Origin of the sequence: Frankia sp. CeD, from assembly GCF_000732115.1 — a bacterium.
Lineage (GTDB): Bacteria > Actinomycetota > Actinomycetes > Frankiales > Frankiaceae > Frankia > Frankia casuarinae.
The window spans coordinates 1-41237 of the sequence record NZ_JPGU01000038.1 but is presented as its reverse complement, the minus strand read 5'-3'; the positions used below and the strand labels follow the sequence as shown (position 1 = coordinate 41237).

Genomic DNA, 41237 nt, shown 5'->3' with positions numbered 1-41237 from the left:
CACCCTGCGACTCGGCCCACTCCTTGAGGTTCACATGACCATCATAGCTCACTATAGAGCGCCAATGACTACTGGACGAGCGACAGTTGGCACCCCCTCGTCTCCCACGGACGGGCGCCGCGGCGATCCACCGGTCACCAGGAAACGGTCGCGTGGGTTGAACGTCGAGAACGTGTCGCCAGGATCTACCATTATGGGGGCAGAGGGGTCAATCGGGGGATTCGGGCGGAGGGCTGGTGCGTTCGGCGCAGCGGGGCAGGACCGTCGGGCTCCTGCTGGCCGGTCTGCTCGTGATTGCGGTGGTGGCCCTGATCGTGGTCCCCCGGCTGGGGGGCGACGCCGGCGGCGGTCCGCCCGATGGCAACGTGCGGACCGTCCGGGTCCTGGCCGGTTCGGAGAAGCGGGACTTCTTCGCGGACCCCGCGGTGGGCGCCCGGCTCGCGGAGCTCGGCTACCGGCTGCAGGTCGATACCGCGGGCTCCAGGGAGATCGCCACCAGCCGCGATCTGACCCCATATGACCTGGCCTTTCCGGCCGATGCGCCGCAGGCCGACCGGATCAGGGCCGCCAGGAAGGTGACGAAGTCCTACGTCCCCTTCTTCAGCCCGATGGCGATCGCCACCTTCCAGCCGATCGCGTCACTGCTGCAGAACGCCGGGGTCGTGCGGATGGACGGCGGCCACCGCGTCCTGAACATGCGCGGCTACCTCGATCTGGTCGATAAGAACACCCGCTGGTCGGACCTGCCGAGGAACACCGCTTTCGAGACCGGCAAGTCCGTGCTCATCAGTTCGACGGATGTGNGGACGTCGAACTCCGCGGCGCTGTACCTGGCGATCGCCAGCTATGTCGAGAACGGCGGTAACGTCGTCGCCGACAGCGCCGCGGCGGATCGGGTGGCCGCCCGCTGCGCACCGCTGTTCGTCAAGCAGGGCTATGTCGAGCAGTCCACCCAGGAACCCTTCGACGACTTCCTCACCATCGGGATGGGGAAGACGCCGATGGCCATGATCTACGAGGNGCAGTTCGTCGCCCGCCAGCTCGCGAAGGACGGCTCCATCAGCCCCGACATGGTCCTCATGTACCCGGAGCCAACGATCTACGCGAAGCACACGGTGGTACCGCTGACCGCCGATGGCGATGCCGCCGGGCGGCTGCTTGCCACCGACCCGCAGCTGCAGCGTCTCGCGGCTCAGCACGGGTTTCGTACCGCGGATGCCGCGTACGGCCGCCGCCTGGCCACCGAACGGGGTCTCGCGCCGCCGCCGTCACTGGTCGACGTGGTGGAACCGCCCACCGCCGCCATCGAGGAACGCATGATTGACAAGATTGTGAACCAGGCGCAGGGGAGACCCGGTTGACCACGCAACCGCCGGCCGCCGACCGGAATACGGCACCTGGCAATACGTCACCCGGCGGCCTGGTGCTGACCCCGCCCGAGCCGGTGGCACCGGTGCCCCTTGACCGGGCCGAACCGGCCGTTCCGATCGATCCGGACGCCGTGGCCCGACTGGACGAGCAGGCTGGCACGTTCGCGCGCACGCTGCTGTCCATCGATGCCCACTCGCCGGCGTTCGCGTCGAAGGTCGCCGCCGTGCACCGGCTGGGGGAGAAGGAGATCCGGGAATCGGCGTCGGTGTCCAACCGGTTGCTCGACAAGCCCACCCGGGCGATGAACTCCGGGCCCTTCGACCAGACCTCGGCGGTGTCGAAGTCCCTGGTCGAGCTGCGCCGGGTCGTGGCGGACCTCGACCCCTCCCGGCAGAATCTCGACGCCCCCAGAAAGCTGCTCGGCGTGCTCCCCTTCGGCAACCGGCTGCGGGACTACTTCGCGTCCTACCGGTCGTCGCAGGCCCATCTGGACGGGATCCTGCGCGCCCTGCAGCACGGTCAGGAGGAGCTGCGCCGGGACAACGCCGCCATCGAGCAGGAGAAGCAGAACCTGTGGGTGGCGATCGGCCGGCTGCGGGAGTATGCCTACCTCGCCGGCAGACTCGACGGTGAGCTCGAAACGGGGATCGCGGCGCTCGCGGGCGCCGATCCGGACCGGGCTGAGGAGCTTCGCCGGGACGTGCTGTTCTACGTCCGCCAGAAGCACCAGGACCTGCTTACCCAGCTTGCCGTCGGCGCACAGGGCTACCTTGCGTTGGACCTGCTCCGGCGCAACAACCTCGAACTCATCAAGGGTGTGGACCGGGCGAGCACCACGACCGTGTCGGCCCTGCGCACCGCGGTGATCGTCGCCCAGGCGCTGGCCGACCAGAAGCTGGTCCTTGACCAGATCTCGGCCCTGAACAGCACCACCGAGAAGATCATTTCTGGCACGTCGGAGCTGTNGCGCCGGCAGAGCGCCGACGTGCACCGGCAGGCGTCCTCGGCGACCGTCTCGCTGCGGACCCTCCAGCAGGCCTTCGCGAACATTTACGCCACCATCGACGCCATCGACGACTACCGCGCCGCCGCGCTGGACACCATGCGGACGACGGTGGACGCGCTGTCCACCGAGATCGGCAGGGCCACCGCCTACCTGGACCGGTCGGCCGCGGGCGAGATCGGCGAGCTCGGCTCGTACCCCGACGGCGGTGGCGAGCTGACGCTGCCGGGCGGCGGCCGGTGAACCGACGGCCGCCCGCGGCCCTGCTCGCGTGTCTCCTGACGGTGCTGCTCGTGGCCGCCTGCTCGGGCGGAGGCCCGGGACCGGCGGACGGGTCCGGCACCGGCGGGTCCGGCACCGGCGGGTCCGCAGGCGAACTCACCGTCCTCGCCGGCTCCGAACTCCAGGACATCCAGCCGCTGCTTCCCGATCTCACCCGGGCGACCGGCGTCACCCTGCGGCTGAGCTACACCGGCACCCTGGACGGCGCCGACGCGATTACCAGGGGCACGGCCCAGGCCGACGCCGCCTGGTTCGCCTCCGACCGGTACCTGCGACTGCTGCCGAACGGCGCGACGTCCGTAGCCGCGCGATCGTCGATCATGCTGTCACCGGTGGTGTTCGGGGTCCGACGCAGCCTGGCCCGGCAGTTCGGCTGGACCGGCAACCCCAACGTGACCTGGGCCGACATCGCCGCGAAGGTGGCGGCCGGCCAGCTCTCCTACGCCATGACGAATCCCGCGGCGTCGAACTCGGGTTTCTCCGCCCTGGTCGGGGTGGCGGCGGCACTCGCCGGCACCTCGGACGCGCTGCGCCCGCAGGACATCAGACCTGCCCAGCTGACCTCGTTCTTCTCTGGCCAGGCACTGACCGCGGGCAGTTCCGGTTTCCTGACCGACGCCTACGCCCGTTCCCAGGACACTCTCGGCGGCATGATCAACTATGAGTCGGTGCTGCTGGCCCTGAACGCCGGGCACCGGCTGCGCGAACCATTGGAGTTGATCTATCCCCGGGACGGGATCGTCACCTCCGACTACCCTCTCCTGCTGCTGCGGCCGGACAAGCGTGATCTCTATGACCGGGTCGTCAGCTGGCTGCGCCTGCCGCGGACGCAGCACCGGCTGCAGACTGCCACGAGCCGCCGGCCGGCCCTGCCCGGGGTGGCGTTGGACGCCCGGTTCCCGACGCGGACGCTCACCGAGCTGCCCTTCCCGGCGAGCCGGCAGGTCGCCGACCAGCTGCTGTCCGCCTACCTCGACCGGTTCCGGCGGCCCAGCCACGCCATCTTCCTGCTCGACGTGTCCGGGTCGATGGCCGGATCACGGATAGCGGCGCTCCAGGCGGCGCTGCGCGGACTCACCGGTGCGGACGACACGTTGTCCGGCAGGTTCGCCCGGTTCCGGGGTCGCGAGAAGATCACGATGATCACCTTCGCCGGCCGGGCCAACGACCCCGTGGACTTCGCCGTGAACGACCCGCGGCCGGGCTCCGCGGATCTGGCGGGCGTCAACACGTTCGTGGACGGCCTGCGGCTCCAGGACGGCACCGCGATCTACTCGGCGCTGGAGGCCGGCTACCGGGCTGCCGGCGCGGCCGTTGAGGCCGACCCCGGCTACCTCACGTCGATCGTCCTGATGACCGACGGGGAGAACAACTCCGGTATCTCGGCCGCCGACTTCCGCTCCTCCTATCAGCGGCTGCCGGCGGCCGCGCGTGCCGTGCGTACCTTCACGATCGCCTTCGGGGAGGCCGACCCGGCGGCGCTGCGGGATATCTCCGCCGACACCGGTGGCGCGGTGTTCGACGCCCGTACCTCGTCGCTGGCGGACGCGTTCAAGGACATCCGTGGCTACCAGTGAACCGCCGACGCCGCGTCCACCGCGGCTCCCGCGCCCGGCACCACCCCCGTCGGCGCCGATCCCCGGCCGGGGACAGTGGATCCTCACCTGGTTCGGTTCGGCCAAGAACATCGCCGGCTGCACATGCGCGCTCGCCGGCGCCGGCGCGAGTGCCGCGGGCCTGGTGGACTGGCCGTTCTGGCCGCCGGTCGTCGCGGCGCTCTACGCGATCGGCGCCTTGGTCGCACCGCCGCGCCGCGCCGCGGTCGCGGGCGGTGGGATCGACGTGGATGATCTGCGGGCGACGGTCGAGGCCCAGTACCGGGCCCTGATCGACCGGGCACCGGACGACCGGGCACTCGTCGCCGCCGCCGAGGAGGTCATCGGTGCGCTGCGGCAGGTCCTGGACACCCCGCACCTGCTGCGTCCCGGCTCGCCGGAGACGTTCGCCGTCGAGCGGACGGTCGCCGATTACCTGCCCACCGCGGTGGAGACCTATCTGGGGCTGCCGCGGGCCTACGCCGAGACCCACCGGCTGCCCGACGGCCGTACCCCCCGCGATGTCCTGCTGGCGACGCTGGCCCTGCTCGCCGGTGGGATGCGTGAGGTCACCGAGGCGGCCGCCCGCGGCGACACGGCCCAGTTGCTCGCGCACAGCCGCTTCCTCACCGACCGATTCGGCCCGACCGAGCTCACCCTCCCCGATCCCGCCCGGCCCGATCTCGCCCGGCCCGACCTGCCACGCATCCCGGGCCCACCTAGCCCCTGACGCCCCGGCGCACCAGGTCCGGATGTCGCATTCTCCGTGATGGGCGGTACAGGTCCCGGCGGCCTGCGACGCGCGCCAGGGTGACCAGGAGTACGACACCGGCGATCACGTAGGCGTTCGTGAGGAGGATGGTCGGGTCGCGGCGGTGCGGCCAGTTCTGGTCGTGTGGCGTGATCCACCAGACGGGGGAGGCCACGAACAACACGTAGCCGGCGAGCGCCGCTCCGACGTACCGGCGTGAGGCTCGGCCGTCGGTGCCGTCGGTGCCGTGGGTGGCGTGGGTGGCGAGCCAGAGCAGCGTCGGCACCGCCCACACCCAGTGGTGACTCCACGAGATCGGCGAGACCAGCAGTCCGGTGACCGCACAGGCGAGCAGGCCCGCGACGGGCTCCCCGCGCCGGTGCAGCCGCACCGCGAGCACCAGCCCGGCGACGGCGACCGCGGCCACCACCAGCCGGTGGATCTGGACGACCGACGCGCCGTCTCCCCAGATCCGGGTCATCGCGCCGGACAGCGACTGGTTGCCGGCGTACGTGACCGAGCCGATCCGGCCCGGATCCGCGAACACCCCGCCCCAGTAGGCGCGGGACGCCGCGGGTGCCAGCGCGAACGCCACGGCATGGGCCGCGANAAACGNCCCCGCCGCTGCGATCGCCACCCGGCGCCGGCCGGCCAGCCACAGGTAGGCCACGAAGATCAACGGAGTCAGTTTCACCGCCGCGGCGAGACCTGTGAGAGCACCGGGTGGCAGTCGGGCGAACGGTGTGGACCGCCGTCCGGGCCCGGCATCGAGCCAGACCGCCAGCATCAGCAGGATGTTGACCTGCCCGAAGATGATGGTGCTGCGAACCGGTTCCGTCGCGAGCGCCGCCACCAGCAGCAGCGGNGGCGCCCAGCGCGAGCCCAGTGCCCGCCCGACCCCGGCGGCCCGCGCGGTGTCGGTCGGCGGGATGAGCCAGGCTCGCAGCCTGGACAGCAGCAGGATGAGTGCCGCGACGGTCAGCGCGGCCCAGACGACCTCAGCCNCCCCCAGGGGGATGGCGGCGAACGGCGTGAACAGCACCGCCGCGATCGGTGGGTAGGTGAAGGGCAGGCCGGCCGCCGTACGCACCTGGTAAAGGGCGGACCCGTCCCAGACAGCCTGCCCCCCCAGCCGGTAGACAGCGAAGTCGGTCTGCGGCTGCGGTGCGATCATCACCGCGAGCACCACCAGCGCGGCGACGACGCCCGTGGTCACGACGGGCGCCGTCGGTCGCGCCGAGGCGACCGGCACCGGTCCCGGGCCTGCCGTCTCCCCGTTGGGGCAGGCGGTAACGGTTGCCGGGCCCATGGTTCTCGCTTGCCGCATGCGTTCGGCATAGCNCCCCGAGGCGGTCCGCCAGCAGGGAGCCCGGCAGCCACCANCCGCCGTTCANCCCGGCGCCATCCGCCGGTAGCCGCCGGTAGCCGCCCGGCGCCGAGGCAGGACACCGCGGGCCGGGCCGGCGCCCGTGGGCTCCGACATCCATACAGGACAGGTATTGTTCACCGGGTGCTCCCGGGCGCGCTGCCTGTTGGCGATGTAGAAACGTCAGGCTTTATACCGGAATGGACGAGATAGAGTGCGCCGCGCCGCACGGAACCGCCCGACCGGGCGATCCTGCTCGACGCTGTTCGTCGCGCCCCGGTAGGGGCGTCGGCGGACGCCTCGACGGAGGTATCGTCCTGCTCGCGGGATGTGGGACCGCCGGATCGGTGCTGGTGGTGCTGGTGGCGGGGCGACTGGCCCTGCAGCCCGGAGTTGTGACCCCGTCACGCTGGTTCGGGCTGCTCGACCCGGTGCCGTTCGACCGCCCCTCTCCGCTACCCGCTTTTATGATCATCGGGGTGGCGTTGCTCGTCGGCGCATGGTTCCGGTTGTGCCAGCGCGCGCACCACGGCGACCTGTCGGTCCCGCGGATAGGCCTCGTCATCGGCTTCTGGGCCGTTCCGGTGCTGCTCGGCCCGCCGATCCTCAGCCTCGACGTCTACTGCTACACCGCGCAGGGGACGATGCTCGCCGCCGGGCTCGACCCCTACGCCGCCGGGCCCACCGCGCTCGGCGCCCGTCCCATCCTGCTAGCCGTCGATCCGATCTGGAGATCATCGCTGTCGCCCTACGGGCCGGTCGCCCTCGGCTACTTCCGGCTGGTGACCGCGCTTGCGGGCGGTGACGTCCTGCGCGCGGTCCTGCTGCACCGGATCGTCGCGGGGGCGAGCGTCGTCGTGATGGCGGTGTGCGTGGTGCGGGTGTCCTCCGCGGCGCGACGGCCCTGGGCGCTGGCGTTCTGCGCGGGTAGTCCGATCGTGCTGCTGCAGCTCGTCGGCGCGATCCATCTTGAGGCCATCCTGCTGGCGCTGCTTGCCAGCGGCCTGACGGCGGTGTACCGCGGCAGGCCGGTGCTCGGTCTCGTCCTCATCACCGCGGCCGCGCTGGTGAAGTGGCCCGCGGCCCTGGTCGTCGTGGTGGTGCTGGTCTGGCGGTCGGTCGCGGCGGTGAGTGCCGCTACCGCCGCGACCGCAGCCTCGGTCGGATCGGGTCGGCGTTCATCCCGGCTCCGTCGCGCCGCCGCCGTCGCTGGGCGGGACCTCGCCGTCGTGGCGAGCGTCGTCGTGGTGCTCTCGAGTCTGGTACCCGACGGCTTCGGATGGCTGCGCGCCGCGCGGACACCGGCCGCCGGACTGACCCTCTACGCCCCGACCACCTGCCTCGCCGATCTTCTGTCCGCCCTGGCGAGGATGGCCGGATCGGCGATGCGCTTCGAGGATCTGGTGGGACCCACCCGGGCCGCGGGCGTGGCCGTCGCCGCCGGGATCTTCGTCTGGCTGCTGGCGACCGTCCGCGACCGCGAACCGCATGCCACCGCCGGGCTGGCACTACTCAGCCTGGCCCTGCTCGGACCCGTCCTCTATCCCTGGTATCTCACCTGGGGCGCCGTGCTCCTCGGCCTGACCGGGCAGGCGCCGCGACGGGTGCTCGGGGCGGTCACCGTGGTCGGCTCGTTCCTGGCCCTGCCGCACTGCGAGCTGTTGTTCGTCGATCACCCGCAGGTCGCCCCCTGGTTCGTCCGGCAGGGGCCGATCGTCCTGCTCGTCGCCCTGACCTGCGGCATCGCCGTGGCCTTGGCCGCCCGGCGTCGTCTCGCCAGCGTGCCCTGAGCGCGGCGCCCGTGCCCTGAGCACGGCGCCCGTGCCCTGAGCGCGGCGCCCGTTGCGTCCGTCGCCGGGCCTCACGCCTCGTCGGCGGCCCGGCGCAACTCCTCGATGTCGAGCTTCGACATCTTCAGCATCGCCTGCATCGCCCGCTGGGACCGGCCCGGGTCGGGATCGTCAAGGAGCTCAGACAGGGCCGTGGGCACGATCTGCCAGGACAGCCCGTACCGGTCCTTGAGCCACCCACACGGTCCTGCCTCGCCACCGTCGGTCAGCCGGTCCCAGTACTCGTCGATCTCGGCCTGGGAACCGCAGCCGACCTGCAGCGAGATCCCCTCCGAGAAGGTGAACTCGGGTCCGCCGTTCAGCGCGACGTACTCCTGGCCATCCAGTTCAAACCGGACGGTCATGACCGTGCCCTCGGGACGGGGCCCGGCCGGGCCGTAGCGGGTGATGTCGACGATCCGCGAGTTCGGGAAGATCGACGTGTAGAACCTGGCCGCCTCCTCGCCCTGAGTGTCGAACCACAGACATGGCGTGATTGCTGGCATCCTCCGGTCCTTCCTGTCTGGATGAGAAGCGCGCGGCCATTTCCCGCACGAGCTTTTCCCGAAGAGCTTTTCCCGAAGAGCGTCGTGGTACCCCTGGATCAGGGGCGAAAGCGGTCCGGGTCGGCCGCAGCCCAGTCCGCGGCCCAGTCCGCCGGCGGCTCGACGAGCAGTTCCCCGGGTTCGAGCCNCTCGTACAGCTCGGCGTAGCTACGGGTGTCGGTGTGGGTGACCCGGCGCATCAGCATCCCCGGATGCAGCTGTTCGGGACCGGCGCAGCCCAGCGAGGCGATCATCTGTACCGCCTGGGCCACCGCGGCCTGCTGGTAGCGGCGCACCCGCTCGCCCTTGTCCGCGACGTCCACCGCGCGGGCGCGGCGCGGATCCTGGGTGGCCACCCCGACCGGGCAGGTGTTGGTGTGACAGCGTTGCGCCTGGATACAGCCGACCGCCATCATCATCGCGCGGGCCGCGTTGGTGTAGTCGGCGCCCTGGGCGAGCCGTTTGACGATNTCCACCCCGGTGGCAATCTTGCCGCTCACCCCGATCCGGACCTGGTCTCGCAGGCCGACGCCGACGAGTGCGTTGTGCACCGTCATCAGGCCCTCGGTGAGCGGAGTACCGACGTGGTCCTCGTATTCCAGCGGCGCGGCGCCGGTGCCGCCCTCACCTCCGTCGACGACGATGAAGTCGGGGGTGATCCCCTCGGCCAGCATCGCCCGGCAGATCGCGAGCAATTCCCGCCGGGGCCCCATACACAGTTTGAATCCCGTGGGCTTGCCACCCGCGAGCTCCCGCATCCGGGCGATGAACAGCACCAGTTCCCGCGGAGTCGAGAAGACCCGGTGTCCCGGCGGGCTGACACAGGTCACCCCGGCCGGGACACCGCGGGCCCGCGCGATCTCGGCGCTGACCTTCGCCGCGGGCAGGATGCCGCCGAGGCCGGGCTTGGCGCCCTGGCTCAGCTTCAGCTCGACCATCCGGACCGACGGAAGAGCCGCCTTGTCCTTGAACAGCGCCGGGTCGAAGTCGCCGTCCGCCGTGCGAGCACCGAAGTAGCCGCTGCCGATCTCCCAGACGAGGTCGGCGTGGTAGCGCAGGTGATGCTCGGTGAGACCGCCCTCCCCGGTGTCATGGGCGAAACCGCCCGCCGCCGCGCCGCGGTTCATCGCGAGCACGGCGTTGCCCGATAACGCTCCGAAGCTCATCGCCGAGATGTTGAGCAGCGCCATGTCATACGGCNGGGTGCAGNCNGGNCCGCCGATGCNCNCCNGGGGNGGNGGGGTGCCNGGCGNAACCGCCAGTGGCACCGTCGAATGCAGCAGGTACTCGTAGCCGACCGCGTTGACATCGCGCTCGGTGCCGAACGCCTGGTCGCTGTGGATGCCCTTCGCGCGTTCGTAGATGCTCGTCCGGATGTCGCGGTCGAACGGGCGGCCGTCGTAGTTGCGTTCGATGAAGTACTGCTGGATCTCCGGCCGGATGGACTCCAGCATGAAGCGGAGGTGGCCGAACACCGGGTAGTTCCGCAGGATTGCGTGCCGGCGTTGCGTGACGTCGTGGACGGCCAGGGCGAGCAGGGCGCCGGACACGGCGGCGGCCCCCCACCAGTCCGCCGACCACCACAGCCCGGCGGCGATTGCCGCCGCCATGAGCCCCGCCAGGGCCGGCAGTATCCCGAACGAGAACATCGCGATCCTTCCCTGCACCGGCCCCGTGCGCAGGCTGTGCGCGGGCCGCGGCCGGCGGAACCCGGCCGATCTGCCTGGACCCGTCGGGTCCGGCGCCTTCGACGCTATACGCCGGACGGTTCACGAGGTGTTCCACGGCCGCGCCGCGGCCGCGGGGACACGCAATGGGCGGGAACTCGCAATGGCGAGCTGGCCGTCGGCGAACAGGGTAACTCCCTGTTCACAACAACTTTCACAGCACTCCGGAATGTCGGCCTCTTTCTCTCGGGCATCGGACCACCGGGGCACCGACGAGGTGCTCGATCCGGGAGAAAGTTTCACCCCAACTTTCCGCAAGGCGGGATCCTTCCTCCACCGCTGTCGTTTCCACTCGAACCTGGATGACTTCAACCAGCCGGTCGCACCTGGGCCGGAGGGCGGCATCCAGGACGCCAACGGCAACTTCGGAACGCCTATGATGGGGGTCATAACCGTGTCGGACAAAAAGCGGTAGACGTCATCAAGCGGTAGACGTCATCGAGGGCCGGCATCATTGAGGTGTGCTGGAAGGAGCGGCACCACATCGTCAACATCCTGGACCGGGATGACGGTCGGCAGCGATGAATCCCGGGTGTCCACGGCCCAGGTGTCGAGACCGATCACCGTCTTCCCGGTCCGGAGCGCGAAGGAGATCTCACTGAGCGTTCCCCAGCTTCCGCCGACGGCGACCAACGCGTCGCTGCCGCGGACGAGCAGGCCGTTGCGCAGCTCGCCCATCCCGGTCGGGAGGCTGACGGTGAGATGGTCGTTTCCCTCGTCCCGGGACAGGCCCGGCAGCAGCCCGATCGTCGTCCCGCCGCATCCGTCCGTCCCGCCACACCCGTCCGTCCCGCCACACCCGTCGATCCTCCCGCCGGTGAGCCGGTCGGGCGACCGCGCGCCGCATCGGACACGCCGCGCCCTGCACGCTTCGTCACGTTTTATCGAGGCCCGGCGGGATAGTAGAGACCCTGGTGGGCCCGTCGGCCCCACCAGCAGGGCCGACGGGCCGGACGGACGGGTCGGACGAGAGTGGCCGCGCGGGTGGGCCGGGCTAGGCGTCGGGTTGAGGTGTCGGGTGGCGGCCGGTACCCGACGATGACAAGGGTGGGGGTGCAGGTCCGTGGCGAGTAGCGCGGGATTCTTCCCGAGGCGGGTCATATCTGTGACACGCATGCGTAACCGGCCGGCNGTAGCGTAGCCCGCCATGAGCGACGCACGAATCGTGGCCGTCGGCGTCGAGGAGGAATTTCACATCCTCGATCTCACTACCCGTCAGCTCGTTCCCAGGGCCGAGGAGGTCCTCCGTCGACTCGACGGGGACTCGTTCTCTCCAGAGCTATTGAAATCGGTTGTCGAGACGAACAGTCAGCCGACGGCGGATCTGCTGGAGCTGCGGACGAACCTGCTCGATCTGCGGCGGCGACTCGCGGAGGTGACCGGCGAGCTCGGGCTCGGGCCGGCCGCCGCGGGCACCGTGCCGATCGTGGACATGGATCTGCTCGACGTCTCCCGGGACGACCGTTACGAGCAGATGACCGAGGACTACCAGATCGTCGCGCGCGAGCAGCTCATCTGCGGCGCCCAAGTGCACGTCGACGTGGCCGACCGCGACCTCGCGATGGCCGTCGTCGCCTGGACCGCGCCGTGGCTGCCGATGCTGCTGGCGCTCTCGGCCAGCTCGCCGTTCTGGATGGGCGCCGACAGCGGCTACGCGAGCATGCGCACGCTGGTGTGGCAGCGCTGGCCGACCGCGGGGGTCGCCGGGTCCTTCCGGACCGCCGCGGAGTACGACCAGCTCGTGGCAGACCTGATCAAGTCCGGGGTGATCAGCGACCCGGGGATGGTCTACTTCGACGTCCGCCCGTCGGCCCACCTGCCCACCGTCGAGCTGCGCATCTGCGATGCCTGCCCGGACGTCGACAACGTCATCCTTATCGCCGGGCTGTTCCGGGCGCTGGTGTGCCAGGCCATCGAGGAGATCGAGGCCGGCGGCCAGGCCCCGCCGCCACGCGCGGAGCTGCTGCGCGCGGCGACCTGGCGGGCGGCCCGGTCCGGCCTGGAGGGCGACCTCGTCGACATCCTCGGTGCCGGCCCGATACCGGCCCAGGCCATGCTGCGCCGGCTGCTCACCGAGGTCCGCCCGCAGCTCGAACGGTTCGACGACTGGGAGCTCATCGACAACCTGGCCGAACAGGCCGTCGGCCGGGGCAGCTCGGCGCACCGCCAGCGCCGGGCCTTCGCCCGTCGGGGTCTGCTCACCGACGTCGCGGATCTGGTGCTGGCCGAGACCCGCGACGTCCCGCCCGCGGGGGCGGCGGCCGCGCTGGGGAGCGCGCCCGCTGTGTCCGCCTCCGACCAGATCGCGCCGCGGCTGCTCGAGCGCTACCAGCCGACCGGGTACGACGAGATCGTCGACGCCCGCGGCGCGGTCCGTCCCCAGTACCGGGCCGTCATGCGCACCTTGGAACGGCTCGGCCCGGGCATCCTCGACGAACGGGTCGGGACGCGCGAGGCCGAGCAGAACGACCGGGGGATCGTCTTCCGGGCCTCGGGGGACTCCGCCAGCCGTCCCTTTCCGTTCGACCTGGTCCCGCGGATCATCGCCGCCGACGACTGGACGACCCTGACGACCGGGCTGAGCCAGCGGGTCCGGGCCCTGGAGGCGTTCCTGCACGACATCTACGGCGAGCGGGCGGCCGTCGCCGACGGGATCGTGCCGGCCTGGGTGGTCAACGACGCGCCGAGCCTGCGCCACGGCGGTCGCGCCGTCGGCCCGGACGCCATCCGGGTGACCGTCGCCGGCATCGACCTGGTCCGCGGCGGCGACGGCGGCTGGCTGGTGCTGGAGGACAACCTGCGCGTGCCGTCCGGTATCGCCTACGCCATGGAAGGCCGGCGGCTCGCCGAGTCGGTGCTGCCGGAGCTCGGTCCGCCGGCCGGCATCCTGCGACTGGACGGCATACCCGCCCTGCTGCACGAGGCGCTGGTCGCGGCGGCCCCGGCGGCGGCGACGGGGGACCCGGCGGTGGCCGTGCTGACCGGCGGGAAGACCGACGCGGCGTACTTCGAGCATTCCCTGCTCGCCGAGAAGATGGGCGTCGCGCTGGTGGAACCGGCGGATCTGCTGGTCGACGACAACGACGTCGTCTACCGGATCGACGGCTCCCGGCGGTGCCGCGTCGACGTCCTCTACCGCCGGATGGACGAGGACGACCTGTTCGGCGCCCTCGGAGCCGCCGGCACCCCGCTGGGGCTCCCGCTGCTGCGCGCGATCCGGGCCCGCCGGGTCGGCATAGCGAACGCTCTGGGTAACGGGGTGGGTGACGACAAGGTCGTCTACGCCTACGTCCCGCGGATGGTCACCTACTACCTGGGCGAGCAGCCGGTGCTCGATGACGTGCCGACCTATGTCTGCGGCGACCCGGAGCAGTGTGAACACGTGCTGGACAACCTCGATCAACTGGTGGTGAAACCGGTCGACGGGTACGGCGGGNCCGGCGNGGNCATCGGGCCGCACGCCGAGCCCTACCGGCTTACCGAGGTCCGCGAGCGGATCCTGGCCAATCCCCGGCAGTGGATCGGCCAGGAACTGGTGTCGCTGTCGACCCATCCGACCTGGCATGACAGCCATCTCGAACCCTGCGCGGTGGATCTGCGGGTCTTTGTCTACGCCGGGCGGGAGCCGCGGGTGGTGCCCGCGGCGCTCAGCCGGGTGGCGCCTCCCGGCAGTCTGATCGTCAACTCCTCGCAGGGCGGGGGATCCAAGGACACCTGGATNCCCCGCCGTTAGCCGGTGATTCCCCGCCGTCAACCGTTCCGTGGCCGATACTCTCCGTAGTCGGATCCAGGGTGGCCCGGTCTTCCGTCGCGGGATGCGCTGCGGTTCCGTGCGGGATGCGCTGCGGTTCCGTGCGGGTTGGCGACCGAGGGAGTTGGCAACATCGCGGACACTGTTGTGAAATCTCCGTCCTCGAAAGTGAGGTCGTAGTCAACGGCTGCGGTACCGGGAAGGAAGCCTCGGGGAATGGATCTCGCCTGACCTCATCGATCGACGGGAGCGCACATGTGCGGGCTGAGTGGCGAGCTGAGATTCGACGGCCGGGGAGCGAACGTCGACGCGGTGGTGCGGATGACCGCGACGATGGTGCCGCGGGGCCCGGACGGCGTGGGAGTATGGTCCGCCGGCCCGGTCGCGTTCGGGCACCGTCGCCTGAAGATCATCGATTTGTCCGAGTGCGGTGCCCAGCCCATGGTGGACAACGAACTCGGCCTGACCACGGTGTTCAACGGGTGCATCTACAATTATCAGGAGCTGCGTGACGAGCTGATCGCGGCCGGCTACCGCTTCTTCTCCACCTCCGACACGGAGGTGATCGGCAAGGCGTACCACCGGTGGGGGAGACGCTGCGTCGACCACTTCGCCGGGATGTTCGCCTTCGCCATCGCCGAGCGGGACAGCGGACGGCTGATCCTCGCCCGGGACCGGCTCGGCATCAAGCCGCTCTACCTCACCGGGAACAGCGAGCGCCTGCGGTTCGCCTCCACCCTGCCGGCCCTGCTCGCCGGCGGCGGCGTCTCCTCCGACATCGACCTGGTCGCCTTTCACCACTACCTGTCGTTCCACTCCGTGGTGCCCGCACCGCACACGATTCTGGCCGGGGTGCGCAAGCTGCCCGCGGCGACCGTGCGGGTGGTGGAGCCGGACGGCACCTCGACCGACGACCTGTACTGGCGTCCCAGCTTCACCCGCGATCCCGCGCACGCGGACTGGACCGCCCGTGACTGGCAGGACGCGATCGCCGAGCGGCTGCGCCTCGCGGTGCGCCGCCGGATGGTCGCCGATGTCCCGGTCGGCGTGTTGCTGTCCGGTGGGCTGGACTCCAGTCTGATCGTCGCGCTGCTCGCCGAGGCGGGGCAGAAGGATCTCGCGACCTTCAGTGTCGGGTTCGAGGCCGTCGGCGGCGAGCCCGGCGACGAGTTCGTCTACTCCGACGTCATCGCCCGGTACTTCGACACCGACCACCATCAGATCCGGGTGCCGGGGACGAGGCTGCTGCCCGCCGTCGACGCGGCCGTCGCCGCGATGAGCGAGCCGATGGTCAGCCACGACTGCGTGGCCTTCTACCTGCTCTCCCAGGAGGTCTCCCGGCACGTCAAGGTCGTGCAGTCGGGGCAGGGCGCCGACGAGGTCTTCGCCGGGTATTCCTGGTATCCGCCGCTGGCGGGTGTTGGGCGGACCGACGCCGTCGACGCCTACCTGCGGGTCTTCGCCGACCGACCGCACCGGGACCTGCCCGCGATGGTGGAGCCGCACCATCTCATCGAGGCCGATGCCAGCCGGCACTTCGTCGCCTCCCACTNCNCCCGGCCGGGCGCCNAAACCGCCGTTGACGCCGCGCTGCGCATCGACTCGACGATCATGCTCGTTGACGACCCCGTGAAACGGGTCGACAACATGACGATGGCCGCGGGGCTTGAGGCCCGCACCCCGTTCCTCGACCACGAGTTGGTCGAGCTCGCCGCAGCCTGCCCGCCGGAGCTGAAGCTCGCCTCCGGCGGCAAGGGTGTGCTCAAGAACATCGGCCGCCCGCTGATGCCGGTCGACGTCATCGACCGACCCAAGGGGTACTTCCCGGTGCCGGCGATCCGCCATCTCGACGGGCCGTTCCTGGACCGGGTGCGCGAGGCGCTCACCGATCCGGCGGCGAAGGCGCGGGGTCTGTTCCGGCCGGTGTGGGTCCAGACGATGCTCGCCGCCCCGAACGACAACCGCACGGCGCTCGGCGCGAACGCCCTGTGGCAGGCCGCGCTGCTCGAGATGTGGCTCCAGACCCACACGGTCGCATGATCTACGTACATCGCACGACCCACGTACATCGCACGACCCACGTACATCGCACGACCGAGTCGCATGATCCCTTGGAGTGACATGATCCGACCCGCGGTGGTGGCGCAGCCGGTGGTGGGACGGCCGGTGGTGGGACGGCCGGTGGTGGGACGGCCGGTGGTGGGACGGCCGGTGGTGGGACGGCCGGTGGTGGCGCACACCGTCGACTCCGGGCGTCCCGGCGATCTGTCCGACGCCTGGGTCGCGGCGGCGAGCTGTCGCGCACCGAGTACCGGCCCGCATGGTCGGCTCGCCTTCGTCGGCGATCGCGGCGGCGCCCCCGCGCTGTGGATCCGGGACCCGGATGGCCGGGAGCGCCCGGTTGACACCGGCCCCGGTCATGTCCGGGCGGTCCTGTGGTCGCCGACCGACGACCGGATCGCCGTCCACGTCGCGCCGGGCGGCGGGGAGCTCACCGAGGTCCGGACCGTCCGGGCGGACGGCGGTGACCTGCGCCACCTGGCCGGCGGCGGGAGGCGGGCCGCCACCCCAGCCCGCTGGACCGACGACGGCCACGGCCTCGTCGTGACCGAGTCCGACCGCTCCGATCCGTCCGGCCGCACCGCCGCGGTGCTGATCGACTCCGACGGGCGACGGACCCGCCTCGCCGCCGGAGTGGCGCTGCAGGTGTGCGACGTCGTCGTTCTCCCCGACCCCGCGCCGGACGGGACGGGGAGCGGCGGTCCGGGGCGGGGCCCGGCCGGTGGCGGGTACCGCCTGCTGCTGCGGGAGGGCCCCCGTGGCGTCCGGCGGGTGCTCGTGGTCGACACCATGATCGCAGCCAGGGAGGGGATCGCAGCCAGGGAGGGGATCGCAGCCAGGGAGGGGATCGGCGGGTCATGGCAGGTGCCCGGCGGGACGGCGACCACCGTGACCGGTCGGTTCGTCGCCGACGGCCGTCGCCTGCTGCTGCTGTGCGACATCGGGCGGGACCGGGCCGCGTTGTTCGACGTCCCCGTCGACCCCACGGGCGATCCGACCGGCGGGCCGCGGGTCCTCGCCGCCCGGGATGACGCCGATCTGGAGCGGTTCGCCCTGCTCGATCCGGATCGGGCGGTCGTCGTCTGGAACGTGGGCGGGCGCAGCGAGCTCGCGCTGGTCGATCTGCCCACCGGACGGTCACTGACGCTGCCGCCGCTTCCCCGCGACGTCGTCACCGGCGTGCTCGTCCGGCCCGGGGGGCGGGAGCTCGTGCTTGCCCTGGATGGTGCCACCAGGCCGGGGGAGATCTGGACCTGGGATCTCACCGCGCCATCCGCCGGCTACCGTCGGCTGATCTCGCACGCTCCCGTCGAGGCAGTGACCATCCCGGGACCGCGGGTCGTCCTGAACATCGACGTTGACGGCCTGGGATCCGACAGCCCGGGGCCATCCGGGCCATCCGGGCCATCCATGCCATCCGGGCTATCCGCGCCGGCGCGTGTACCCGGGATCCCCGGGCCCCGCACCGGTGACCACCCGCGGCTGGTCCGTCCGGTGCCGTGCGCCCTGCCGGCCCACGACGGCCGGGAACTGTCCGGTTGGTGGTACCGCCCGCACGGCCCGCGAGGACCGGTCCCGACCCTGCTCCACCTGCACGGCGGCCCGGAGGCGCAGGAGCGTCCCGTCTACAACCCGCTGTTCCAGGCCGTGCTCGCCCGGGGGATCGCGGTGTTCGCGCCGAACGTGCGCGGCTCCACCGGATTCGGCCGGTCGTTCGAGGAGGCCGATCACACCCATCGTCGGTTCGGCGGCATCGCCGACGTCCGCAGCTGCGTGGCGCATCTGGTCGCGACGGGCCTGGCTGACCCGGACCGGATCGGCGTCGCCGGCCGCTCCTACGGCGGCTATCTGACGCTGGCGGCGATGGTCCACTTCCCGGAGCTGTTCCGGGTCGGGGTAGACGTCTGCGGGATGGTTGATCTGGAGAGCTTCTATCAGTACACCGAGCCGTGGATCGCCGCGTCCGCGGTCACCAAGTACGGTGATCCACGCACCGAGCCGGCGTTGCTGCGGGCGCTGTCCCCGCTGCACCGGATGAGCGCCCTCGCCGCGCCGTTGCTCGTCGTGCATGGGGAGAACGACACCAACGTCCCGGTGATCGAGGCGGAGCAGACGGTCGCCGCGGCCCTCGCTCGCGGCGTCGACTGCCGTTACCTGCTCTTTCCCGGCGAGGGGCACGAGATCGCGGATCTGCGCCACCGCAGGTCGTTCGTCCGAGCGGTCGTCGACTGGCTGACCCCCCGGCTGCTGACCCCCTGACCCCCTGACCCCCTTGTCCCCTTGCCCCCTTGCCCCCCTGACCCCCTGTCCCCTGACCGCCGGACGGCTGACGGCCGGGGGAGGGACTGCGGAGGGACCTCAGAGTCGGCGGGTGAAGTGGAAGGCCGCGATCGTGAAGCCGGTTCGCAGGTAGAGCCGGTGCGCCTCGTAGCGGTGGGTGCCGGCGTCGAGATGGATATGTTCGCAGCCGAGCCGGCGCGCCTCCCGTTCACTCCAGGCGAGCAGCCGGGTGGCGTGCCCCCGCCCCCGCGCCGCCAGGATCGTGGACAGATCGTCGATGACCAGATGCCGCCCGTAGGCGAGCGAGGTCACCTGCCGGAATCCGACCGCCGCGACCACCCGTCCCAGCTCCCCGTCCCATGACGCGACCAGGCGGTAGCCCTCGGGGCGCTGGACCTCGTTGACGAGCTTGACGAACCCGGTGGAGGTCAGGTGCGGCCGAAGCTGCCGCATGGGGTCGAACGCCAGCCAGGTACGATCCGCCTCCAGCTCCTCGATCTTCACATACCGTATTCTTGCAGCTTCACCAGGTGAGCCGACGTCCCCCGGACGGGTAGAGCGCTCAGAACCAGCCGCGGCGGCGGCCCAGGTGCTCCAGCTGCTGGTGGAGCAGCCCGGCGAGCTGGTGCCGGTCGGTGTCGTGGTGGCCGAGCCGGAACCGGCTGAGCTCGTCGCCGCCGGAGGACAGCAGCCCACCGCGGCGGTCGGCCTCCAGGACGACGTCCACCCCGGAGCCGTCGACGAGGAAGGTGACCTCCAGTTCGGAGATGCGCCGGGCGTACTCGCCCGACGGCTTCAGCTCGATCTCCTGGTAGAAGGGCAGGTCGGAGCCGTGTAGGCGGCCCTTCTCGACGTCGGCGGACTTGAAGTGGAAGCCGAGGTCACCGAGGGCGGCGAGCACCGCCTCCTGGACGGGCAGCGGGTGCACGTTCACCGCGTCGAGGTCACCCGGGTCCACCGCCCCGGGGATGGCCAGCTTGGTCCGCACCCCGATCTTCATCCCGTGCAGATGCCACCCGCCGATGTCGGTGATCGGGGTCTGCCACGGCACGGGCAGCTCGAAGCGGCCGCTGATCTGCTGCTCCGGGTGGATAGTGAAGCCGCCACCGATCTGCTGGGTACCGAAGGTGACCTGCTCGTGCCAGGTCGAGTCGTCGGTCTCGACCTCGACGGTCGCCTCGAGCGCGACGAGGACCTTCTCGATCTTCTGCTCGACCTTGCCGCCGGTGACGGTGGTCAGACCGGTCACGACCTGGCCCGGCAGGGTTTCCGGACGGTCCAGCACGGTCTCGACCGCGGCCCCGCCCACGCCGAGCCGCGACATGAACCGCTTCATCCCCATGGTGTGCCCGTCCTCCGCTTCCGTTCTCGTGTGTGCGCAGGACACGTTCTCACATCCGCCTGACGACCGGACCGCCGGAACGGCTCCCGGGTCGGCAGGGTGACAGCGGGCGGGGCGGGTGACAGCGGGCGGAGCGTGTCAACGGGCGGAGCGTGTCAACGGGCTGGTGACGCGGATGGGGTACGGCGTCCGGCTTCGGGGCGAACCGGTACCATTCCGCTTCGTGACCTGCATCGTCGGGGTACAGCAGGACGGCCGGGTCGTGATCGGTGGGGACAGCGCCGGTGTCGCTGGCTGGTCTATCACTGTCCGTGCGGATACCAAGGTGTTTCGTAACAGTGAGTTCATTATGGGGTTCACTGATTCGTTCCGGATGGGCCAGCTGCTCCGCTACAGCCTCGTGCCCCCGGTCCCGCAGGACTGGGATCTCGATCGGTTCATGGCGACGGACTTCATCGCGGTGGTCCGGGACTGCCTGCGTGACGGCGGCTTCGCCCGCAACGACTCCGGCAATGAGAGCGGCGGGCTGTTCCTGGTCGGCCTCCGCGGACACCTCTACCGCATCGACTCGGACTACCAGATCGGCCGCAGCGCGGACAACTACTATGCGGTCGGCAGCGGCGACGAGTACGCCTGCGGCTCGCTGCACAGCACCCGGGGCCTCGACCCGAAACAGCGGGTCCGGATGGCGCGGGAGGCCGCGCCCCACCACTCGACCGGGGTGTGCCCGCCGTTCCACATCATCTCCTCCGACGACATCTCCTCCGACGACGTGACCACCTACGACGCCTCGGACTGACCGGGCGCCTCGGACTGACCGGGCGCCTCGGACTGACCGGGCGCCTCGGACTGACCGGGCGCCTCGGACTGACCGGGCGCCTCGGACTGGCCGGGCGCCTCGGACTGGCCGGACAGCGGTCAGCGGTGGAGCCGTTCCGCGGCCAGCGCGGCGAAGGCCGACGTGCCGGCGAGCGGTTCGAAGCGTTGCGCGGCTGCGGTCAACGTGCCGTACTCGTCCTCGGTGAGCGTGATGTCGGCCGCGGCGGCGTTGTTCTCCACCTGGGCGACGCTGGACGCCCCCGGGATCGCGACGACCGACGGATGATGGATCGCCCAGGCCAGCGCGATCTGGGCGGGGGTGGCGTCGTGCGTGGCGGCGACCTCGCGTAGGACGTCGAGCAGCGGGGTGGCGCGGGCCAGATTCTCGGTGAGGAACAGCGGGTTTATCGCGCGGATCCGCCCGGTCGGGCGGTTCGTGACGTCGTAGCGGCCCGAGAGCAGCCCCTGGCTCAGCGGGCTCCAGGCGATCACGATCCGGGACTCCCGGGCGGCGAACGCCAGCAGCTCCTCGCCCCGCCTGCGCCGAACCAGGCTGTACTCGACCTGGTTGGACAGGATGGGCGCGCCGAGCGCCGCCTCGGCGTCCTGCCAGCGGGTCAGCGAGTAGTTGCTGACCCCGACGTCCCCGACGAGGCCGACGGCGCGCAGCGCCGCCATCCCGCGCATCGTCTGGCCGTCCCTGATCACCGGATTGGGCTGGTGGACCTGATACAGGTCGATGCGGTGCACCCCGAGCCGGTTCGCGCTCGCGACCGCCCGCTGCTCGACGATCGGAGCCAGCGGGAGCACGGGGAACACCTTCGTCGCCACGTACGCCCGGTCCAGCGCGTCCGGGATCCCGGCCAGCGCCGAGCCGAGGATGCGTTCGCTGCGTCCCATCCCGTAGATCTCGGCGGAGTCGAACAGCGTCACCCCGAGTTCGAGGGCCCGGCGCACGATGCGCCCGGCCTCGGTGTCGGCGTAGCTCGCCCCGTACCCCCACTCCCTGGACCCGAACTGCCAGGTTCCGAGGCCGATCTTGGATATCTTCTTACCGCTGGCTGTCGTGATGCCCTCGACGTAGCGCATCTGTCCAGTGAACGCCCGACCATGTCGGAGCGCGAGAGGAGCCTCACCGGTAGCCGCTCCGATGCCGGTGTCGTCGTCGAATCGTCCTGTCCGCGAATCGTCTTGTCCGGGGATCGACAGCGTTCCCGGCGCCGACGTGTTCGGCTGTACTCTCCGGCAGCTGCTAGGTTGCCGGCAGTCCGGTTCGTGCGGATGCGGGCGGGTGCTGGCTGGCCGGTTGGGCACGGTAACGCCGGTAGGTCATGGTTGCGCCGGTCCGGCACGGAATGCCAGGTGGAGGGAGCGTGTTGGTCACCCAGTTCAGTCGAGGGCAGAAGGCGCAGCTGTCGACGATCACCCCGGGCACCGACCTGTACGTCGGGATCCAGATCAATGCGCCGGGGGAGTGGGACATCTCCTGCTTCGGCCTGGACGGCGCCGATCGCCTCACCGACGACCGCTACTTCGTCTTCTTCAACCAGCCGGCGTCGCCGGAAAAGTCCATCCAGCTCCTCGGGCCGCAGGCCGGCGACAGTCAGGCGTTCCGGGTCACCCTCGACCAGGTGCCCGCCTCGATCGGCCGGCTGTCGTTCTGCGCCGCCCTCGACGGTGCCGGTAGCGCCTCGGCTATCTCGTCGGGGTACCTGCGGGTCGTCGTCGCGGGAACCGAGGTGCTGCGCTACTCCTTCACCGGCGCCGACTTCACCAGCGAGCGCGCCGTGATGATCGCCGACATCTACCGCAAGGGTGTGTGGCGGATCGCCGCCGTGGGCCAGGGGTTCCAGGGGGGACTGGCCGAGCTCATCCGCTCTTACGGTGGTGAGGTCGCCGACGAGGCGCCGCAGCCGGCCCCCGCTCCCGGTTTCGGCGCTCCCGGTTTCGGCGCTCCGCTCGCTGCACCGCCGCCCATGGGCTTCGCGGGTGGGATGCCCGCCACCGGCATGCCGGGTGGGATGCCGCCGACCGGCGCGTTCGGCGGACCCGAGATCCTGCCGTCGCAGGCGCGACCCACCCTGCCCGGGGCGATGAACAGCCTGGATCCCTACCGTGAGGTGCCGACCGCCGGTCGGTGGACCCAGCAGAACGGCAAGCTGGTCAAGGTCACCCTCGGTCCGGACGCGTTGGCGCTGCGCGGGTCGATGGTCGCCTACCAGGGCAGCGTCGAGTTCGACTACAAGAGCAGCGGGCTGCGCGGTCTCATCGAGGGCAAGCTGACCGGCCAGAGCCTCAAGCTGATGACCTGCAAGGGCTCGGGTGAGGTCTTCCTTGCCCAGGACGCCGCGGACCTGCACATCGTCGAGCTCGGCAGCTCCTCCCTCTGCGTCAACGCGAAGAACCTGCTGGCGATGGACGCCACCGTGCGCACCGAGGTGCGTCGGATCGAGAGCCCCGGCATCCCCGGCGGGGGGTTCTTCCACTTCGAGGTCTCCGGGCCGGGTTCGGTGGTCGTCATGACCAAGGGGTCTCCGATGACCCTCACCGTGCAGGGCCCGACCTTCGCGGACATGAACGCCCTCGTCGCCTGGACCACCGGCATGCGGGTCAGCGTGTCCACTCAGGTCCGGATCTCCCGGCAGATCTACGCCGGCGGTAGCGGCGAGGCACTGGCTCTGCAGTTCATGGGGTTCGCGGGGCACTTCATCGTCGTCCAGCCGTACGAGGTCTGAGGCGTGTCGACCATCCGGGAAGCGCGCCTGGCGGGAGGACCGCCGGGGGAGAGGAGCGGGCCGTGCAGGGCAGCCTGATCCAGCACTACGGACCAACTCCGATCATGGAACGGATGAGCAGGCACGGCTNGAAGATCGCCAAGGTGNTCATGAACCCGGGCCAGGATCTCTTCGCCCGGGTCGGGTCAATGATCGCCTACGAGGGGTTGATCGACTTCAACCCGCAGCCGCCGCAGCTCGGCCGGATCGCCTCCTCCTGGGCGACGGGTGAGGGCGTTCCGCTCATGACGGCGACCGGCCAGGGGCTGCTGTACCTCGCGGACTACGGCAAGGAGGTCATCGTCGCGCAGCTTGCCGGCGAGGGACTCTCGGTCAACGGCAAGAACATCCTGGCCTTCGACGCCGGGCTGCAGTGGAGCATCGAGCGGGTCCGCGGCATCACCATGCTGTCCGGAATGGGGATGTTCAACGTGGTGGTGCGTGGGCACGGCTGGGTGGCGCTGACCGCCAAGGGCAGTCCGATCGTGCTCGACACCCGGGAGGCGTCGACCTACGTCGACACCGACGCCCTCGTCGCCTACACCGATGGGCTGCGCGTCGAGCCCCGGCGCACCGCCCGGCTCGGCGGGCTCATCGGGCGCGGCTCCGGGGAGGCGTTCCAGCTCGGCTTTTCCGGCCAGGGGTTCGTCGTCGTGCAACCGAGCGAGGACGAGCGGCCGACCTTCTCGGTGCGGGGCTGAGGCCGCGATGGCACGGTGGGGGCGGGCGGCCGGGTACCGGCGCCGGACGGCGGAGCGCACCGCGGAGAGGACGGGGACGGCGACATGACGCAGGGCGGGATGTACGGCGGCCACCCGAGTGGTCCGCAGGGCAACTATCCCGGCGGTGGTCCGGGCTATCCGCCGGGCCAGGGCTATCCGCCGGGCCAGGGGACACCTCCCGGTGGCTCCGGTGGGCCGGCCGGCGGCATCCGCAGCAGTCTCCTGGACAATCCCGAGCGTCCCTCGGACGAGCCGTTTTCCCTGCAGAACGGCAAGATGCTCAAGGCGACGCTTGGCGCCCGCGGGATGCGGGAGTTCTATGCCCGCAAGGGCGCGATGGTCGCCTACCAGGGTGCCGCGAACTTCGACGCGCACTGGGAGGGCTGGGGCTCGCGTTTCCACAGCTTCTTCAGCGGCGGCGAGGGCCTGAACCTCATGCAGGTCTCCGGATCGGGTTCGGTCTTCCTCGCCAACCAGGCGCAGGACATCCACATCCTCGACCTGGTCGGTGATGGGCTCACCGTCGACGGCAAGAACGTGCTCGCCTTCAACGCCGACCTGACCTGGGACCTGGTGCGGGTGGACAGCCAGGTCGGCATCGCCGGTGTCGGGAGCTACCAGGTCGAGCTGCGCGGCAACGGCCGGGTCGCTGTCTGCACGTCCGGGGCGCCGCTGGTCATGCACGTAACGCATCAGAACTACTACTTCGCGGACGCCGACGCGGTCGTCGGCTGGTCATCGAGCCTGCAGGTCTCGATGCAGGCGGCGGTGACGTCCTCGGCCGTGTGGCGACCCCGGGGGAACACCGGGGAGAGCTGGCAGATGCAGTTCACCGGCGAGGGCTTCGTCATCGTGCAGCCCTGCGAGCTACTTCCGCCGTACAACGCGCTCGCGGGTGCCGGTCTCGCCGGACAGTTCGGCCTCGGCCAGGGCGGGTTCCAGGGCAACCAGCACGGCGGTCACGGTGGTCACGGCCCAGGCGGCGGTTTCGGCGNTGGCGGCCTAGGCGGTCTGTTCGGTAACCGCTGAGGCGACACCGCCTGCGACGGACGGGCGGCGAGGCGTGGGGGGTCATCTCGCCCGCTCGACGCCCTCGGCGTATCCGGCATTCTTGGCGTATCCGGCATTCTTGGTGTATCCGGCATCCTCGGCGAACACGTCGGGGGTGCGGACGTGTTCGGGCCGAAATCCGATGCCGATGACTCGCCCGAGTAGCCGCCCGAGTACCCGCCCGAGTACCCGCCCGAGCACCCGCCCGATCCGCGGCGCCGCCGTGGCGGTCACCCCATAGGACATCATGGCCGTCACCAGGTTGGACATCCCGGCCCGCACCGCCCCCGTCATCGTCCTTGCCGTCGCGTTCGTCGTCGCGTTCGTCAGGGGGGCACGCGCGACCTGGCGCGACGGGCTGCCGCCGTGCGCTGGCCGCTCGTCGTCACCCAACAGGCGTACCAGGAAGGCGCCCTGCCGGACCTGGATCATCTGCATGAGCACGNCCGGCCNGGNCCGCCGGCGCTNCNCCCGCCGCAGCTCGGCCGGCTCGGGTGGCCCGGCCCGCAGCGTCACGGCCATCAGGTTCGCCGTCGCCACCGCGTCCTGGACGGCGTAGTTCACCCCGACGCCGCCCGCCGGGGACATCGCGTGGGCGGCGTCGCCGATGCAGAGCAGACCCGGCTGGAACCATCGGCGAAGCCGGTCGACCTGCACCACCAGGGTCTTCACCTGGTCCCAGTCGGTGAGGTCGTCAACGGCACCGGACAGCGCCGGCGCCGCGGTGGTGATCTGCGCACGGAACGCCGCCAGCCCGCCGGCCGTCCTTGGCTGCCGCTGCGCCGACCCCTTCCGGACCACCATGCCGCACTGCCAGTAGTCGCGTCGATCCAGGGTGATCAGGGCGTGGCCCTTGCGGAGGTGCGCCAGGGTGAATCCGTCCCCGTTTCCCTCCTCCCCACGCTCGTTCCCCTTCTCCTCCCCACGCCCGTTCCCCTCCTCGTTCCCGTTCCCGTCCCTCGCCGCCCGGCGGCCGCTCGCGGACCTGTCACCCATGTCTTTCGGCAGCCGGAACCAGAGGACGTCGAAGGGAGCGCCGCGCTCCCGCACCGGCAGGCCGGCACGGGACCGCAGGGTCGAGTGCCGGCCGTCGGCGGCCACCGTCAGATCCGCCCGGATCTCGACCTCCCCGAGGGGGCCGGCCGCGCGCACGCCCACGACCCGTCCATTCGCCCGGACCAGGTCGGTCGCCTCGGTGCTCATCGCCAGGCGGAACGTCGGATAGGCACCGGCCCGCTCGGCCAGAAACGTGAGAAAGTCCCATTGGGGCATCAGGGCGATGAACGGGCAGGGCGTCCGCAGGTGCCGGAAGTCCACAACGGTCCGGCGCCGGCCCGCCATATCCAAAGCCAGCGTGGCGGCCCGGGTGTGCGGGATGCGAAGGAAGTCCGTCAGCAGGCCCAGCTCCGCCATCACTGCCATCGTGGACGGGTGAATCGTGTCACCGCGGAAGTCACGGGCAAAATCATCGTGCTTTTCCAGCACGATGACGTCCNCCCCTGCGCGGGCCAGCAACAGACCGAGCATCATCCCCGCCGGCCCACCGCCCGCGATGACGCATCGGGTGGTCCAGCGCAACGGTGCGGATGATGTTCCCATGCCAGCTCCCCGGATCCCGCCCCGGGCCTGCCCCGCGTCGGCCGCCACCAGGCGGAGCGACCGCGGCGGTCCCCGGAGCCCGTCGTCCCCGTCATCCTGCCCGGACGTCCTGCCCCGCCGAGGAGATGATCGAACCTGCCGTCGCCAGGCGCTGAGACTCCCGCTCGTCAGGTGCAGCCCTTCCAGCGCGAACCATTCGATGGCCGGAGGCTGGACTTCCGCGAGTACCGGTAACAGTTCGACCTCGTCGCCCGCCAGGAGGGGGGGCATCAGGAGGGGGGCATCGGGGCGGGGGCATCGTGGCGAGAGACGTCAGGCAGGCGACGGGTGGGGCGTGGCAGGGCGGGCGAGCGGGCGAGCAGGACGACCCCGCCCACGACCAGCAGAGCCGCCACCGTGACACCCGTGATAACCCCGGGGGTGTCCGGGGCGGGTACCCCGAAGACGAGCACGGCGAGAGTGTAGGAGACCGTCGGATTGGTGATGTTCATGGCGGTGACGGTCGGCGCGAGCGGACCCACGGCGAACGCCATCTGCCCGAATACGAGGCTGGCCATCGTGACTCCGCACAGGGCGTAGGCGAACCAGTGGGTCGCGGTGGTAGCGATCCCCTCGTTCAGGGTCTCGTCGGTGGCCTGCTTCATCAGCAGGGCGCTCAGCGCGAAGAACAGCCCGGCGCCGACTCCGAGCATCGCCGCACGCATTGCTGGTCGCCGGCCGCGGGAGAAGACCGTCAGCGTCGCCGCGAGGGCAATGATCGCGAGGATGGTCAGCGCCAGCCGGTATTCGTCCAGGGGAGCATGGGCGGGTAGGCGTCCCTGGACCGTGAGGAGCAGCGCGAGGCCTGCGCAGATCGATGCCACCGCCCACCATGCTCCCCGCGCCATCCGTAGATGGGTGCGGACCAGGCCCAGCGGGAGCGCGAACAGTAACTGGGTGACCATGAGGGGCTGCACCTCGGCGAGGGAACCAAGGTGTAGGGCGAGCGCCTGGGTGAAGAACCCGGCGACGTTTGTCAGCCAGCCCAGCAGCCACATCGGTTCGCGTGCCAGGTCGACCAGATGCCCCATTCCGGGCAGCGCGTGCGTCCGGTCGTCACGGGCGGCGAACCGGCTGCGTCCGGCGGCGCGTTGTTGCAGAGCCGCGGACGACGCGAGCAGGAACGCGGCGCACAGGGCCAGCGGGATGAAGAGCAACACGGATCGTTCGGTCNGTCAGGCGGAGCCGGCCCGCGGGGCGGCTGCCGGCGGGCGGCCGGACGCGCCGGCGGGATGGCGGCCGCCCCGCGCGGGCGTACTCATCGGGCTGGGTGCCTCGTCGGGGAGCGTCGGAGACAGCGGGACCGCCGGGACCGCCGGGACCGGGTGTACGCCGCCGAGCGGCCGGTCGAGCCGCCGCGGCGCATCGCCTGGACCGCGCATGTTGGACACGATGGCCGTAATGTACCGGCCCGGGGAACCGGATGTGATGTATCCCGGCTGGTGGGCGCCGGTGTGATCCGAGCGGGAACGTCCTGCTCGCCGGGCCTCGGCGTAGCCGTCTCACACCCCCGGTCCACGGAAGCGGGATCGCTCCAGACCGACGGGAGCGCGGCGTACGGCCGACCGGCCGTACGCGTTCCACGCCCATGGCGGCAGCGACACCACCGGCGTCGTGCGCGGCGTCGTGCGCGGCATCGAGACGATTACCACGGGGCTGAATTAGAAACGCCTGCGCGAGCCGTTTTCGTCTGCCATGTGAAAAAGATTTCCGTCGGCGACCGGTAGGGTCCGACACGGGCCGGGTGGACGGCTGCCTGCTTGACGCGGCATGGCGGCGATGCAATTTTTTTTGTGACCACCGGCACCGGATGGGATCGGTGGGGCCGGTGCCGTGCGTGTCGTCAATTTCCGTCCCGGGCACGTGGTATTCTTTCCGCTGCTCTACCAGATTCGGAGGTGCGCTTGTGCGTCACTCTCTTCGTGGGCTCGCTGTGGGATCCTGCATTGCGAGCACCGTGCTGATCGGAACGTCGCAGATCTCGGTGACCGCGGCGATCGCGGCGCCGGCGGGGCCGGTACCCGCGCCCGTCCCGGATTCCGCGGTCGCGGCTGGCGCGGTCGGCGCGGATGGCCTGCGGGGCAGGAGTTCCCCAGCCGGCATCACGAAATCCGCGCGGGTGTGTTATTTCGAGACCAGAGGCGACGACGTACACGTCTCCAGTTCCGCTCATGAGGCGTCCGGACACGGCTGGTGGGTCAACATCGACTGCGACGTCACCAAGGCGGTCGTCACCGTCCAGCTGCAGGAGTACTACAGCGACGGCACGTGGCGGAACGTCGGCGCGGTGGGCCGGTCGACGGTGAAGTCCGGCGGCGGCGCCGGAAACCGGGCGACCGGGCGGGGCCACTGCAGGAGCGGCAGTCTGACAGGGTGGCGTAGCGTCATCGACGTGGATCTGGTGGGCGTGCCCGACGACCCGAACAAACTCGTCACGACGGGTCGGAACATCAGGTGCCGGCGGTAGTGCACGAGGGTGACGCGGCCGGGCCCGCCGGCACCCTGTTCGCCTCCCTGTACGGCGAGCTGGCGCCGCACCCGTGGCGGGATCCCTTCGTCGCATCCTCCGACGCGTACAGCCTGTTCGTCGCGAGGTCGTCCGCGCTGGGCTGGCTCACCGAGGCCATGCCGGACGCCTCCGGCGGCCTGTGGGGGATGAACGATGCCGGGCAGGACCGGCCTGCCGCCGCCGGGGCGTCGCCGTCCCGCGCCGCCTGGTTCCAGGTGTCGTTGACCGAACCGGTCCCGAACCGCCGCCCCCTGCCGGTGCAGCCGTTCCTGGCCTGCGCGGACGATGTCGTGGCGCGGATCGGCACGCTGCGGCTGACGGCGGTGCAGCTCCTGCTGCCGGTGCAGCTCCTGCTGCCGGTGCAGGTGTCGCCGGTGGAGGGCCTCGGGATCTCGCCACGGACACCCGCCGTGGGAAGTCTACTGCAGGATGCCGGCTGGTTCGCCGACTGCGCCCCGCGGCACAGAACGCGGGTGCGGGTGACGGTGGACGGCGGGCAGGACCCGGCCATCCGTTCCGCCGCCCCCGCGATGCTCGACTGGCTGCGCAAACTCGACCAGCACGTCTTCTCGGATGACTCGCTCTCTCCGGCGAACGACGACCATCCGGTGCTGGAACCCGCCGTCATCGATGAACTGTGGCAGGGACCTGCTCGGCACCGGGTCACCTTCCAGGGGGCCCTCGCCGAGTGGACGTTGGACGCGCTGGGCTGGCTGGCCGCGTTGCTCGCGGAGGCGAGTGCCCGGCACGGGGTCGGCATCCCGCTACTGGTGACCGCCAGCCGATCGACGAGCCGAACNGGTTGAACTCCCTGGCCGGGGTGACGGCCATCCGGCGCGCCGATATCGTCCGGGTGTGGCCGTCATCGTGCAGTTTATCGTCGCTATAGTGCTGGAGATCACTGGAACGCTGGCGCTCCGGGAGACCAGCGGGTTCACTCGGCTCTGGCCGACCCTGATGGTCTGTGTCTGCTATCCGCTGTCATTTTTTTTCGTGTCTCGAGTGTTGCAGCATCTGGAGATCGGCTTCACTTACGCGGTGTGGTCCGCGGCCGGCACCGCGGCCATGGCCGTCATTGGCGCGGCCGTCTTCGGCGAATCGATGAACGCGCTAAAGGTCGCCTCGCTGGTCCTCGTCATCGTCGGAGTGGTCGGTCTCCAGCTTAGCGGTGCCCGCCGCTGACCAGCTGGTAGCTGGTAGCGGGTTTTTCGGTCGGTCAAAGCGCGGGTAGTTATATTAAGAGCGTGTCTTGTGTGGCCGCTCCGGGTGAACCGCCCCGGGTTCGGTGGAGACCGGGGCGGTTCAGTCAGTCTGACCCCGACCGCTTGGACGTCGTGTGGCGCGCTTAGGGTATCCGGCTCCCCAGATTGAGGCCCTACCAATTCCGGTGGATGTGAAGGTTCATCTCGCCTACCGGGAACCGGGCGGCTGGACCTCTCCCCATCACCGCTTCGGGGATATGGAAGCGGCATCGCGCTACATGGATGCGATCCACCACCTTGCCGGCCATGATGCTGCACGGAGGCGCGTCTGGGTATATAGCCCGTGTACCTGTCCCTAACCACTTGCCCACCTTCTCGTATGAGGGGGTGGGCCTTAGCTTGGTAGGGTATGGCTGTGGCGAAGCTGCTGGTGGTCCATCACACCCCGTCCCCGACCATGCAGGAAATGCTGGAGGCGGTTCTGTCGGGNGCTCGGACGGACGAGATCGAGGGCGTAGAGGTTGAGGTGCGGCCGGCACTCTCAGCCACGGCCTCGGATGCGTTGGCTGCCGATGGGTATATTCTTGGTACTCCGGCGAATATCGGCTATATGTCGGGCGCTTTGAAGCACTTTTTTGATGGTGTGTATTATCCTTGCCTTGAAGCAATCGTCGGCCGGCCGTATGCCCTCTACGTCCACGGCGGCAGCGACACCACCGGCGCCGTGCGATCAGTCGAGACGATCACTGCGGGGCTGCGGTGGAAGCGCTTGCGGGAGCCGCTGACGGTGGTGGGAGCGCTCGACGCTGCTGCCCGCGAAGCATGCTGGGAGTTGGGCGCGACCATGGCGGCCACGCTCGCGGACACGTAGTGTAACCATCCGACGCATGCGACTTTGTGCAAGTTCTGCGACCAGACCTACTTTCCCGTGCTTGAGGCGACCATCGGCCGGCCGTACGCCTTGTATGTCCACGGCAACAGCGACACGACCGGTGCGATCCGTGGGGTCGAGACCATCGCGACCGGGCTGAAGTGGAAGCGCCTTCGGGAGCCGCTGTCGACCATCGGCGAGGTAGATGCCGCTGTACGCGAGGCCTGTTGGGAGCTCGGCGCCACAGCTGCGGCCAGCCTGATGAAGAGACCTGGAGGGACCGGCCGAAGGCGAGTGCTGTCTGGACGCGTCAGCGGACGGGAGGCATNGCGTGCCAGGGGTCCCAGGTGGACCAGGCCTGCCAGTTCGGCAGGCCGTCGTCGCACAGCCAGNTCCATGAATGCCAAACCGTGCCGTCTCGGTCTATACCAACGAGCTCTTGGTGGCGGTCGGAGTGGGAGCCGGCGGCGATGGCGGTGAGCCACCCGGTCCGCACGGGGCGGGTGGTCGTGTCGGAAGCGACGGTCAGGCGCTGCTCTGCTCCGGTAGCGGCATGTGTGGGGGCGTGGTGTCGTCGCGTGGAGTGGTCATGTCCGTCCAGTCCGACCAGCCGGGCTCGGGCCAGTACCACCGGTGTCGCATCCGGCCGGTGGCGTCGAGCGCGTATACCTCCAGGTGACCTTCGGTGAGGGAGGACACCGCGATGTCCGTCGCTGTCATGCCCAGGCGGGTTAGCTTGTGCCAGTCGGACCATTGCGGTTCGGGCATCCACCAGCGGTGCCAGACCTCGCCCTCGACGAGGACGAACAGTTCCTGGTGGGCTCGTCCATGGGAGCCCACCGCGATGGCGTCGAGTGGCCGATCCCAGGGCCCGGCCATGTGGTGCCAGTCGGACGTACGTAGTCGGAAGTCCCGTTGAGTTGATCGACGTTGGCGGTGGCTGGGGGGACTGGGTGTGGCCTGATGGTCTCCGTGGGTGACGGTTCGCTGGTCGGGATGGTTTGCTGCGGTGCGTGGCGGTTGTCGAGTCGGGTGTTTGCGGCGTTGCTGGTGGTGAGGCGCTGGCGGATGTGTTGGTGGAGAACGGCCGTCTGCGAGTCGAGCTCGCGGAGCTGAGGACGGAGCATGCCCGGCTGCTCGCGGGACAGCTCCACCAGGGCCGCACGCACCTCATCCACGGTGGCCTCCCCGAATTGGATGTTCACGGAGAAGTTGAACTCATCCCGACCGCGCATGGCCTCGTCGAGCCCGCCTTCGGTGAGGTCAACGGCGGTGTAGGCCAGCAGTTGCGCGGGCTGGTAGCGGCCGGTAGCCACGATGCGGTCCCACTCCGGCGTCCCCGGATACGGGCGGAACTCGAAGACGGAGGCCCGGAAGTTCCCCGGCTGGCCGTCGGCCACCTCCCACAACTCCCTGACGTGGCGGACGGTGGCCGCCAGCTCCTCCCGCGTCTCGGTGGGGAAGCCCAAGATGAAGTATCCCTTCACCGAGATGCCGCGCTCGTTGAGGCGGCGGACCACGGAGCGGGTCATGTCCGGGGTGATCCGCTTACCCATGTACTTCAAGAGCCGTTCACTGCCGGACTCGACGCCCAGGGCAACTTCGCGCAGGCCGTTGGCGGCCAGCACATCCAACAGGGCGTTGTCGACCCGATGCAGGATGTTGATGCGGCCGGTGGCGTCCCAGACGAAGCGGTCCCCGAGGCGAGCGGCGGTGAAGGCCTCCATGCACTGGCGGNTGAACCGCTCGTAACCGAGAAAAAGATCATCGACGAAGCGGAAGGCGGTCACGCCGCCTGTGGCGTGCAGCACCTCCATCTCCGCGATGATGCCGGCCGGGGTGCGGGTGCGGATGGTGATGTCTGGGTTGGCGCTAACAGCAGCGCCGCAGAAGGAGCAATCGTAAGGACACCCGCGGGCACCGACCATGTTGGCCTCGACGCGGCCGTCTGGCGCCTGGTACGGGTCGCCCACCAGAAACCGGCGGTCGACGAAGGGCAGGCGGTCCACATCCGGGCTCAGGTGGTGGCCCGCGCCCGGACGGCCGCCGGTGACAGGCTGGCGAAGGATGGGATCGAGCCACATCACGCCGGGCAGGTCGGCGCGGGAGCGTTTGTCCTGCAACAGCTCAGCCACGCGGGTCTCGCCCTCGCCCAGCACCAGGGCCTCCAGCGCCCCGAAACGGGGGTCGGTGATGATGGCGGCAGGCATGGCCTTGGCCTGGTGCCCGCCGATCATGACCATGATGTCCCGGTCCAAGCCGGCGGCGATTTCGGCGCTCACCTCGTAGGTGGGGGCCAGGAGGTTGAAACCGGCCCAGCGCGGTCCGAGGCGGTTCACCAGTTGATAGGTCTCTTTGACGCCGAGCCCCAAAGCCTCGGCGTCGAGCACGCCGACGTTGAAGCCTTGGGCCGCCGCGTAGGTTGCGATGTAGGCCATGCCCAACACGGGCAACGTGAAGTCGTTTACCCGTGGGCGGACGCCGTAGTCACGCAGCGGGGCGTTAATAAAAACGGCGTCGAGCGGCTGGTTCAGGTCGGCGCCCAGGACGGGGCCGTCATCCAATGTCTCCACGGTATGAACCCCAAGCGAGGGTCAGTATGGTCAAGGTTGATAGGTGTTCCCCCGCCAGATGCCGCCACTGGGCACCGAAGGCACGCTCATTGTTGAACCAATGGTGCGCTGGGGCAGCTCGCCCCGCCCACGTGCGTACGGCCAGATCGGCGTAGGGGTAGAGGTCCCAGGTATTGGTGTAGTCAGCAACAGCAGCGCCGGCCGTCCAAGGGCCAATCCGCTGGACGCTTTGCAATTCGTCGACCAGGGCAGCCAGGGGTAGGCGGTTCCAGTTTTCGCCGTGGGCCAGGTAGGCCGTAGCGGCGGCCCGCAGCGCTGGCCGCTTGAAAGCTAGCCCTAGTTCTCCGTACTGCTCGTCGTCTAGCTCTAGGATTTTTTCGGGGCTCGGAAACAGGCCGAACGCGCCACCGTCCGGCAGCGCCACTTGCTCGCCGTGGGCCGCACATAGTGCCCGGTAGAGCTTCTTGGATTGCCCCGCCCGGATGACTTGACGCAAGATCGCGGTCGCTAGGGCCTCCCACAGCGAGGGGTTGCGGAAACGTCCCACCAGCCCGAGGCCAGCCAGCTCCTTGGCGAGCTCCGGCACTTCGCTAGCTGCTCCCTCCGGCAAGCCGAAGACATCCGCCAGCGGCTCCGCCGCCTCATCGCCCAGTGCCGCGAGCGTCAATTTGCCGCCGTGAACCTCCGCCAAGACCGGGCCGCCAGGCAACGCAAATACGCGGCGTACCCCATCTGCTGCGGGAAGCCAGGCGGGGTACTCGGTCATCCAGCGGTCTGCGGCAAACGGCATGAGGAAACTCCGGAAGTACGACGGTATTGGGCGAAGATATTGGCGCTATTATCTCATGGCGTCACTCCGGGGTAGGCGACTGTCCAGGGCTTGCAGGCCAGCGAGCACCCGTTTTAGAACTGCCATGTCATCGAAAACCAACCCAGGATCGGCACGTGCAACCGTAGCCCGACGGTGCGGGAGAAGCGGGTGCGACTCCTGGGATTCGGGCGGTGCCGGTGCCTCAATCTGGCACCAGGTCACTTTGCCAACTCCGGTGGGTGATGGGCAGTAGGCTGCCGCCGTGCTCAGGGCTTCGACAATGTGAAGGCCCCGGCCACTCTCACCGTGAAGATACTGAACCTGAAGTTCGGGCGGCTTCGGGTTGCGATCCCAGACTTCAAGTATGAGGCTCCCGGCGGCCCAACTGATGCGCATGGATACGATGGGCCTTGAGCCGCCGCCGGAACTTTGGGTGGCCCGGACGGCATTAGTAATGAGTTCTGAAATCAACAGGGCCGTGGTGTCGAGAAGATCTGTAAGCCTCCAGTCCTCCAGCAGCTCGGCCGCCGCTTGCCGCGCCAAGGCCGGGGCCGTGGTGGTGGCGGCGAACCTGGTGGACGCTCGCGCGCAGGTGAGCGGCTGGCTGGGGTGCAGTGCTGGCCGGAAGGTTCATGTCGACCTCGGCGAAGGGACGGCGGGCGTTACGGTGAGCACCCGCGCGCCCAACACCTCGATCTCCACTTCGATGGCCTGCCGGACGGCGGGCAAGGGAGAGAGGTGATCGAGACTTGCCACCAGGACCCCGGCGGCTTCCGACCTCATGACGGCTTCGAGGAGGACCGTGAGGCCGGGACGCACGATGCGCCCCGGGGGAATGGAACGGTCGACAAAAATTTCTGCCAGGGCCAAGCCTTCGGCCTGCGCGTGGGCGGTGAGCTGGTCGTGGAGCCGGTCGATTTCGGCTTCGTCGGCGTGCTCGGAGCTGATGTAGCCGTACACCGTCCGCGCCGACTGGCACTCCGCCGAGGACGGCGGGCGGCCGTTCATGAGGCGGTGAAGCGGGTGGTGGCCTGGCTGCTCGGAAGGAACCCCGGCCAGATGAGGAAGGCCCGGCGGGACAGGCTAGCGGCAGGGGNGCGGCGCTGGCGGGCCAGCATCCGCCGCGCCTCGCCGTGCAACCGGCGCAGTTCCGCGGTGACGGCTTCGGTTCGCTCTTCCAAGGCTGCCTGCTGTACAGCGGTGGTGGGCAGGTCGCCCGCGTCGCAAGCGAGGACGACGCCAGCGGCTTCCAGCCGTCCCAACGCTGCCCCGAGCCCTTCGGTGATGAGCCGCAGCGCCGCACTGCCCGGCGGCCCCAGTACGGAGTCTTGCCTTCCGGTGTTTGCATCCACCGGTGCCTCCAATCCTGGCAGGAAGATCCACTGATGTGGACGGGCGCCCGAGGCCGGGGAGCAGGGTCCTCTACCCGGCCCCGGGCGCCTTGGTCCTCAGCGTGAGCGGGCGGGACGGATGCGGCCATGCCGGGCCATGTATGACGGCTATACGTGCCGCCGCCAGTTCCCCACCTGGCGTGACCAATGCCCCTTTACGCTGCTGCCGAGCGCACTTGGATGACCACGAGTGGGAGCGGCCGGGGGCATGGACAGGGCATCAGGCCGGTACTGCCGCTCCTGCGGGAGCCGTCTCGCCCGCGACAACGCGGCCGGGTCCTGTGCCCCCTGCCAGCGCAAACAGGAGCAGCTGCGCCTTCAGGCCCCGGTGGTGCCTGATCACTTCTGGCAGACCGATGAACTACGCGACGCCCTGGCCAGCTGGCACATGGGCCGGGTGATCGCCGCCTACCGCCGCAACCCCTGGCACGGCCGGGTGCTGGCGCAGGAACTGGTTGGCGGCTGGGCCGACCTCTCCCAGGTGCAGCTATCCCGCATCGAGTCCGGCCCGCCGATCAAGGACCTGGACCGGCTGATGATGTGGGCGCGCACCTTGCGCATCCCCGCTCATCTGCTGTGGTTCCAGCTCCCCGAGCAGCGCCCCGCACCTGTAGCGGCGGCCCCGACGCCGCCGGTACCCGCGGGGCCGGACCTGCCGGCGCTGCTGGGCAGCCTGACGGCTGGGCGCCTCCCGTTGGCCGCCGGCGAGACCCGTAGCCCCACCATCGGCATTTCCGCCTTCGAGGGCATGACTACGGGCCAGAGCGCCGAACTGCTGCTGAAATTGTTCTTGCAGCTTGACGACGAGTTGGGCGGCGACAGCCTGTATCTGCCCCTATCCCGGTACGTGGCCCGGATGGCCGTGACGGTGGAGCAGGACCCCGGTGATGGTTTGCTCGCTTTCGGCCAGCTCGCCCAGATGACGGGGTGGCTGGCGCTGGACGCTGACCACCACGCCCAGGCCCGCCGCTACTTCACCACCACCATCTACGTGGCCCATGAGAGCGACGAACCGGGCCTGGCCGCCAGCGCCCTGGGTTATATGAGCCTTCAGGAGACCTACCGGGGGCGGCGGGGGCCGGCGCTGTCGCTAGCGCAAACCGCGCTCGCCTCCGGGACGGCCGGGCTTACGCCGCTGACCAAGACGATGTTGGGTACNCGCCTGGCTCGGGCCCAGGCCGGCGTTGGCGACCAGGACGGCTGCCGCCGCACCTTGGACGCCGCCCGTACCGACTTCGAGGCCGCCGGCCACCGGGACGAGCCCATGTGGGTGTCCTACGTCGACGAGGTAGAGGTAGCCGCCCAGGAAGGCGCCTGCCTGCTGGAACTGGGCCAAACCGGCGAGGCCGCCTCGGCGCTGACGCAGGCCATTGGCCTGCTTACCCAGCGCACACCCCACCGCATCCGGGACCAGGTGCATTACCTGTCCCGGCTGGCGAAGTGCCACTTGAAGGCGGGCGACGTTGAGCAGGCCTGCCAGACGGCGGCCGATGCCCTCTCCCTGAGCGAAGCCATCGGCTCGACGCGGGTAGCTCTGCGCCTGAAAGAATTTGCGGACGGGCTTGAGCCCTTCGGCACCGTGCCCGCGGCGCGGGACTTCGGCGAGCGGTTCCGCCTGGCGACCGCTGGCCCCGGCAGTTAGCCCACGAGGCCGAAGACGGCCGCTTGGAGGGCGCGGGGCCGGGTGAGGTCCGGCAAAACGGCTTCGGCCCCAGCGGCCTCGAGGTCCGCCACGGTGCTGCCGCCGGTGGCAACGCCCACCGCCCGCACACCAGCATCGTGGGCGCCCTTGACATCGTGCGGCGTATCCCCGATCACCACCACCCTGGGCCGGGGGAAGCTCACCTGGTGGGCGGCCTCGGCCCGCTTAACCGCCAGCCGGACCAACACGGCCCGGTCGCTGTCGTCGTCGCCGTAGCCGCCCACGGCCAGGTCTAGATGCTCCGTGAGCCCGAAGGCGGCCAGCTTGACTTCGGCGATGGAGTGCAGGTTGCCCGTCACGACAGATTGCACAACACCATCGGCAACGAGAGCCGCGATGGCCTCCCCAGCACCGGGCAGGCTGCGGCCGGCGCCCCGCATCCGGTCCTGGAGCTGCCGGGCCGCCTCGCCCAGGGCGTCGTAGAAGGCCGGTAGCAGCGGCTCCGGCTCGGTGATCCCGCCGAGTTGGAGCGTCTCGATAATGATCGCCCGCTCCGTGCGGCCGGTCATGTCGGCCAGCTGTTCCATGGGGCTGCCCGTTACCAGCTGGTAGGCGCGGGCGTAGATGTCCCGGCTGACGCCCTTGATCTCTAGCAGGGTGTGGTCGACGTCCCAAAGGATGAGGGCCGGTGCGGTCACCCGGTCATGATCCCACATCGAAGGAACGGCGGGTGGTGACCGCCGGCTCCCGTCCGGTGGACTTTTGGCCGCTACACTCTCGATCACGTTGATACCCAGGCGGCATCCCACGGGAGCGATCACATGCCGGAGCTGGCCGCGCCTTACTGCGAGTGCGGCACCCGGCTGGCCGCCGACAACGCCGGCCCCCGCTGCACCGGATGCCTGGGGCGAGTCCGCCGGGAAGCCGAAGGCCCGCCGGCGCTTCCGGATCACTTCTGGCAGACCGATCAACTCCGCGACGCCTTCGCGGCCCAGCACATCGGCCTGNTCTCCGTGGCCTACCGCCAAAGCCCGTNCCACCGCCGGCCCATCAGCCAGGAGCGGCTTGGTGGGTGGCTCAATTTGACCCAGGCCCAGGTGAGCCGGATCGAGAGTGGCCCGCCCATCCGGGACTTGGACCGCCTGACGCACTGGGCCAGGACACTTCGGCTGCCGCCTGCCCTGCTTTGGTTCGACCTTCCCGGGCAACCGCGGGTACCCCTGGCGGCGTCTTCCACGCCGGCCTGGATGGGTGGACCGGGTTACGGCTCCATCGCTGCCACCGTCGAGGGTGGAGCCCTGGAGACGATCCGCGCCGCCGCCCTGGCCTTCCGGGCTGCCGACCGCCAGCTCGGGGGCGGGCGGCTGTACCCAATGGTAGTGCGGTTCATCCAGACCGAAGTTGCTCCGCAGCTGGTGGGCCACCAGCACCCGCCGTCGGCGGTATTTTCGGCGGCCTCGTCGCTGACGGACATGGCCGGCTGGCTGGCCTACGACGACGAGCGGGGCGACCTCGCGGGGCAGCACTTCGTGCAGGCCTTCGGCCTTGCCACCGCCGCCGGCGACCAAGCCCTGAGTGCCCAAGCCCTCGTGAGCCAGAGTCACCTAGCCTTGGAGGATGACCGTCCCCGCGACGCCGTCCGGCTGGCCGAGGCTGGCCTTGCCCTGGTGCCGGATGATCCGGGCTGCGGCGCATTGCGTACCCGGCTTCATGCCATGAAGGCCAGGGGCAGCGCCTTGGCCGGAGCACCGGCCGACTGCTTGACCGCCCTCCGGGCCTCCGTACTGGAACTGTCACGTGCCGCCACCGGTGGCCACGAGTGGCTGAGCCCATTCGACGAAGCAGCGCTGGCCGCTGAGGCCGCCATTTGCTTGCGGGATCTTCGTGACCTTGCCGGAGCCGAGCGCCAGGTTGCCCGCGTGCTGGAGCTTCGAGGCCCCGACCGGGTTCGTAGCCGGGCCTTCGGGAACCTGACCTTGGCCACGGTGCGTCTTGGGGCCGGCGACCTTGAGGGGGCGTGTGAAGCCGGCGGCCAGGTGCTCGACGTGACGCCGCATCTGGCATCCGATCGCGTCGTCGGCCAGCTTCGGGCCCTTGGCCACCGGCTTGAACCTCACGGAGCTGTTGGGCCCGTAGCCAATTTTCTTGGGCGGATGACCACGACGTTGCCACGACCCCGGCAGGCTGAGGCTTCATGAACATCGAACAGGAGTGGGAGGCCAGCTACGCCGGCCGCGATGCCGCCGAGTTCGCCCACCTGGCCGAAGGCAACGCCCGCCAGGCCCGCAAGCGGGTATCGGCTGATGCTCTGATCCGCGACGAAGCCGGCCGCCTCCTGCTGGTTGATCCGACATACAAGCCGGATTGGGATCTACCGGGCGGGATGGCTGAAGCCAACGAGCCGCCGCGGGACGCCCTGCGGCGCGAGCTGAAGGAAGAACTCGGTCTTGATCCGCAGGTGGGTGACCTGCTGTGCGTGGACTGGGTTTCACCGCATGGGCCGTGGGATGACCTGCTGGCCTTCGTCTTCGACGGCGGCGCCCTCACCCAGCAGCAAGCGCAGGGGCTGCGCTCCGTGGACCCGGAGCTGGCGGCCGTCCGCTTCTGCTCCCCGGAGGAGGCGGCCCAGCTACTCCGGCCGTATGTATGGCGGCGGGTACACGTAGCACTCGCCGTGCTGGGCGGAGGAGGTGTCCGCTACCTCCAGGACGGCCATAGTTGACCGTCCTGGTGCTGCTGGGACGGTCGTTCAACAGAAGTACAGGCACTTTGCACCAGCCTGCCGCCCTCGACAACTCCGCGCGAGCCTGGGCGGTGGAGCTGGCCCGCGCAGCCTGGCGCATGTTCGTCGTCGTCTGCCTGGCCATCGAGGTCACGCATTGCGTCCTGAGTGGTCGCAAGCGGCCCCGGCACCGCCGCTTGCCGAGCATCCGGCCGCCCTGAAGCGGCGCAAATGAAAAAGCGGCTGCCCGCTGGAACGGGAGCCGCAATAAGCACTAACGGAAAAACTCACTCTTAGCTTGTAAGTATTCGGCGATGGCGTGGAGGGGCTGGTTCCGCCGTGTGGCGGTGTCGTGGCTGTGGCGGGAGTCGGGCGGAGTGTCCGCGGGATGCTGGTGGGGGGTTGTGGGCTCTTCGTGATACGTCGGGTGTAGTTCCTGATACCGAGGACGCTGGTGATGTGTCCTGGGTGGTGTGTCTGTTCTGTCTGTCACCGATGATGTCACCGAGGTGGCGTACTGGCGTGGGCGTGCCGAGCGGGCCGAGGAGTGTGCGGAGAAAGCCGAGGCCCGTGTCGGGCAGCTGCAGCTGCGGGTCGAGGAGTTGAGCGA

34 protein-coding genes are annotated in these 41237 nt (G+C 70.0%); 19 read left to right on the top strand and 15 right to left on the bottom strand.

Features of this window, described 5'->3' with window-relative positions; all coding sequences use genetic code 11:
- The first annotated feature begins 236 nt into the window (after positions 1 to 236).
- The 4 genes from CED_RS16965 to CED_RS24405 all read left to right on the top strand — a co-directional run bounded on the left by CED_RS16965 (position 237) and on the right by CED_RS24405 (position 4981).
- Complete coding sequence (locus tag CED_RS16965) at positions 237 to 1361, top strand: solute-binding protein (protein ID WP_035912194.1); 1125 nt, start codon at positions 237 to 239, stop codon at positions 1359 to 1361.
- Positions 1358 to 2617, top strand: coding sequence for a toxic anion resistance protein (locus tag CED_RS16960; protein WP_035912190.1), 1260 nt, complete (start codon positions 1358 to 1360; stop codon positions 2615 to 2617). The genes CED_RS16965 and CED_RS16960 overlap by 4 nt, the downstream gene beginning before the upstream one ends.
- Complete coding sequence (locus CED_RS16955) at positions 2614 to 4233, top strand: substrate-binding domain-containing protein (RefSeq protein ID WP_035912189.1); 1620 nt, start codon at positions 2614 to 2616, stop codon at positions 4231 to 4233. The genes CED_RS16960 and CED_RS16955 overlap by 4 nt, the downstream gene beginning before the upstream one ends.
- Entirely contained in the window at positions 4220 to 4981 is a 762-nt protein-coding gene (locus CED_RS24405) for a hypothetical protein (protein ID WP_011437304.1), read from the top strand. Before CED_RS16955 ends, CED_RS24405 begins: the two co-directional genes overlap by 14 nt.
- Here CED_RS24405 and CED_RS16945 read toward each other — a convergent pair.
- Positions 4971 to 6218, bottom strand: coding sequence for a glycosyltransferase 87 family protein (locus CED_RS16945; protein ID WP_152569777.1), 1248 nt, complete (start codon positions 6216 to 6218; stop codon positions 4971 to 4973). The genes CED_RS24405 and CED_RS16945 overlap by 11 nt on opposite strands.
- 497 nt (positions 6219 to 6715) lie before the next feature.
- Here CED_RS16945 and mptB point away from each other — a divergent pair, with 497 nt between their 5' ends.
- Positions 6716 to 8158: a polyprenol phosphomannose-dependent alpha 1,6 mannosyltransferase MptB gene (gene mptB / locus CED_RS16940; RefSeq protein WP_049760950.1), complete on the top strand. Its 1443-nt coding sequence runs from the start codon at positions 6716 to 6718 to the stop codon at positions 8156 to 8158.
- Positions 8159 to 8229: 71 nt separating this feature from the next.
- Here the strand turns inward: mptB and CED_RS16935 are convergent, their stop codons facing one another.
- The 3 genes from CED_RS16935 to CED_RS16920 form a co-directional block, all read right to left on the bottom strand.
- Positions 8230 to 8703, bottom strand: coding sequence for a VOC family protein (locus tag CED_RS16935; RefSeq protein WP_011437301.1), 474 nt, complete (start codon positions 8701 to 8703; stop codon positions 8230 to 8232).
- Positions 8704 to 8801: 98 nt separating this feature from the next.
- Positions 8802 to 10391, bottom strand: coding sequence for an FMN-binding glutamate synthase family protein (locus CED_RS16930; RefSeq protein ID WP_035912188.1), 1590 nt, complete (start codon positions 10389 to 10391; stop codon positions 8802 to 8804).
- Between the two features lie 513 nt (positions 10392 to 10904).
- On the bottom strand, positions 10905 to 11585 hold the full coding sequence (locus tag CED_RS16920; RefSeq protein ID WP_232235132.1) for a hypothetical protein: 681 nt from the start codon (positions 11583 to 11585) through the stop codon (positions 10905 to 10907).
- A 31-nt stretch (positions 11586 to 11616) separates the two neighbouring features.
- On the opposite strand from CED_RS16920, the gene CED_RS16915 reads away from it, so the two are divergent.
- From CED_RS16915 to CED_RS16905, 3 genes are all read left to right on the top strand, one after another.
- Positions 11617 to 14202, top strand: coding sequence for a carboxylate--amine ligase/circularly permuted type 2 ATP-grasp protein (locus CED_RS16915; protein ID WP_035912187.1), 2586 nt, complete (start codon positions 11617 to 11619; stop codon positions 14200 to 14202).
- Between the two features lie 273 nt (positions 14203 to 14475).
- The gene (locus CED_RS16910; RefSeq protein WP_035912184.1) at positions 14476 to 16260 is read left to right on the top strand and encodes an N-acetylglutaminylglutamine amidotransferase; all 1785 of its coding nucleotides are present in this window, start codon (positions 14476 to 14478) and stop codon (positions 16258 to 16260) included.
- A gap of 81 nt (positions 16261 to 16341) precedes the next feature.
- Positions 16342 to 18540 (top strand): prolyl oligopeptidase family serine peptidase, encoded by a 2199-nt coding sequence (locus tag CED_RS16905; protein WP_035912182.1) that lies wholly within the window; start codon positions 16342 to 16344, stop codon positions 18538 to 18540.
- 99 nt (positions 18541 to 18639) lie between these two features.
- On the opposite strand, the gene CED_RS16900 is transcribed toward CED_RS16905, so the two are convergent.
- Both CED_RS16900 and CED_RS16895 read right to left on the bottom strand, forming a co-directional pair.
- Positions 18640 to 19065, bottom strand: coding sequence for a GNAT family N-acetyltransferase (locus CED_RS16900; protein WP_011437295.1), 426 nt, complete (start codon positions 19063 to 19065; stop codon positions 18640 to 18642).
- A 58-nt stretch (positions 19066 to 19123) separates the two neighbouring features.
- A complete protein-coding gene (locus CED_RS16895; protein ID WP_011437294.1) occupies positions 19124 to 19903 on the bottom strand; it encodes a sporulation protein in 780 nt (259 codons plus the stop codon).
- 223 nt (positions 19904 to 20126) lie between these two features.
- Here CED_RS16895 and CED_RS16890 point away from each other — a divergent pair, with 223 nt between their 5' ends.
- The gene (locus CED_RS16890) at positions 20127 to 20702 is read left to right on the top strand and encodes a hypothetical protein (protein WP_035912212.1); all 576 of its coding nucleotides are present in this window, start codon (positions 20127 to 20129) and stop codon (positions 20700 to 20702) included.
- A 119-nt stretch (positions 20703 to 20821) separates the two neighbouring features.
- Here CED_RS16890 and CED_RS16885 read toward each other — a convergent pair whose 3' ends face one another.
- On the bottom strand, positions 20822 to 21811 hold the full coding sequence (locus tag CED_RS16885) for an aldo/keto reductase (protein WP_011437292.1): 990 nt from the start codon (positions 21809 to 21811) through the stop codon (positions 20822 to 20824).
- 287 nt (positions 21812 to 22098) lie between these two features.
- Here CED_RS16885 and CED_RS16880 point away from each other — a divergent pair, with 287 nt between their 5' ends.
- The 3 genes from CED_RS16880 to CED_RS16870 all read left to right on the top strand — a co-directional run bounded on the left by CED_RS16880 (position 22099) and on the right by CED_RS16870 (position 25247).
- Positions 22099 to 23457 (top strand): TerD family protein, encoded by a 1359-nt coding sequence (locus CED_RS16880; RefSeq protein WP_035912209.1) that lies wholly within the window; start codon positions 22099 to 22101, stop codon positions 23455 to 23457.
- Positions 23458 to 23519: 62 nt separating this feature from the next.
- Complete coding sequence (locus tag CED_RS16875) at positions 23520 to 24197, top strand: AIM24 family protein (protein WP_035912181.1); 678 nt, start codon at positions 23520 to 23522, stop codon at positions 24195 to 24197.
- An 84-nt stretch (positions 24198 to 24281) separates the two neighbouring features.
- Positions 24282 to 25247 carry an AIM24 family protein gene (locus tag CED_RS16870; protein ID WP_063613444.1) on the top strand — a complete coding sequence of 322 codons (966 nt, stop codon included), beginning with the start codon at positions 24282 to 24284 and terminating at the stop codon, positions 25245 to 25247.
- Between the two features lie 42 nt (positions 25248 to 25289).
- Here the strand turns inward: CED_RS16870 and CED_RS21630 are convergent, their stop codons facing one another.
- Both CED_RS21630 and CED_RS16860 read right to left on the bottom strand, forming a co-directional pair.
- A complete protein-coding gene (locus CED_RS21630; protein ID WP_051868879.1) occupies positions 25290 to 27137 on the bottom strand; it encodes an FAD-dependent oxidoreductase in 1848 nt (615 codons plus the stop codon).
- Complete coding sequence (locus CED_RS16860; RefSeq protein WP_011437287.1) at positions 27137 to 28066, bottom strand: DMT family transporter; 930 nt, start codon at positions 28064 to 28066, stop codon at positions 27137 to 27139. The genes CED_RS21630 and CED_RS16860 overlap by 1 nt, the downstream gene beginning before the upstream one ends.
- Before the next feature lie 773 nt (positions 28067 to 28839).
- On the opposite strand from CED_RS16860, the gene CED_RS21625 reads away from it, so the two are divergent.
- The 4 genes from CED_RS21625 (at position 28840) to CED_RS16840 (ending at position 31488) form a co-directional block, all read left to right on the top strand.
- Positions 28840 to 29373, top strand: coding sequence for a hypothetical protein (locus CED_RS21625; protein WP_083342742.1), 534 nt, complete (start codon positions 28840 to 28842; stop codon positions 29371 to 29373).
- Entirely contained in the window at positions 29361 to 30221 is an 861-nt protein-coding gene (locus CED_RS26325; RefSeq protein ID WP_011437285.1) for a hypothetical protein, read from the top strand. Before CED_RS21625 ends, CED_RS26325 begins: the two co-directional genes overlap by 13 nt.
- Before the next feature lie 49 nt (positions 30222 to 30270).
- Positions 30271 to 30597 carry a multidrug efflux SMR transporter gene (locus tag CED_RS16845; protein ID WP_023841168.1) on the top strand — a complete coding sequence of 109 codons (327 nt, stop codon included), beginning with the start codon at positions 30271 to 30273 and terminating at the stop codon, positions 30595 to 30597.
- 429 nt (positions 30598 to 31026) lie between these two features.
- The gene (locus CED_RS16840) at positions 31027 to 31488 is read left to right on the top strand and encodes a flavodoxin family protein (RefSeq protein ID WP_082456722.1); all 462 of its coding nucleotides are present in this window, start codon (positions 31027 to 31029) and stop codon (positions 31486 to 31488) included.
- 525 nt (positions 31489 to 32013) lie between these two features.
- Here the strand turns inward: CED_RS16840 and CED_RS16835 are convergent.
- The 5 genes from CED_RS16835 to CED_RS16820 all read right to left on the bottom strand — a co-directional run bounded on the left by CED_RS16835 (position 32014) and on the right by CED_RS16820 (position 35832).
- Positions 32014 to 32208 carry a hypothetical protein gene (locus CED_RS16835; RefSeq protein ID WP_035912180.1) on the bottom strand — a complete coding sequence of 65 codons (195 nt, stop codon included), beginning with the start codon at positions 32206 to 32208 and terminating at the stop codon, positions 32014 to 32016.
- A gap of 11 nt (positions 32209 to 32219) precedes the next feature.
- Positions 32220 to 34061, bottom strand: a complete 1842-nt coding sequence (locus tag CED_RS16830) for a radical SAM protein (RefSeq protein ID WP_035912178.1) — start codon at positions 34059 to 34061, stop codon at positions 32220 to 32222.
- Entirely contained in the window at positions 34045 to 34827 is a 783-nt protein-coding gene (locus tag CED_RS16825; protein WP_035733189.1) for a hypothetical protein, read from the bottom strand. The genes CED_RS16830 and CED_RS16825 overlap by 17 nt, the downstream gene beginning before the upstream one ends.
- Positions 34828 to 34899: 72 nt before the next feature.
- Positions 34900 to 35415 carry an ATP-binding protein gene (locus CED_RS22895; RefSeq protein WP_235187118.1) on the bottom strand — a complete coding sequence of 172 codons (516 nt, stop codon included), beginning with the start codon at positions 35413 to 35415 and terminating at the stop codon, positions 34900 to 34902.
- Between the two features lie 87 nt (positions 35416 to 35502).
- Positions 35503 to 35832, bottom strand: a complete 330-nt coding sequence (locus tag CED_RS16820) for a recombinase family protein (RefSeq protein WP_035733191.1) — start codon at positions 35830 to 35832, stop codon at positions 35503 to 35505.
- A gap of 639 nt (positions 35833 to 36471) precedes the next feature.
- Here CED_RS16820 and CED_RS16810 point away from each other — a divergent pair.
- Complete coding sequence (locus CED_RS16810; protein ID WP_035912174.1) at positions 36472 to 37905, top strand: hypothetical protein; 1434 nt, start codon at positions 36472 to 36474, stop codon at positions 37903 to 37905.
- On the opposite strand, the gene CED_RS16805 is transcribed toward CED_RS16810, so the two are convergent.
- Positions 37902 to 38621: an HAD family hydrolase gene (locus CED_RS16805; RefSeq protein ID WP_011437275.1), complete on the bottom strand. Its 720-nt coding sequence runs from the start codon at positions 38619 to 38621 to the stop codon at positions 37902 to 37904. The two genes, CED_RS16810 and CED_RS16805, sit on opposite strands and share 4 nt — an antisense overlap.
- A 1478-nt stretch (positions 38622 to 40099) precedes the next feature.
- Between CED_RS16805 and CED_RS16795 the strand changes: the two genes are divergently transcribed.
- Both CED_RS16795 and CED_RS23855 read left to right on the top strand, forming a co-directional pair.
- Positions 40100 to 40627, top strand: coding sequence for an NUDIX hydrolase (locus CED_RS16795; RefSeq protein ID WP_011437272.1), 528 nt, complete (start codon positions 40100 to 40102; stop codon positions 40625 to 40627).
- Entirely contained in the window at positions 40624 to 40848 is a 225-nt protein-coding gene (locus CED_RS23855) for a hypothetical protein (protein WP_023841125.1), read from the top strand. The genes CED_RS16795 and CED_RS23855 overlap by 4 nt, the downstream gene beginning before the upstream one ends.
- Positions 40849 to 41237: the final 389 nt, after the last annotated feature.

Coding starts and splice junctions, on each gene's coding strand:
- CED_RS16835 (WP_035912180.1), bottom strand. CDS start 32,208: ATGACAGCGACGGACATCGCGGTGTCCTCCCTCACCGAAGGTCACCTG.
- CED_RS16805 (WP_011437275.1), bottom strand. CDS start 38,621: ATGTGGGATCATGACCGGGTGACCGCACCGGCCCTCATCCTTTGGGAC.
- CED_RS16920 (WP_232235132.1), bottom strand. CDS start 11,585: ATGCGTGTCACAGATATGACCCGCCTCGGGAAGAATCCCGCGCTACTC.
- CED_RS16795 (WP_011437272.1), top strand. CDS start 40,100: ATGAACATCGAACAGGAGTGGGAGGCCAGCTACGCCGGCCGCGATGCC.
- CED_RS16895 (WP_011437294.1), bottom strand. CDS start 19,903: ATGGGGATGAAGCGGTTCATGTCGCGGCTCGGCGTGGGCGGGGCCGCG.
- CED_RS16885 (WP_011437292.1), bottom strand. CDS start 21,811: ATGCGCTACGTCGAGGGCATCACGACAGCCAGCGGTAAGAAGATATCC.
- CED_RS16905 (WP_035912182.1), top strand. CDS start 16,342: ATGATCCGACCCGCGGTGGTGGCGCAGCCGGTGGTGGGACGGCCGGTG.
- CED_RS16935 (WP_011437301.1), bottom strand. CDS start 8,703: ATGCCAGCAATCACGCCATGTCTGTGGTTCGACACTCAGGGCGAGGAG.
- CED_RS16825 (WP_035733189.1), bottom strand. CDS start 34,827: ATGACCGAGTACCCCGCCTGGCTTCCCGCAGCAGATGGGGTACGCCGC.